Here is a 42,656-nt window from a genome sequence, read left to right on the forward strand (position 1 = left end):
GCCAGTGACGAGCGCGAGCGCCCCGCCGCCCGCTGCCGCCGTCGCGAGCCACGACGCCGGCGCGGTCGCCGCGAACGCGACGACCGCAGCCAGCGCCGCCGCCACGAACCCCGGGTTCGTCCCCGCGAGGCCCCCCGACTCCCTCGGAGGCGCGACCGTTCGTTCGCCCGCTACGGCCGCCTCGTCGTCGGTCATCGGCCGTCACCTCGGACGGTCGTCCGCGAGAGCGCGACGCCGAGCGGTTCGTCCCACGCCCAGTCGACGACGCGGACGCCCGACCCGCGGAGGCCCGTGACGCGGAGGCGGCGGCCGACGCGCGCGAGGCGATGACTGGGCGTCCGCGCGAGCGTCGGGTCCGGACTCAGGACGGTGACCGCGCGCCCGCCGGCCTCGAACCGGCGGGCGATGGTCGCGGCGCGGTCGTCGCAGAGCGGCGTCAGGAAGAACACCTGCGAGCCGTTCGGGATGCGACGCCGCAGGCGGTCGACGGACTGCGTGACGCGGAGGTTCCGGTCGGCGGGTACCGGCGACAGCGCGGGGTTCGTCGCGAGGAGGTCGCGGGCGCGCTCGCGATGCCCGCGTCCCGACCCCGGCGCGAGCCAGCACTCGCTCGTCGACACCGCGGCGACGCCGACGCGGTTCCCGCTCGCGACGAGCGCGTCGTACAGCGCCCCCGCGGCGTCGACGGCGCGGTCGAGCGCGTGGGACCCACCTGGGTCCGGGGCGACGTATCCGGCGGCGCGGCCGTCGACGACGAGGGTCACGGACGCGGCGCGCTCCTCGCGGAACTCGACGGTCGAGAGCGCGCCGGTGCGCGCGAACCGGTTCCAGTCGACCCTGGACAGTGGGTCGCCGCGGCGGTACTCGCGCGTCCCGAAGAACTCCAGGCCCGACCCGCCCTCGTCGGTGTCGACGTTCCCCGCGTACCGCGTCGCGTGCTCGCGCAGCGGCACGTTCCGGGTCGCGTCGCCGAGCGCCGGGACGCACGCGAGTTCGTCGGGCGCGTACGCGACGTGGCGCTCCTCGATAGCGCCGGCGCGGTCGGTGACGACTGCGAGCACGCCCTCGTAGGTGTGCACGCCTCGGCGTGCCTCGACGACGTACTCGAACGAGGTGGCGTCGCCGGGGGCGAGCGAGCAGTGCGCGCGTGCGGACCCGTCGACGACCGAGAGCGCCGCCGGCACGCCGTCCACGATCCGGCACTCGTGGAGCGCGTCGTCGCCGACGTTCTCAACGGTCACCGCGACGCGCACGCGCTCGCCGGGGTCGGGGTCGGTCGTCGAGAGCGACCGCGACACCGCGAGGTCGACGCTCGGGACGGTCGCGGCGGCGCCCCAGGCGGCGTACGCGGCGGCGACGGCGCCAGCGAACGCGGTCGCCGGCGACCCGGCGAACGTCCCGACGCCGAGCGCGACCAGCGCGAACGCCCCGGCGCCACGGTACCGGCCGGTTCGAGCGCGCTCCCGGCGCACCGACCGCGAGTCCTCGACTGCGGAGGCATCCTCGGCGCCGTCCGCGGCGCTCGCGGGCAGCGAGACCGTGTGCGGGACCGCGGCGAGGCCGGCCGCGGGCGGGAACCACGACGACGCCGGCGCGTCCTCGTCGCCGCGGATGCCGGCGCGCGCCGCCACCGCGTCCGCCGCGTGCCGCGCCGCGACCACCACGGGCCGATCGTCGCCGACACCGAGCGCGTCCCGCACGCGCGCCGCGAGCGACGCCTCGGGGAGCGACCAGTCGCTCGCGAGGTATCGTGCGGCGACGCCGTCCTCGGTCCACGAGCCGTCGTCGACGCGCTCGCGCGCCACCGTCCCCGGAACGCCATCGCGGACGGAGACGACCGCCGTCGCCGCTCGCCGGAGCGCGTCCCGCACGCCCCGCGGCGTCAGTTCGACGTGCGCGCGACCGACCAGCGACCCGAGCGCGACGTTCAACCGCGCCCCCGGCGGGTCGCTCGCGACCGGCGACTCCACCGCCGGCAGCGGCCCGAGTCGGTCGCCGCCGCCGGCGTACGCGACCCACGCCGCCGCCACCACCGCCACCGCCGCCGCGACCGGCGCGAGCACGCGCCCGGCGGTCGACTCGCCGACGGTCACCGCGACCGCGGCCGCCACCGCGAACGCGCCGACGCCGACCGCGACCAGCCACCGCCTCACCGCGACCCACCCCGCTCGTCGACCTCCTCGCGCCGGGCATCGACGACCTCGGCCTCGGCCTCCTCGCCGGAGTCGCTCGCGCCGTACTCGGCCTCGACGCGTTCGAGCGCCGCGACCGCGCGCTCGGCGCGCTCCCCGCTCGGGTCGCGGTCACCGTACCGGACCGCCTCGAACAGCGAAGTGAGCTCCGCGACCGCGTCCGGGTCGACGCCCGCGGCCGTCGCCGCGCTCGCGAACTCGCGGGGCGTCGACGTCTCGGGGCGAGCGACCGGGAGCACCGCCGCGAGCTCCCGCCACGCACGCACCACGTCGTTCGCCGGCGGCGACTCCGCGTCGTCGAGGTGCACCGCCGCCCGCCCGGCCGCCGACCCCAGCGCCGTCCCGTCGAAGACGTCCGTCCCGGCGTCGTCGGGTTCGTCCACGTCCGACGCCGCCGCCTCGTCGGCCTCGCGCTCGCCACCGTCGCCGCCACGCAGCCGTCGCACAGCGAGCCAGCCACCGACGAGGAGCGCGAGCACCACGAGCACCGCCAGAACCACGCCTGGCCCCGGCCCACCGGTCGGCGTCACGCTCTCGGGCGACCCCTGCACGAGCGGGCCACCGACACCGTCCGGGCCACCCGGCCCCTCGCCGTCCTCGAACACGCGCACCGCCACGAGCAGGACGCCCGCCACCACGACCGCCACCGCGAGCACGAGCGCGACGAACCGCCGCCGCAACCGCCGACCACCCCCACCGGCCGACCGCAAGTGCGCCACGAGCAACCACCCGCCGCCCGCGACCAGCGCCACGAGCACCACCAGCCAGAGCACGCCACCGAGCGCCATCCCACCACCACCATCCGACCCCGCACCGAACGCCACACCACCGCCTCCAGCAGGTGCTGTCGACGGCGACGCCGCACCCGCAGCGAGCGCCACCGACGCCACCGCCAGCGCACCGACCACCACCCCACGTCGCTCCATCACCCGCCGCTACGCTCGCCCCACACGAAAAGCCTTCAACTCCACGCACCCCGACCCCGGTCTCGAACCACCACCCCACGTCCGGCCTCCCGGCTCCAGGTCCCGGCACGCACAGGGCGAGCGCTCGTCGACGGCGAAGAACCACGAGAAAGGATCCGGAGGAGTCGAGGCGAACTCAGTCCGCGAGGAAGTCCGAAGCTGAAGCGAACTCAGTCCGCGAGGAAGTCCGAAGCTGAAGCGAACTCAGTCCGCGAGGAAGTCCGGGTCCAGGCGCTTCTCGGCGTTCTCGGCCTGGAGGTGCGCGAGGAACGCGTCGCGCTCCACGTCGTACTCTTGGCGCTCCTTCCGGTCGCGCACCGAGATGTTGCCGTCTTCCTCCTCGTCGTCGCCGACGATAATCTGGTACGGCACGCGGTCGTCGTGTGCCTGCCGGATCTTCCGCTCCAGGGTCGCGTCCCGCGTCGACACCTCCACGCGGAACTCGTCGAACTGCTCCGCGACCTCGTACGCGTAATCGAGGTTGTCGTCGCTGATGGGGAGGACGCGCACCTGCTCGGGCGCAAGCCAGAACGGGAACTTCCCCTCGAAGTGCTCGATGAGCACCATGAAGAACCGCTCGTAGCTCCCGTAGATACCGCGATGGATGACGACCGGCCGATGCTCCTCGTTGTCCTCGCCCACGTAGGAGAGGTCGAAGCGCTCGGGCATGTTGAAGTCCAGTTGGACCGTCGGCCCGTCCCACTTCCGCCCCAGCGCGTCCTCGAACGCGAAGTCGATCTTCGGGCCGTAGAACGCACCGTCGCCCTCCTCGATGACGTACTCGTCCTCGTGCTCGCTGAGCACGCGCTCGAGGATGGACTCCGCGCGCTCCCAGATCTCGTCGCTTCCCATCGACTTGTCCGGACGCGTCGCGAGCGCGACCTCGTAGTCCAGTTCGAACGTCTCCAGGACCACGTCGATGGCGTCCATGATTTGCTCGACCTCCTGCTCGATCTGGTCCGGGCGCACGAACAGGTGGCCGTCGTCGATCGTGAACGACCACACCCGGGACAGCCCGGAGAGCTCGCCGCGCTGCTCCTTCCGATAGACCTTCCCGTCCTCCGCATAGCGGACGGGGAGCTCGCGGTAACTCCACGAGTGGTCCTGGAAGATGGCGGCGTGGCCCGGGCAGTTCATCGGCTTCAGGCCGTACTCGTCGTCGCCGACGTGGAAGAGGAACATGTCGTCCTCGTAGTTGTCGTAGTGCCCGGACTGCTTCCAGAGGTCCGTCTTGAACACGTGCGGCGTCTCGACGTACTCGTAGCCAGCGTCGAGGTTCAGGTCCTCGATGAACGCCGACAGCTCGCGAAGCACCGTCTTCCCCGGCGGATGATACAACGGCAGGCCGGGGCCCGTGACCTCCTGGATGGAGAACAGGTTCATCTCGCGGCCGATCTTCCGGTGGTCGCGACGCTCCGCCTCCGCTTTGCGCTCCAGGAACGCCTCGAGCTTGCTCTCCTTCTCGAACGCCGTCCCGTACACGCGCGTCAGCATCTCGTTTTCCTCGTCGCCACGCCAGTACGCTGCGGCGATCTCGCGGAGGTCGAACGCCTCGACCTCGCCCGTCGACGCGACGTGGGGACCCGCACAGAGGTCCTCGAACTCACCCTGCGAGTAGAACGTCACCGTCTCGTCGTTCTCGGCGAGGTCCTCGAGGAGTTCCAGCTTGTACGGTTGGTCAGCGAGACGCTCCTCGGCCTCGGCGACGCTCACGACCTCGCGCTCTATCTCGTAGTCCGACTCGACGATCGCCTCCATCTCCTCGACGATACCGGCCAGGTCGCCCTCGTCGATGTCGATGCCGTCGAAGTCGTAGTAGAAGCCCTCCTCGGTCGGCGGCCCGATAGCGAGCTTCGCGTCGGGATACTCGCGGAGCACGGCCTGTGCGAGGACGTGCGCCGCCGAGTGTCGGAGCACCCGTCGGTACTCGTCGCTCCCGTCCGTGACGATCTCGATCCCCGCACCGTCGTGCACGGGCGCTTCCTTCGCGACGAGGTCGCCGTCGACCTTGCCCGCGACCGTGTCTCGGCCGAGACCCGGCCCGATCTCGTACGCGACGTCCTCGACGGACGCGTCCGCGTCGACCGCGAGCTCCGTGCCGTCCGGGAGGACGACCGTTATCTGTGACTCTGATTCTGATTGTGACATTGTTGTGACTGGGAATCCACGAGCTGGTCGATGTCTGCGAACGCGGAGAACGGTAGGGTGGGGGAGTTAGCGGGCGAAAGCCCGGCCTGTAAAGCAGACACCTACCATCGTGCCTCAACGTATCCGCGGTGCCAGCAAAAGGGTTGCGATGCTTCTCGAAGCGTTCACACGGTCCGTTCGGGCCCGAGAGTCGGGAGACGCGGGAGGGATCGCCGGTCAGTCGTCGACGCGTGCGAGCAGCTCGTCGGCGGTGACGAGCGCTTCCAGTTCGACGCCGACGTCGGCGAGGTTCTCGGTGCCGCCCTCCTGACGGTCGACGACGACGAGCGCGCGATTCACCTCGGCGCCAGCGTCCCGGAGCGCCTCCACGGCGTCGACGGCCGACTGCCCGGTCGTCGCGATGTCCTCGACGACGACGACCTCCTCGCCCTCGTCGAGCCGGCCCTCGACGAGGTTCGCGGTCCCGTACTCCTTCTGTTTCTTCCGCGCGATGACGTACGGCACCTCCGCCTCGAGCGCGGTCGCCACCACGAGCGGGACGCCACCGAGCGCAACGCCCGCGGGTTTCTCGCCGTCGAGGCGCTCGGCGAACGCCTCGCCGATGAGCGCGAGCGGCTCCGGGTTCGTCTCGAACAGGTACTTGTCGACGTAGTACTCGCTCGTCCCACCGTGCGAGAGCTCGAACTCGCCGAACTTCACCGCGTCAGCCGCCACGAGCGCGTCGATGAGGTCGTCGTTCGTCATTGCGAGAACTCCCGCCACGAACCGGCATAAGCGAACTGGAATCCGCGCGTCCCCGACTGTCGAGTCCGATGCGACCGACGGTTCAAGTACGAGCCCGCGGCGACGACCGACGTGACGTGATCACGGCCTCGTCGCGGCCGAGACGGGAGCGCGACCACCCGCACGAGGCACGAAGCCGGTCGCCTGTCAGCCCCACGGACACCACAGCCGTCACCAGTAGCGACGCGGTCAGCGTCGCCCGACCTCGTTACCAGGGTTCGTCCTTCAGCCCGAGCTGGTACGCGACGGCGTTCGTCCCGACGTGCAGGAGCGGCGTCAGGACGACGACGACGGCGAGCACCGGGAGCGTGAACCACGCCCCGAACCACTCGGGCGCGACGAGCGCCGCGAGCGCAAGCGCCACCACGACGAAGTCGAGTTGGTCGACGAGCGGGAACGCCGCACCGCGCTCGCGGCCCGTCCGACGCTTCAGGAAGGAGGCGAGGACGTCGCCGAGCATCGCACCGAACGCGAGCGCGACCGCCGCCGCGAGCGGGAACGCCGGGAGTTCGACCCCGACCAGCTCGCCGACCGTCGGCGCGACGGCGGACAGCGCGAACGCCACCACCACGCCCGTCGCCGTCCCACCGGCCGTGCCGCGCCACGTCTTCCCGTCGCCGAGCACGCGACGTCCACCCCACGTCCGCCCGCCGTCGATCGGCGCACCGCCACCGAAGAGGACGGCCGCGTTGTTCGGGACGTACGCCGGCAGCATCGCCCAGAACGCCACGACGACCGTCGCAACCAGGTTCATACTCGGCCAGATTCGGGCCGGGTTCTTAACGACCTGTGATTTCGCCGAGACGACCAGGGACGGCCGTCGCCGCCGCACCGACTGCGTCGGCGGCGCCGAGCGCGTCCCAGAGCATCGCCGCGTCACTGGAGACGACCGGCGGCTCGAACTCGCGTTCGACGGTCGTGTGCGACGACGGGACGACCACGCCGACCTTCGTTCGGTCTGCCGGCACGATCACACCTTCTCGTCGGCGCGGTCGCGTTCGCGCGCCTCGTCGTCGCGGTCGCTGGGCTCGCCGTGACCGCCGCCGCCTGGCGTGCGGACGGTGACGGTCGTCCCGGCGTCGACGTCGCGCGTCGTCTTCGCGGGGACCGTCTCGTCGTCGATACGGTTCTCGCCGGGTGCGCCGGGGTCGCCGCCGGCGACCCCCTTCGGTGCGTGTCGGCGTCGTTCGGTGAGGAGCGACACGGTCGTGTCCGCCTCGACGGTCACGGACCGTACGATGCCGAGGCCGCCGCGGTGTTCGCCGTCCCCGCCACTGCCCTCGCGGAGCCCGTACCGTTCGACGCGCAGCGGGTACTCCGCTTCGAGCGCCTCGATGGGCGTATTGAGGGTGTTCGTCATCCCGACGTGCACGCCGTCCGTGCCGTCGCCACTCGGGCGACCGCCAGCGCCACCGCCGATGGTCTCGTAGTAACTGAAGCCGTCGACGTCCCGGCTGCCGACGACGAGGTTGTTCATCGTCCCCTGGCCCTGTGCGGGGACGCGGTCGGGGGCAGCGTCGGCGAACGCGGCGAGGACGACGTCGGTGACGCGCTGACTCGTCTCGACGTTCCCGCCGACGACGGCCGCCGGCGCGTCCGGGTTCAGGAGCGAGCCCTCGGGTGCCTCGACGTGGATCGGGTCGTAGCATCCCTGGTTCGGGGGGATGTCGGGGTCGGTGACGCAGCGGACGACGAAGTACACGGCGCTGGTCGCGACCGCGAGCGGCGCGTTCACGTTCCCGTCGACCTGGTCGGCGGTCCCCGCGAAGTCGACGGTGACGTCGGCGCCGTCGACGGTGACGGTCGCTTCGATGGGGACGTCCTCGTCGGTCTGACCGTCCCCCTCGAGGACGTCTCGTGCGTGATACTCGCCGTCCGGGAGTGCGTCGAGTTCGGCGGTGACGCGGTCCCGGGAGTAGTCCATGACGGCGTCGAACGCGGTCTCGATGCGGTCGCGGCCGTGCTCGGCGATGAGGTCGCGGACGCGCTCCTCGGCGCGGTCGTTCGCCGCAAGTTGTGCGCGCACGTCGGCCTTGCGTTCGCCGGCGTTCCGGACGTTCGCGAGGAGGACGTCCATGACGTCGTCGTTCACGTCACCGTCGATCGCGAGTCGCACGGGAGGCAGCCGGAGGCCCTCCTGGTAGATCTCGCGTGCCCCAGCGGGCATGCTTCCGGGCGTCGACCCGCCGACGTCGGCGTGGTGCGCGCGCGAGACCGCGTACCCGATAATCTCGCTGGCGGCCTCGGCGTCTTCGACGGTGACCGGCGAAACCATCGTGACGTCGGGGAGGTGCGTGCCGCCCTGGAACGGGTCGTTGAGTACCCAGACGTCGCCGGGGTCGGGGTCTTTCGCGAGGACGGCGTCGACGGCCGCTGGCATCGCGCCGAGGTGCACGGGGATGTGCTCGGCTTGCGCGACGAGGCGGCCGTCGGCGTCGAAGAGCGCGGTCGAACAGTCGCGGCGTTCCTTGATGTTCGGCGAGTACGCGCTCGTGACGAGGACCTGCCCCATCTCCTCGGCGACGCCCTCGAACTGGTTCCGGAGGATCTCGAGCGTGACCGCGTCGAGTTCGCTCGTCGGGTCGTCGCTCATGCGTCCTCACCTCCGTTCGTCATGACGAACGTCCCGTCCGGGTGGGCGGACCCGGTCCAGGTTGGTGGGACGACGACCGTGCTCTCGTGCTGTTCGAGGATGGCGGGCCCGTCGACGGTCGCGTCGACGTCGAGCGCTTCGCGGTCGTACACGGTCGTCTCGTGGAACGTGCCGTCGAAGAACGCCTGCCGGTGGCCTTTCACCGGGTCGCCGCTGGCTTCGTAGTGCACGCTGACGTCGGCGCGGTCGACGACGGCGGTCGTCCGGACGTTCACGAGTTCGAGCGGGTCGTCCATCCGGTAGCCGTACGTCGATTCGTGCGCGGCATGGAACCGTTCGGCGACCGCGTTCGCGTCGAACTCGTCGTCGACGGGGACGGTGAGCTCGAAGCTCTGGCCGGCGTACCGGACGTCCGCGGCGCGTTCGACGGTTGCAGCCGCTGGTCCGGCGGCGCTCGCGGTGTCGTCGTTGACGTCGGCGACGTCGGCGCGGACGTCGGTGGCGAGGTCGTCGTACGCGGCTTCGACGCGCCCGCGGTCGAGCGAGTCGAACGGTTCGCGGAGCGTGCGGACGGCGTCGTGCTTCTCGTCGGCGGCGAGCAGGCCGTACGCGGAGAGGACGCCGCACGCGCGCGGGACGACGACGGTGTCGACGTCGAGGCGGTCGGCGAGCGCGGCGGCGTGCATCGGGCCGGCGCCGCCGAACGCGACGAGCGCGAACTCGCGGGGGTCGTGGCCGCGTTCGACGGTGACGGCGCGGATGGCGCGCGTCATGTTCGCGTTCGCGACGCGGTAGACGCCGCGTGCGGCGTCGAGTGTGTCGTCCAGACCGGCGGTGTCGGCGAGCGCGGCGAGTGCGTCCTCGGCGGCGGCTTCGTCGAGCGAGAGTTCCCCGCCGAGCGCGGACGAGTCGCCGATGTAGCCGAGGACGACGTTCGCGTCCGTCACCGTCGGGTCGGTGCCGCCGCGGCCGTAGCACGCCGGCCCGGGTTGGGCGCCCGCGGACGCCGGGCCGACGCGGAGTGCGCCGCCGTCGTCCACCCAGGCCTTCGACCCGCCGCCGGCGCCGACGGTGTTCACGTCCACCATCGGCACCCGGATGGGGCGGCCGTTGATGTCGGCGGCCGTGGTGCGTTCCGCGTCGCCGTCGCGGACGAGACTCACGTCGCTGCTCGTGCCGCCCATGTCGAACGTGACGAGGCCCGCGAGGTCGCGGGTCGCGTCGCTCGCCGTTGCCGCGGCGCCGACGACGCCCGCGGCCGGGCCGGACATCGACGTGGTCACGGGACGGTCCCGGACCGTCCTGGCGGCGGCGATACCGCCGTTCGCCTGCATGATCCGCGGTGCAGGCACGTCCAGGTCTGCAGCGCGCTCTTCGAGCCGTCCGAGGTACGCGTCGATGACGGGCTTGACGTACGCGTCGACGACGGTCGTCGACGTGCGTTCGTACTCGCGGAATTCCGCGAGCACCTCGTGACTCGCCGACACCGGGACGTCCAGTTCCTTGCGGAGCAGTTCGGTGACGCGACGCTCGTTCTCGGGGTGCTGGTACGCGTGCAGGAGCGACACGGCGACGCTCTCCGCGTCGCTGTCCCGGATCCGGTCGACGACAGCGCGGACGTCCTCGGCCGCAACCGCGTCCTCGACGCCGTCGGTCGTCGTCCGCTCGGAGACCTCGAACCGCCGGCGTCGTGGGACGAGCGGGTCGGGTCGCGTCTCGTCGAAGTCGTAGAGGTCCGGGCGGTCCTGGCGTGCTATCTCGAGGACGTCACGGAACCCCTCGGTCGTGACGAGCGCCGTCGCCGCGCCCGCCTCCTCGAGGAGTGCGTTCACCGAGACCGTCATCGCGTGCGTGAACTCGTCGACGTCACTCGGGTCGATTCCGGCTTCTCCGCACGCCTTCTCGATGCCGTCGACGACGCCGACGCTCTGGTCGCTCGTCGTCGGAACCTTCGCGGTGACGAGGCCGTCACCCGGCGTCAACAGGACGACGTCGGTGAACGTGCCGCCGACGTCGACGCCGACGTGCGTGCGACTCGTTGTCATCACGTGATTCGACGAGGGCGACCGGGGAAAGCCTTCCTCCGGCACACGGGCACGTATGGCCGAAGGTGGCCGCCACCGACCATCAAGTCATTTGTACTCCCCACCCGCAGTTTCGAGCATGATTCCCCCTATCGCGTCGCGGTTCGTCGCCGGTGAGACGCCAGCGACGGCCATCGACCACGCGCGAGCGCTGAACGACGACGACGTCAACGCCATCCTGAACCTCCTCGGCGAGCACTACGACGAGCGCGAACCGGCTGCCGCGGACGCGGACGCGTACGTCGACCTCGTCGCGGACATCGGACGGAGCGACGTCGACGCGTGCGTCTCCGTGAAACCCAGTCAGATCGGGCTCGACGTCGGCGAGGACGTCTTCCGCGACCTCCTCGAACGGGTCGTCGAAGCGGGCGACGAGCACGACGTCTTCGTGTGGGTGGACATGGAGGACCGCCACACGACGGACGCGACCCTCGACGCGTTCGAGGACTTCGCCCGCAAGTACGAGGGTGACGTCGGGCTCTGCGTGCAGGCGAACCTGAAGCGGACGCCAGAGGACCTCGAACGTCTCGCGGACGTCCCCGGGAAGGTCCGGCTCGTGAAGGGTGCGTACGACGAACCCAAGGACGTCTCGTACAAGCAGAAGTCGAAGGTGAACGAGCAGTACCGCGACCTCCTCGAGTTCATGTTCGAGGAGTTCGAGGACGGCGTCGCGGTCGGGAGTCACGACCCGGCGATGATCGAGTACGCGAGCGAACTCCACGACGAGTACGGGACCAGCTACGAGGTCCAGATGCTCATGGGCGTGCGCGAGGACGCACAACGCGACCTCGCAGCGGAGGGCGTCGAGGTCTGGCAGTACGCGCCCTACGGCGGGAAGTGGCTCCAGTACTTCTACCGTCGCGTCCGCGAACGCAAGGAGAACGTGCTGTTCGCGGCGCGCGCCGTCCTCGGCATCTGAACGCAGACGCCGTGCGTCGAGGGCTCGAACCCCCTCGGGCGTCGTCGTGACTCGTCACACCCAAGACCCCGCCCCTACATTCCTCGGGCATGTCCTCCTGGAAGCGCGACTTCGCGTCGGGCCTCATCGTCGTCGTGCCCGTCCTCGTCTCCGCGTACGTCATCGCGTACCTCTACCGAATCGTATCGGGGGTAACGCCGAACGAGTTCGTCACAGTGGAACTCCTCAAAGAGCTCGGCGTGCCCAGGGCCGAAGCCGTCCAGCAACCCATCCAGGTCCTGTTGGTCATCATGGTGTTCCTCGTGCTCGTGCTCGCCATCGGGTACCTGATGCGGACGACCGCCGGCGGCCTCTTCGAGGGCGTCATCGACGACCTCGCGAACCGCGTCCCCGGCCTGCGCGTCATCTACAACGCGTCGAAGATGGCGGCCGAGACCGCCCTCGGCGGCACCGACTCGCTCCAGACGCCCGTGAAGATAACGACGTGGGACGACATGCGGATGACCGCGTTCAAGACCGGGAAGACGACCGAAGACGGTCGTGAAGTCCTCTTCCTCCCGACCGCACCGAACATCACCACCGGGTTCGTGCTCGAGGTCGACCCGTCGGACATCACGGAGACCGACGAGAAGGTCGAGGACGCCCTCACGCGCATCCTCTCCGCCGGCTTCGGTGACTCGGAGACGATGGGGAACACCGTCGACATCGAGGACCTCACCGGCGGAACCGACGACGAAGACGACCGGAAGCGCTGACCGCGAACCGGCGACGGACTCGACGGAACGGTGAGGACGGTATTCGTCCGTGGGACCGCGAACCCTCGCGTTAGTTCGGGACGGTGACGTTGATCGACGTCCCGTCCTGGACGACGCGGACCTCGTAGTCGCCCTCAGACGGTGGGAGCAGCCAGATTGTGCCGTCCCCGCCCGTTCGCCCGACGGTGTGGTCGTTCACGCGAACGACCGCGTCGAGCGGCGTCGCAGACTCGTTCCCGACCGCGAGCCGCGTGACGTTCACGAGCACCGGGCCACCGCTCGCGGTCGGCGTGACGCTCACCGAGACGTTCTCGCGGATGGCGCGAACCGTCTCGAGTTCCGGGAGACGGTCCAGGAGCAGCACCTGGGTCTCGCGGTAGACGTCGCGCGTGGCACCGTCAGCGTACACCGTCAGCGACCCCTGGGGGTGTCGGCCGGTCGCCCGGTACAGGTTCCATCCCGGGTAGACGTCGATGCTGATGCCGCCCTGGAACGACGACCGCGCCCACGGGTACAGTTCGTTCACGCGATTCTGGAAGTCGACGTAGTCCTCGAACTGGTCGACGCCACCCGACATCCGGTTGTCGAACCGGATGGCGTTCCGGTGGTACTCGCCGCCGTCGAGCATCTCGACGGCGACGCCCTGGTCGCTCGCGGCGACGTGCAGCGGGTTGACGCCGCCCTTCAGTTCGCCGGTCGCGGCCAGCGCGACGTGCCGTCGAGCCGGCGTGTTGAAGCTATCCAGGCCGAGGTCGACGTTCCGGATGCGGTCGCGCGTCGACCGTGTCAGTGGCGTGCCGGCGTTCTCGATGCGCGCCAGGCTGTCGTCGATCGCTCGAGCCCGCCGGTCGATCATCGCGAACTTCACGAGCAGCGTCTCCGCGGAGATCTCCCCCTGCCGGTAGCGTGCGACGGCGCGCTCCTCGGCGGCGTTCAGGGCCGTGAGCTCCTCGACCGTGGCGTCGAGGTACTCGCCGACGATGGCGCCGCGAGCGCGCTCGGTCTGGACTTGCTCGAGTTGCAGTTCCACGAGCGACACCTGGTACTGGCTCGCGACGCGCTCGTTCGACAGCGCCATCGACGCACCGAAGTCGAGTTCGACCGTCGAGTAGTTCTCCGTGACGGGGCCGGTGATGGGGAGGCGTTGCGTCGTGTTGTTCGCCGGCGACGCCGCGTCTTCTTCGGGTGTCGACGCGGTGAGTGCGTCTTCTTCGGCTGTGGATGCGGTGAGTGCGTCGTCGGCGGCTTGCGTCGCGGTCGCGGGCGACGGGGCCGGGGCCGGCGACGCGTCGACCGCGACGGCCGGTGCGACGCCGGCCGTGAGAAGGAGGACGGCGACGGCGAGAGCGGCGGAGCGACTCATTACCGGATGGTTACGCGTGCCGATACAAAAAGCGGTCGACGTTACGTAGTCGCCTGAGAGCGCCCCCGAGACGCCCCGATATCGTTCATAACGCCCGCTGACCTTTTATCGGGATGGAAAGCGTTTTTTCCTCGGGGGGTGCAAGGTCGGGATATGCGGTTTCGCCCCGCGTTGGTCGGAATCCTCCTCCTGTTGGTCGTGTCAGGGGCTGTGGTCGCCGCTGACGGGGCTCGTAGCGACGGGGTCGGGTCGACGGCGGCCGCCGAGTCGACGGAGTTCGAACGCGCAGACCCCGGGCTCGTGGTGACGGTGCAGTTACGGGCGGATGGCGACGCGAGGTGGCACATCACGCATCGGTTCCTGGTGAACGGAACCAACGAGACGCGGGCGTTCGAGCGGTACGCGGACGACGTGCGGTCCGGGAATCGCGACCTGGGCGTGGGGCGGGAGACGTTCGCGCGGTTCGCGGCCGCGGCGAGCGAGACGACGGACCGCGAGATGCAGATCCGTGACGCGAACTGGACGGACTCGACCGTCGAGAACGGCACGGGCACCGTGACGTACTCGTTCACGTGGACGAACTTCGGGCGCGTGGACGGCGAGTCGTTGTTCGTCGGGGACGCGTTCCGGAGTCCCGACGGGACGTGGTTCCCGCGGCTCTACGACGGTCAGCGACTCGTCATCCGGCCGCCCGAGGGCTTGAACATCGTCAGGACGCCCCCGGACAAGGGACTCGACCAGCGGGCGCTCGTGTGGGACGGTTACCGCGAGTTCGAACCGGGGTACCTGTCGGTCGTGCTCGAGCGACCGGTGGCGACGACGACGTCGACGACGCCGTCGGTGAACACCTCGACGGGCGAGCCCGTCACGCCCGACGATTCGTTCCTGCTGGGCGTCGGGTTCGCGCTCCTCCTGATGTTCGTCGGTGCGGGGAGTTACTTCTTCGCGCGCTGGCAGACCCAGCAGGACGACGGCGACGGGCCCGCGGGCGTCCCGGAGGCGTCCGACGGGGGTGATTCATCCGCCGGGAGCGGGACGACCGGTTCCGGGTCGACGACGACCACCGGCTCCGATGCGGCGTCGACGCCGCCGGAGCCCGATTCGAGCGGCCTGGACGCGTCCAGGGGTGATGCGTCGAGCGCGGTCGACGCTGGCGACGCCACCGGTGGGGCGACTGCGGCAGGCACCGCTGGTGCTGCAGTCGAGGACGCCGACGACGACACCGAGGACGAGATCGACGAGGCGTTGCTCTCCGACGAGGAGCGCGTGCTCCGACTGCTCGAGGGGAACGGCGGTCGGATGAAGCAAGCGAACATCGTCACCGAGACCGGGTGGTCGAACGCGAAGGTCTCCCAGCTCCTGTCGGGGATGCACGACGACGACGAGATACAGAAGCTCCGTATCGGCCGGGAGAACCTCATCGCGCTCCCCGAGGAGAACGTCGCGGACTTCGGCGACGACGAGTAGCGCGCCGCTGCGACCGGATTCGACGGCGAGGAGACTGCCGCTACGATCGGATTCGACGGCGACGAGTAACGCGCCGCTGCGACCGGGTTCGACGACGGCGACGGGGAGACCGCCGAGTCAACGGTTCTCGTAGCAACGGCGGTTTCCGTAACTATTACCCTCGCTGCCGGGTAACGCTCGGACGATGAAGGTTCTCGTCACCGTCAAGGAGGTGGCTGCCGTCGAAGATGAGTTCGAGATCGACGGAACAGCCATCGACGAGGCGTACCTCGAGTACGACCTCAACGAGTGGGACGACTACGCCATCGAGGAAGGCGTACAGATAAGCGAGTCCGAGGACGACGTCGAGGTCGTCTCGGTCACGATCGGCCCGGAGCGCTCCGAGGAGACGATCCGGATGGCGCTCGCGAAGGGCGCGGATCGCGCCGTTCGCGTGTGGGACGACTCCCTCGAGGACGCGGAGATGCTCGACGTTGAGGCGAAGACGAACCTCCTGGCGGCGGTCGTCGAGGAGGAGGAGCCGGACCTCGTGCTGTCTGGCGTGCAGGCGGACGACGACGGGTTCGGTGCGACCGGCGTCTCGCTCGCGGACGAGGTCGGGTTCGAGTGGGCGGCGGTCGTGAACGACCTCGAGTTGGACGTCGAGGGTGGCGTTGCGAGCGTGCGCCGCGAACTCGAGGGCGGCGTCGAGGAGCTGACGGACGTGGATCTCCCGGCGGTGCTGACGATCCAGACGGGCATCAACGAGCCGCGGTACGCGAGCCTGCGTGGCATCCGGCAGGCCCAGCGGAAGGAGATCAAGCCGATGACGCTCGACGACCTCGGCCTGTCGGCTGACGTCGCCGAGTCCGACCTGGAGATCGTGGACATGTACGAGCCCGAGACCGAGAGTGATGCGACGTTGTTCGAGGGGAGTCCGGACGAGACGGCGGGACAGCTTGCGGAGGTTCTCCGTGACGGAGGTGTCGGCCAATGAGTGACGTGCTCGCGGTCGCCGAACATCGTCGTGGCGAGCTCCGTGACGTCTCCTACGAGCTGGTGACGGTCGGGAGCGAGGTCGCGGACGCGACGGGCGGTGACCTCCATCTGGCGGTCATCTCGGGTGACGTGGACGCGCACGCCGAGGCGCTGAACCTCGAGGGCGTGGACGCGATCCACACCGTCGACCACGGCGAGGAGTTCAATCACGACGTGTACGCGCAGGTCGTCGAGCAGGTCTACGACGCGGTCGACCCGCAGGTCCTGTTGACGCCGAACAGCGTGAACGGCCTGGATTACGGGCCGGCGGTCGCGAACGCGCTCGACCTGACGTACGTGAGTGATGCGGTCGGCGTCGAGTTCGACGGGTCGACGTTGACGGCGACGCGCGAGATGTACAGTGGGAAGGTGGAGACGACGACGGAGGTCGAAGCGGAGTCCGTTGCGGTCTCCATCCGGAGTGCGGAGTGGCCGGCGACGGAGACCGCGGGCGATGCCAGCATCGAGGCGTTCGATGCGACCGTCGACGAGGATGCGGTGAAGTCGACGGTGAAGGGCTTCGAGGAGGTCGGTGGCGGTGACGTCGACATCACGGAAGCTGACGTCCTCGTCTCCGTGGGTCGTGGCATCGAGGAGGAGGAGAACCTCGACCTCGTGCGTGACCTCGCGGACGCGCTCGATGCGACGTTGTCGTCGTCGCGCCCCATCGTCGACAACGGCTGGCTCCCGAAGAACCGGCAGGTCGGGCAGTCCGGGAAGGTCGTGACGCCGGACTTCTACATCGCTATCGGTATCTCGGGCGCCGTTCAGCACGTCGCCGGGATGAAGGGTGCGGAGAACATCGTCGCGATCAACACGGACCCGAACGCGCCGATCTACGACATCGCGGATTACGGTATCGTGGACGACCTCTTCGAGGTCGTGCCGGCGCTCATCGAGGAGTTCGAAGGGTAACGCGACGCGGGCTTTCGCGGTCGTCTTTTCGCACACGTTTTCGGTCCCGTGAGCTAGAGCGAGCGGCGAGTGGGTCGAGTGGTGGGGGTGACGATGAGAGTGGTTGGTGGTCGCTCGATGGGGTGGTCTGGAACACGGATAGTACTACAGAGTATCTGATAGGTGTGGGTGAGGGTCGGGTGCTGTCGCCGATATGTATTGCCGGAGCGACAGTTCTTTGTTTCGGGGGTCTCTCCCTCGGTTGTATGTTCGGGGCGTCGCTTGCCATCGGTTCGCTCCGCGCCGGAGGACGGAGCTCCCTGAGTGAGACTGTCACTCACATCGGCGAGCGGGGCGAGTACGCTTAAGTGATAGACTTGAATAACGTGTCTCGTCATGAAGTCAAGACGGGGTGTCCTGGCAGCGAGCGCAACTGTCAGTGCGGCCGCATTGGCGGGGTGTGCGTCGCGGTTACCCGGGGTGGGTGCCGGCGACGACGACGACGTACCGACGACGACGACCAAACAGTTCGACGACAGCGACACCTACGTGGGGATGGTGTACGCGACCGGTGGCCTCGGCGACGACTCGTTCAACGACATGGCCAACCGTGGCATCAAGCGCTCCCGCGTCGAGTACGGCGTCGAGTACAAGAACGAGGTACCGGCGTCGCCCGACGAGATGCAGGACCTGCAGAGCGGGTACGCCGCCTCGTCGAACCCGGACTTCGACCTCGCGGTCTGCGTCGGGTTCCTCCAGACGGACCCGCTCAAGCAGACCGCGAAGGCTCACGACGACCAGCGGTTCATGCTCATCGACTCCGTCGTCGACCGCGACAACGTCGCGAACTACGTCTTCAAGGAACACGAAGGGTCGTTCCTCGTCGGCCACCTGTCCGCGCTCCTCTCGACGCGAGAGTTCGCCGCGGGCGCCGGGCGCACGAACCCGGACGCGACGACCGTCGGGTTCGTCGGCGGCATCGAGTCCGGACTCATCAAGAAGTTCGAGGCCGGGTTCAGGGCCGGCGTCGACCAGGTCGACGAACCGGTCGACGTGCAGACGACGTACGTCGGCGCGTTCGACGACGTCGAGGGCGGGAAGGAGGCCGCCGCGAAGATGTACGACGACGGTGCGGACGTCGTCTATCACGCCGCTGGCGGCACTGGCCTCGGCGTGTTCCAGGCCGCGCAGGAACGCGGGCGGTTCGCGATGGGCGTGGACTCAGACCAGTCCGAGAGCGACCCGCGGTACGCGAACGTCATCCCCGCGAGCATGGTCAAGCGCGTCGACACCGCCGTCTTCCAGGCGGTCGGGAACGTCGTCGACGGGGCGTTCCAGGGTGGGAGCGTCAACTCGCTCGGGCTCGCCGAGAACGGCGTCGAACTCGTCTACGGCAGCTCCCTCGGAGGCGAGATCCCGGGGGACGTCGTCGACGCGGTCGCGGCGTCCCGCGAAGGCATCGTGAACGGCGACATCAGCGTCCCGACGACGCCGGAGGGGAACTGAGATGAGCGACGATACCTCCATCGCGGCGATGCTGACGCCCGGATTCGTCCGGCGGCGGTACTCGGTGAAGTTCGCGGTATCCATCCTCCTCGTCGTCCTCGTCATCGGCGCGGCGGGATTCTACGGCTACCAGCAGACGAAGCAGACCGTGGAGACGAACACGAAGTCCCAGCTCCGCGAGGCGAGCGACCTGCGGGCGGCGGCGCTCTCGGGGTGGACCGAGAGCATCCGCGACCAGACGCGGTCGGTGTCCGCCGGCGGTTCGCTGCGGACGACCGGCGACGCGGAGTCGTACCTGCAGACCGAGCAATCGCGGTTGTCCGACGACATCCTCGGCATCCACCTCGTGAACAGCTCCACGAACAGCGTGATGGCGAGCACGGACCCGATATCCGGGTTCGAACTGTCGAAGCTCGGCGTGCCGTGGGCGAACGCGCAGGTGACCTCGGGGTCCGCGGAGGCGTCGGACCGCGTGTGGATCTCGAACAGTTCGTACGAGTCGCCGCTGATGCCGTACACGCGCGGCCAGGTGGTGGCGTTCGCGAGCGCGGTCCCGAACACCGACGACCGGTACGTGGTCGTCGTGACGCGCATCCAGTCGCGTCTCGACACGGTCAAGGGCGGTGAGACGGCCGGCCAGACCCAGATCGTGAACGCGAGCGGCGGGACGGTCCTGGATTCGGGGAGTCAGGTCGAGTCGTCGCTGCACGGTAACGCGCTCTCGACGGCTCGCGAGTCCGGCGACCCGCAGTTCCAGCAGGCCGACGGCGAGGTGTACGCGTACTCGCGCGTCGACGGCACGGACTGGGTGGCGATGACGAGCGTCGACACCGCGCAGGCGTTCCAGGTCAGGAACGCGGTCGGGCAGTACGTGTTGTTCATCGTGCTGTCGGCGCTCGGGATGCTCGCGGTCGGCGCGGTCGTGCTCGGCCGGCAGACGGTGACGCCGCTGGCGCGTCTCCGTGACCGTGCGAGCGAGATGGAGGACGGCGAGTTGAACGTCGACCTGCAGACGAACCGCGTCGACGAGATCGGCCGGCTGTACGGGGCGTTCGAGTCGATGCGCGACTCGCTCCGCGACCAGATCCAGGAGGCCGAGACGGCACGGGAGCGCGCCGAGACGGCTCGCGAGGAGGCCGAGCAGTTGAACCGGCACCTGGAGCGGAAGGCCGACGAGTACAGCGACGTGATGGGGTCGGTCAGCGACGGTGACCTGACGGCGCGGATGGATACGGCGTCGGAGAACGAGGCGATGTCCGAGATCGCGCGCGAGTTCAACGGGATGATCGGCGAGATCGACCGGACGGTCGCGAACCTGCGGACGTTCGCGACGGACGTCGCGAGCGCGAGCGAGGAGGTCACTGCGTCGAGCGAGGAGGTCCAGAGCGCGAGTCGGCAGGTCAGCGAGAGCGTGCAGTCCATCAGCGACGGTGCGGAACGCCAGAACGAGCAGTTCCAGGCGGTCAGTGGCGAGATGGAGTCGCTGTCGACGACGACCGAGGAGATCGCGGCGACGACGAACGAGGTCGCGGACATCGCCGAGCGGACCGCCGAGACCGGTCGCGAGGGGCGGGACGCGGCGGAGGACGCCATCGAGGGGATGGCGGAGCTCGAGTCCGGGTCGGAGTCCGCGGTTGCGGCGATCGAGGACCTCGAGAGCGAGATGGCCCAGATCGACGAGCTCATCGAGTTCATCGGCGACATCGCGAAGGAGACGAACATGCTCGCGCTGAACGCGAACATCGAGGCGTCTCGTGGCGGGAGCGAGGCGGCGGCCGAGGACGAGGGGTTCGCGGTCGTCGCACAGGAGGTCAAGGAGCTCGCGAGCGAGACGAAGGACGCGGCCGACGACATCGAGGCGCGCCTGGAGAGCATCCAGGATCAGACGGACGCGACGGTCGCGGAGGTCCAGCAGACCGCGGACCAGGTCGCGGAGCACACGGAGCGCGTCGAGGATGCCGCGGGCGCGCTCGACGAGATCGCGGCGTACGCCCAGGAGACGAACGAGGGCGTCCAGGAGATCTCGGCGACGACCGAGGAGCAGGCGGCGAGCACCGAGGAGGTCGTCGCGATGGTGTCGGAGGCGGCGACGATCAGCGAGGAGACGACGTCGGAGGCGGAGAACGTGGCGGCGGCGGCCGAGGAGCAGACGGCGTCGCTCTCGGAGGTCACGGAGAGCGCGGGGCATCTCGCGCAGCGTGCCTCGCAGTTGAGTCAGGCGCTCGACCGTTTCGACACGCAGTCGTCGGCGTCGGCGGACGAGGGGTTCGTCGCGGACGCCGAGGCTGACGTGGAGTTCGACGCGGCGGACGTCGCGGCTGACGACGCGTCCACGGACGCGAGCGCGGTCGAGGACGGCGCGTCGGCGGACGCGAGCCCGCTGGCTGACGCTGGCGGCGAGTCCGGCGCGGCTGGCGGTGACGCGACCGGCGACGAAGGGTCGTCCGAGGACGGTGACGGGCTCGGTGACGACGCGTTCGAGTTCGGCACCGGCGACGACGCCTGACGGCTCTCGGGGTCCCGTGCGGTCGTTTCTTTTCGAGCGGTGGGCGGTTGCTTCTGGGTGACGTGGTCAGTGCCGACTGAGTCGCGGGGCGACGAGGAGCTGGACGCGGCCGTGGCCGTCGGCGACGTCGTAGCCGAACGCGACGGGGGCGTCCTCGTCGAGGTGGGCGTCGACGGGCGCGTCGGCGGGGAGGACGCGGGTGAGTGCGGTGAGGTAGTCGACGGAGAACAGCGACCCGGCGGGGGCGGGGTCGACGGCGTGGCAGTCGTCGGCGTGGCGTTCGAAGTCGACGGTGTCGGCGTCGCCGTCGGCGTGCGCGTGGAAGCGGTCGGGGTCGGTGTCGAGGCCGAGTTCGAGGGTGTCGGCGACCATGTCGGCGGCGTCGATGGCGCGCGCGAGGACGCGGCCGTCGACGGTGACGGTGGCGTCGAGGTCGGCGGCGATGGCGACGGTGTCCGGTGGGGCGCGGACGGTGTCGGGGTCGAGGAGTGCGAGCTGGTACGCGAGTTCGTCGACGTGGACGTGGAGCGTTCGCGTGGAGGTATCGACGGCGAGTTCGACGGGGTCGTCGCTGGCGGCGAGCGCGACGACGTCCTGGAGGCGGTCGAGGGCGACGCCGAAGCGCAGGCTGGTGGCGTCGTAGCTGTCGAAGGCGTCGGCGTCGAGGTCGAGGTCGACCATGCCGACGGTCGCGGCGTCGATGGCGGTGATGGCGAGGCCGTCGGGTGAGACGTCGACGATGCACTCGTCGACGACGACGCTCGCCGCGTCGAGGACGGCGGTGAGCGTGCTCGCCGGCGCGATGGCGTGGAGGCCGGTGTCCTCGGGGTCGCAGTCGGTTGTCCCGCCGGTCGGGTGTTCGTCGTCGGTGCTTGCGCTAGGGTGTTCGTCGTCGGTGCTTGCGCTCGGGTGTTCGTCGTCGGTGCGTCGGGTCGCGTCGGGTGTGGTATCGGGTTGCATGTGCGTGGTCCGTGGGTCGCGGCGGCGCGGTCGAGTGTGGCGTGCGGGCCTGCGCCTGACCTCGTTGGGCAAGCGATAAGCCGGCGGCTACGGGAGTCACGCACGTGGTGCGGGACTCGGCTCGTGCCACGGCGACCGGTCGTGCACTCGCGAGCCTGCCAGGGTGGGCGAGTGCGCGACGTCGGTTCGGTGCCGTTCTGGTTCGCGACGACCGCGACCTGTTCGGTCACGAGCGGGAACTACCTGATAAGGATTGCCTAGCCGAACCGAGACGAACCCTCGTAGATAACCCGTATCGAATTATATTTCTGCCTTCACGCGTAAATCCGTAATCGTATTCCGATTATGCCTGATTCGTCAGTTCGCGACCGAGGCGTCCTCACGAGCGCGGACCGCGCGTACCTCCGCGGCGACCGCACGTACGGGAGCGTCCAGGCCGAACGGAACGCTCGCGCCCGCATCCGGCAGCGCGTACTCGACGCCCTGCTCGACTTCGAGACCCTCGTCGAGGGCCTCGACGACCGCGACCTCGACCTCGTCTTCGCGTCCTCGCTCGCGGACCGCGACGGCACCGAAGCCTTCGACGCGCTCGTCTCCACCGTCGCGTTCCTCTACCGCGGCGTCGACCGCACCGACCTCGACTTCGAGACCGTCCTCCGCGAAGGCGTGAACCTCGCCGAGGCCGCCGACGACCGCGCCGCCACCGTCTCGCTCGACGTCACGAACCACGACCTCGACGTCGACCACCTCACCGGGAAGCTAGAGGCCGGCGAGTCGCTGTCGCTCACCGAGATCGCGTACCTCTACGAGTCCACCGAGGTCGGTCGCGACGAGCTCGCGACGTACTTCGACGACGACGCGGGCGAACTCGACGACGGCCGCGTGCAGTCGAAGGTCACCGACTACTGACCGCGGACTGCCATTCCAGCGTGGGGGAAGACACTTTCCGGTGGGCGTCGCGCATCCGACCATCGGATGGTCCACGCCGAGGCTCCCCTCCCGTCGAGCGTCGAGCGAGCGGTCGCCGCGGTCGCGAGCGCCCAGCGGCGCGTCGACGCCGCGCTCGTCGGGCGCTGGCGCGTCCTCGTGGTCGTCCTCGCCACGCTCGCACAGACGACGTCGGCGCTGCGCGTGCTCTCGCGTCCCGGGTATCCACGCCTCCGTGACTCGAAGATCTTCGAGTACGTCGGCTGGCAGCTCGCCCGCGGCACCACGCTGTACGTCGAGACGTTCGAGGTGAAACCGCCGCTGTCGTTCGAGACGACCGCCGTCCTCTCCGTGCTCGCGGGCGACGACCAGCTGCTGTACCATCACCTGAACGTCGCCGTGACCTGCGTCGCCGCGGTCGTCGCGGTCGCGCTCGTCGCGGAGTTCACGCACGCACTCACCGGCGAGCCCGCGGCCGCGGTCGCCGCAGCGTGTTCGCTGTACCTCCTCCCGCAGTTCGCGCTCCGCGCCGGGTTCGGGTTCAAGGCGAAGTACTTCGTGCTCGCGACCGGCCTGCTCGCGCTCTGGCTCGCGCACGACGACCACGGCAGGCTCGGTCGGGGGCCGAGCGACGTGCTCGCGGGCGTGGCGGCGGCGGCCGCGGTCGGGTACTGGCAGCTCGCCGCGGTCGTCCCGGTCGTGGTGCTCGGGCTGGCGGCGCGACGCGGTCGCCGTGCGGTCGGGCGCGTCGTCGCGGGCGGCGCGGTCGCGAGCCTCGTCGTCCTCGCGCCGGTGCTCGCCGCGGGCGTCGACGGCGTCGTCGCGATGCTGAACCAGACCGTCCTCGTCTCGCGGTACGCGACCCAGGGCGGGAGCGCGCTCGACCGGGCGGTTCGCGCACCGAACATGCTGTACTGGGGCCGACCGCTGTTCGCCGTCGGACTCGTCGGGCTCGCGGTCGCCGCGGTCCGCGACTGCGACCGCGCGTGGCCGCTCGCAGCGTGCGGCGCGTGGTTCCTCGCCGTCGTCGTCGCGTTCGACCTGGACGCCGCCCCGGACCTGTTCCCCACGCTCGCGTTCGTCGCGGTCGGCGTCGGCGTCGTCGCCGGCCGTCGCACTCCCGCCGTCCGCGGCGTCGTCCTCGCACTCGCGGTCGTGGCCGCGGTCGTGAACGTCGCCTTCCTCGGCGGGTTCGGCGTCGTCGTCGAGCCGTTCGACCTCGCCGACGAACCGCCGACGGTCGCGGAGCCGGAGACCGTGGACGCGCCGTACTCGACCGCCGAACATCACGCACTCCTCTGGTACGGGATTCCGGCGGAGACCTGCCACGTCTTCTTCGGGCCGACCCAGCAGGCGTGGGTCGCCGCGGTCGACGGCGACCCGACCGCCGACCGCTGTCGGACGACGTTCCCCTGACAGCTCCGGGGTCCGTCGCTCGCGACGACGACCGGTCGATTGATACGCGCAGAACCACGGTCGCCCAATCCGTCACCTACTTGCCAGGGACGCGCCTAGGCGCTGGCAATGGAGTTTCTGGAGCGACGTCAGGGGCTCGTGAACGACCGGTTGCGGGAGGTGCTGTCGGCGGTGGAGCCGGCGGCGCTCCGCGAGCAGGTCGAGCACGTGTCGCTCTCGGGTGGGAAGCGCGTGCGACCGGTGGTGACAGTGCTCGCGTGCGAGGCGGCGGGCGGCGACGCCGAGGACGCCGTCGACTACGGCGTCGGCATCGAGCTCGTGCACAACGCGTCGCTCGTCATCGACGACATCATCGACAAGTCCGACCTGCGGCGCGGGACGGCGTCGGCGTGGACGGAGTACGGGCACGGGCCCGCCATCGTGGCGAGCGACGGCCTGCTCGGGGAGGCGTTCGCGCTCTTCAGTCAGGACCCGCAGGCGACGCAGGTCGTCGCGGAGGCGATGGCCGAGCTCGGTGAGGGCGAGGCGACGGAGCTCGCGGCGATGCCGACGAACGAGGACGAGTACATGGAGCTCGCGCGCCGGAAGACGGGCGCGTTGTTCCGGGCGGCGGCGGAGCTGGGGGCTATCGCGGCGGACGCGGACCCGTACACGGTCGAGAAGCTCGGCGAGTACGCCGAGCGCGTGGGCGTGGCGTTCCAGATCCGTGACGACGTGCTGGACGAGACGGCGGACGCGGAGGAGCTGGGGAAGCCGACGGGCATCGACGAGGCGATGGAGCGCCCGTCGGTCGTGCAGGTCACGGAGCTGTCGGCGGCGGAGGCGACCGAGCGCGCGGAGGCGGAGTCGGAGGCGGCGCTCGACGCGCTGGCGGTGGTCGACGCGGACGACACTGAGGCCGGGCAGTACCTCCGTGACCTCGCGCGGTTCGTCGTCGTCCGCGAGCGCTGAGTCGCGCGACGCTTCTCTTCGTGCCCGCTAGGGCCTGTACTCGTCGAGAGCGACTGCTGTGGGCGTCGAGCGTGGTCACGCCTCCTCGCCCGACGACCATCATCTCATTTCTGGAACCCATAACGTGTTTGTGGAGGGCGAGTGGTGCTCGGAGTGCATGTACACCGGCGTCGTTCGCCACACCGGTCGCATCGCTTCGGTCGACGACTACCACGACGGCGCGGCCCTCCACGTCGCGACCCCCGACCTCGGCCTCGAACCGGGAGAAAGCGTCGCCGTCGACGGCGTCTGCCTCACCGTCGAGGCGACGGCCGACGACGGGTTCCGTGCGTTCGCGTCCGACGAGACCGTCGCGTGCACCGCGCTCGTCGAACGCGCGGGCGACCCCGTCAACCTCGAAGCCCCCGTCTCGCTCCGGGACGCACTCGACGGCCACCTCACGAAGGGTACCGTCGACACCGTCACCACGGTCGAGCGCGTCGACCGCGAGAGCGAGGACGGCACGTGGACGTACCACGTCGCCATCCCCGACGGGCACGCCCGCCACGTCGCCGCGAAGGGCGCGGTGGCGCTGGACGGCGTGAGCCTCACCGTCGACCGCGTCGACGACGGCCGCGGGACGTTCGCGGTCGCGGTCGTCCCCGAGACCCGCGACCGCACCACGCTCTCCGAGCGCGGCGCCGGTGACAGCGTGCACTTCGAGGCGGACGTCCTCGCGCGGTACGCGGCCCGCGCCAGCGAGGTCGGGACGTGACGCCCGCGAACGCGGCCGACGGCGACGACGCTCGCGACGCGTCCGCCGCAGCGGGCGATTCGACGCCGCGGGTCGCGCTCGTCGTCGCGCGGTTCTACCCGGACCTCGCCGACGAGATAGCCGCGGCCGCCGAGGCACGCGTCGAGACACGGGACGCCGAGGTCGTCGAGCGCGTCCCCGTCCCCGGGGCGTACGACGCGCCGCTCGTCGCCGACCGGCTCGCTCGACGCGACGTCGTCGACGCCGTCGCCGTCCTCGGCGTCGTCGTCACCGGCGACACCGACCACGACCAGGTCGTCACGCACGCGACCGCTCGCCTCCTCGGTCGCGTCGCGCTCGACCGCGACACCCCCGTCGGGTTCGGCGTCCTCGGCCCCGACATGAGCGGGGCCGAAGCCCACGAACGCGTCGAGAAGGCCGCGAGCGCCGTCGACGCCGCACTCGACACGCACGCGACGCTCCAGCGTATCGCGGCTTCGACGTGAGAGAGGAACCGGTCAGTTCGCGGGGTCGACCCTACCGAGGGCCACGTTGTCAGTCCGCGGGGGCGACGCCACCGGCGGCCACGCGGTCAGTCCGCGGGGGCGACGCCACCGGCGGCCACGCGGTCAGTTCGCGGGGTCGACGCGGTCGGGGTCGTCCTCGGCGTCGCCGCCGAAGTGCGTCTCGGCGACCGCGAACGCGAGCGTGGACGCGACCCCGAGCAGCGTGCCGCTGAGGAGGGTCGCAGCGAGGAACGGGAGCGAGACGAACTCGAGGAAGTACGCGCTCACGCCGTACAGCACCATGCCCATCGCGACGACGTAGAACGGCGCGTTCAGGTACCGCCACTCGAGACGGCCGGCGATGTACTCGTCGGTGATCTGGCCGAGGCTCGTGGTGACACCGGCGGCGGCGAACCACTGGACGGCGCCGTAGACGAGCGCGGCGAGCACCTGGAGGACGCCGAGGTCGCCCGCGGTCCGCCCGCGAACGGCGTCGAGGGTCTCCACCCCCGTGATGCCGCCGACGCCGAGGAGCGCCGCGGCGACGACGTAACTCAGGATGGTCATCCGGCCGGCGTACAGCGACGACCGCACGCGGTCGACGGTCGCGTCGAGCTTGTCGCCGACGCCGAGCCCGCGGCCGAGGACGTAGAACCCGATGGCGGCCGACGAGAGCCCGAGGACCTCCCCCGGGAGCTGGAGGAGGTCGGCGAGGATGGCGAGCGGGTAGATGAGGAGCAGTATCCCCAGCGGCACGAGGATGGTTCCCCTGGTCTCGGGGTCGTTCATCACCTGCTTGAGCGTGTAGTACATGGACTCCAGGTCCTGTGCCTGGCGGACGACGACCCGGCGGACGCCGTCGACGGTGACGCGCGAGCGGATGACGGGGATGACGGACTCGTCCTGCGCGCCGTCCGTGACGATGAGCGCCTTCACCTCCTCGCTCGTCGCGAGGCCCGCGAGCACCTCGTCGACCTCGTCGCCGACCGCGCGGTTCGCGCGCACGTCGCCCTTCTCGTTGCCCGTGACCGCCGCCACCTCGACGCGCTGGTCGGTGATGGTGTCGGCGAGATGCACGCCCTGGAAGAGCACGTTCACGTCGGAGTCCTCGGGGTCGGCGGTCGCGAGTTTGACCGCGGCGTCCTCGACCGCGTCCCGACCGACCACGGGCGTCTCCACGTCGGTCTTCCGACCGACGTCGTCGTCCAGGTCGACGCACACCACGAGCAGCATCGTCGATACGTTCGCCGCCGCCGTTTATCTGTTTTTGGTTGGGCGCGGTCAGCCCTCGCGCCGGCCGCGGAGGCGGGCGAGGAGGCCGGGGCCGTTCGTTCGCTGTTGCACGTGCTTCTGGGCGGCTTCTGCGGCTTCGGTCCGGTCGTGGACCGCGTGCGTGTCGACGGTTCGACCGGCGTCCTTCCGCTCGGCGAGGGAGCGAACGCGACCCCCGGGGCTGCCCCGGAGGACGATCCACGCGAGCACGAGGAAGGGCGGGACTGCGCCGAGAGCGACCATCGCGACGACGTCCATGCCACCGCATAACACATTAGTGGATGAATTGGTTTCGGCCGACAGGTCTGCGCGTGCGAGCGGACCGGCCGCGACCGCGCAGGGTCGGATTCCGACGCGTTCATACCGTCGTAGGCCCGAACATCCGCGTATGAGCACCGGCGTCGCGAGCGGACGAGACGAACTGGTCGGCGGCGACGTGGTCCGGCTCTTCGAACAGCCCCGCGTGGAGCGTCGCATCGAGAACGGGACGCTGCCCGCGTGGGCGCGCCGGCAGTACGAAGCCTTCGACGAGAAGCTCCTCGGCGAACGCAACGACACGGAGTTCCCGTGCCACTTCGGCGTCGACGCCCAGCGGAACGGCGGCGCGCTCTACACGTTCGTCCCGCTCGCGGACGACGCGGACGCGGTCGGCGCCACGGCGCTCGACGCGACCGTCCTGGACGCGCTCGCCGACGTCGTCGAAGCGTACCTGGCGACGCGCGAGATGCACGGTCCGCGCACGAGCCTCGTGACGTTCTTCGAACCGCCCGCCGACCCGGACGCGTGGACCGAAGCCGACTACCGCGAGGCGTTCTGGGCGGTCCTCCAGTACCTCCACGACGCCGACACCGCCCCCTGGCCGGCGGACATCGCGACCGACCCCGCACACCCCCAGTTCGAGTTCTGTTACGCGAGCGAACCGATGTTCGTCACGGGCGCCGCGCCGTTCTACGACGAGCGCGCGAGCCGGTACAACGGCGTCGGCCTCGAGGTGACGTTCCAGCCGCGGAGCGTGTTCGCGGGCATCACGGGCGACACCGACGCCGGCCAGCGCGCTCGCGAGCAGATACACGACCGCATCGACGGCTACGACGGCACGCACCCCCACGCCCACATCGGGGACTGGGAGGACGACGACAGCCACGAGTGGAAACAGTACCTCCTCCCGGCCGGCGACGAGACGTACGCGGACGACGCCTGCCCGCTCGACGTCCACCCCGTCGCCATCAGCGACGACGACGCGACCCCCGACGACCACGCGACCCCCGACGACCACGCGACCAAATCGCCGACAGACGGTGAGCGCACGTGACGTCCGACGCGACCGAGCGCGACGACCGCCTCCGGCCGGACCCGGGGACGGCGCTCGTCCTCGTCGACGTCCAGGAGGGGTTCGACGACCCGGCGTGGGGCGACCGGAACAACCCCGACGCGGAAGCACGCGTCGGTGACCTCCTGTCGTCGTGGCGACGACGCGGCTGGCCGGTCGTCCACGTCAAACACGACTCGACCGAACCGGACTCGCCGCTCCGCCCGGACGCCCCCGGGAACGCGTTCAAGAGCGAGGCGGAACCGACCGACGGCGAGCCCGTCTTCCACAAGTCCGTCAACGGCGCGTTCGTCGACACCGACCTCCAGCGGTGGCTCGAGAGCCGCGGCATCGACCGCGTCGTGCTCTGCGGGCTGACGACCGACCACTGCGTGTCCACGACCGCGCGGATGGCGGAGAACCGCGGGTTCGACGTCACCGTCGTCGCCGACGCGACCGCGACGTTCGACCGCGAGACCCACGACGGCGACGTCCTCGCTGCCGAGGACTCCCATCGCGCCGCGCTCGCGCACCTCGACGGCGAGTTTGCGACCGTCGTCGACGCCGCCGACCTGACGTGACGCCGCACTCGCCCCGCCCACCGGCTAGGCGCCGCTGACGGCTTCGCGTTCGACGTAGAGGAGCGCGCCGAGCGCGAGCAGGATGAGCGCGTACGAGGCGGCGGTGAGGACCGCGTCGGTCTTCGTCGCGAACGTGTCGGTGCGGAAGACGATGACCTTCCTGACGATGGCGATGATGCCCGTGTAGAGGACGAGCCGGACGATCTGGCGGGTCTCGTCGCGGCGCGTGTACGCGACGACGGTCTGGTAGACCTCGACGATGATGAACAACAGCAAGGCGGTGTCGATGAACCCGACGACGACCTCGGGGTCGAAGATGTTCGGCGTGAGCGCCTGCTCGCCGATCTGGAGTCCGAGGTCGAATACACCGATGGCGAACAGGACGACGAGGACGTACGCGGCGACCACCTCGATGCCACGAATGATCGATTCCGAGCGCTCGACGACGCCGTCGAACGCCGAATCGGTCGTCGACTCCGGGGCTTCGTCGTCCTCGTCGTGTGGCATGCGTTCACATGTGCTTCGGGCGGCGGCGGGAAAACATCTCGGGACTGGAACACGAGGTGGCGAGACCACCCAGCGGCACCGGCCACGTGGACGAGTGACGTGCTCCAGCGCGTTTCACACGCTTTTTGCCCTCCGAGCGAATACACGTCACAACGAATGATATCGAAGGGCTGCGAGCAGTGCGCCAAGGGCGGCAAGATGGTGATGTTCGTCTACGGCTACTGCGACCAGCGCGACTGCTTCTACTGTCCGCTCGGCGAGAACCGGAAGAACGTCACGGACGTGTACGCGAACGAGCGCCTCGTCGAATCCGACGAGGACGTCATCCAGGAAGCCAAGCGCATGGACGCCCTCGGCACGTCCATCACGGGCGGGGAACCCCAGGAGGCGATGGACCGCACGTGCCACTACCTCTCGCTACTCAAGGACGAGTTCGGCGAGGACCACCACACGCACCTCTACACGGGCATCCCGGGTGGCCGCGAGAACATGCGGCGCCTGAGCGAAGCCGGCCTGGACGAGATACGGTTCCACCCGCCCGTCGAACTCTGGGGCGACATGCACGGGACCGAGTGGGAGGACATCCTCTACGTCGCCCGCGAGGAAGGCCTGACGCCCGCGTTCGAGATCCCCGGCATCTACGCGGAACCCGAGTTCCTCGAGTTCCTCGACGAGGGCGCGGCGGAGTTCTGTAACATCAACGAGTTCGAGATGAGCGACGGGAACTACCGCCGCATGCAGGAGGAGGGCTTCGAGCTGAAGGACGGCCACATGAGCGCCGTCGAGGGCTCCCGCGAGGACATCCTCGACGTGATGGGCGACCACGAGAAGGTGTACTTCTGCACGAGCGTCTTCAAGGACGCCGCCCAGCACCGCCGGCGCCTGAAGCGGATGGCGCGGAACATCCGCCGGGAGTTCGACGAGGTCACCGACGACGGCACGCTCGTCTACGGGAAGACCACCGTCGACGCCGAGCGCTTCGAGGCCCTGGGCGTCCCCGAGGAGTTCTACACCGTCAAGTCCGACCACGTCGAGGTCGCGTGGTGGCTCCTCGAGGAGATGATAGCGGACGGCGACGTCGACGACGGCGAGATCGTCGAGCAGTACCCGACCGTGAACGGCACGGTCGTCGAACGCACGCCCCTCGCCTGACTGTCACCGAACGCACACCCCTCGCCTGAGTAGCTGGTTCTTCCGACGCGAATCCGTGTGCGTCGAGTGTCGACGTCGGTCGAGTGTCGACGTGCGTCGTGCGAGTTACACTGGGTACGAGCGCCGTCCGTGTCGGCGGTCGCGAGTGTGGAACGCGAACCCGATAGCGAGCAGGCCGCTGGCTGCGGTGGCCAGTGCTGCGATGCCGAAGCTCGTGCCGGGGTCGAAGTACGTGCGGCGCGCGAACAGGTGATACTCGCCGGCGTAGAAGACGGCGATGGGGCCGCGGCCGGGGCCAGGGAGTGCGCCGAGGCTGTCGGTGACGTAGCTGTCGCCGGCGATGCCGTCGGTGACGCGGTCGCGGTCGGCCGCGGTGAGGTCCGTGTAGTCGACGATCCAGTCGGCGTCCGCGAAGTCGGTGGTAACGCCGGCGTACGCGAACTCGAACCGGATGGCGCCGACGCCGAGGACGACACCGGCGACGACGAGGCAGACGCCGAGGACGAACGCGATCGAGGGAACCTGCGGCGGCTGACGCATACGAAATGTAGGCGTCGCGGAACGATAAGGGCTGCGCGCAACCGGTGGCATCGGCGCGGAGCGGGGTCGACCGTGGGTCGTGTCGTTCGGCCCGCAGTGTCATGTGAGAATCCAACGAGGAACGCGTATGGCCGAGCGACGTCGATTCCTGGCGGCACTCGGCGGGGAACTGTCGCTCGCGGGCTGCCTGCGACTGGAGGGGGGCGACGGGACGACGACGGACCGGACGACGGAGACGACGGTGCCGTCGTCGTCTGCGGCGAGGGCGACGACCCGGACGCGGCCGACGGCGTCGTCTTCGGGCTCGACGCGGCCTGACTCCCGGCCGGAGAGCGCGGCCGACCGTCACTCGACGAGGAACGCGACGATGGCGTCCCTGGCTTCGGTCGTGGGTTCGAGCCACGGCGTGTGGCCGTGGTCGTCGAGGACGACCATCTCGCCGGCGGGCATGGCGTCGGCGACCGGGCGGCCGACCGCTGGTGGCCAGAAGAAGTCCTCGGTCCCCCAGACGAACCGCGTCGGGACGTCGCTCGCCTCGAGTTCGTCGCGGACGACGAATCGCTCGTGCATCCCGCCGCGGAGCGTGCCGGCGGTCGTGTTCAGCGCGACGAGGCTGTCGGTCTGCCCGGGGATGCGTTCACCGGCGAGTCCGACCTCGAGGAGTGCGTCGGGAAGTGCGCTGTCGTCCTCGAGGTTGATGAGGTTCCACTGTTCGCGAGCGTCCGCGAGCGAGTCGGCGATCGACCGCCGGAACAGCCACGGGCCGACCTTCGGCGCGTACGTCAGGCGGAACACCCACGGCACGTTCCGGGAGAGTCCGCCGGGTGCGCCGACGAGGCACGTCCGGTCGACGCGGTCGGGGTGGTCGACCTGGCAGTGCAGCGCCTGCATCCCGCCCAGCGAGTTCCCGAGGAGGCGCGTCGCGTCGACGTCGAGTGCGTCCATGAGGCCCGTGACGTAGTCGACGCCGAACTCGCGGAAGTCGACCGTCGCGTAGTCCACGGGCGTCGACAGCCCGCGTCCGGGACGGTCGGGTGCGATGACGCGGAACTCGTCGGCGAGCGCGTCGAACAGCGGGAGCCACGTTGCGGCGTTCGTACTGAGGCCGTGCAGGCAGAGGAGTGGCGGGCCGTCGCCCGCTTCGAGGTAGTGGATGCGGTCGCCGGCGACGGACGCTGTCCGTGACGCGACGTCGACGTCGACGGTCTCCGCGTACGTCTCGAGCGCCTCCAGGAACGCGCGTTCGCCCGACTCGGGCGCGTCGAGGGACGTGGTCGTGAGTGGCATACCCGGACCGACCGACGCCGCGACAAAAACGCTATCGACGAGTCGTCACCCGCTGAAACCGACAGCCCCGATGCATCCCGCTCCGAAATGACCATCCGGGATACGGCTCGCTGAGCGCGCGCCGGTGGTCGATGTCCTCGGTCGCGAGCGCCCGCGCGACGACGCAGGCCGCGACGAGCGCGACGAGGCAGAGCGCGGTTACGAGCCGATCCCTCGAGGTGAGGGCAGGCATATTCTATCGCTCTACCCACTATCGGACTGCGTATATGTAATCGTCGTCGGTTGCGGTAACTACCAGGACGGTCGTCGGCGGACGTGCGTCGTCGACGCGGGCCGTCTCAACGCAAGCGTTTAGGTCTGCGGCCCGCTACTCGGTTGCATGTCGGACTGTCCACTCGCCGACGACTGCCCGCGATTCACAGAGCGCGTCGCCGGCATGGGATGCCAGCACTACGGCGACCGCGGCGGGATGGAGTGGTGCAAGGAGTACGACCAACCCATCTCGGACCTGAAGACGCAGCCGGTGAAGGTCGGCGAGGAGGTCGTCGTCGAGGTGACGGACATCCACGAGAGCGGTGCGGGCGTGGGCCGCACCGACGACGGCTTCATCATCATGGTCGACGGCGTCCTCCCGGACGCGAAGGCGAAGGTGAAGGTGACGAACGTGCACTCGAATCACGCTCGTGCCGACGAACTCGAGCGCCTGCCGATGGACGAGGACCTCGACGACGGCGACGGCGCGGAACTCGGGTACGACGACCCCGACGAAGCCGACGACGACGACGAGGACGACGACAGCGGCAGGCGCGTCGACCGCGAACGCCTCGGGAGTCGCGAGAACTTCTGGGGGAACTAGCCGGCCGTCGCGGGCAGCGCATCGACCTGGACAGTCCAACCGCCGTCCTCCGTCTCTGCGAGCCGTTCTCGACCCGTCGCTTCTGCGAGTCGCGCTCCGCGCGTCGAGGCGACCGCTATCGACGCATCGAGTGACGACCCGCGTGCCCGTCGGTCGCGACGAGCGCTGCCGGCGGCACATGCTATTAGTTCTCGCCGGGCGTCGCCATTGGCATGGACCTACACCTCGACGACGACGTGGCGCTGGTGACGGCGAGTTCGAGCGGCCTCGGGTACGCGAGCGCCGAAGCGCTCGCTCGCGAAGGCGCGCACGTGGCGATCTGCGGTCGGGACGAGGAGCGACTCGCGGCCGCCGAGACCGACCTCGAAGGCGTCGGGGACGGCCGCGTCCTCGCGCAACCCGCGGACCTGACCGACCCCGGAGACGTGAGCGCGCTCGTCGACGCGACCGCCGACGAGTTCGGCGGCATCGACCACCTCGTGACGTCCGCGGGCGGCCCGCCCTCGGGGTCGTTCCTCGACATGGAGGACCGCGACTGGTACGGGGCGTACGACACGCTCGTCATGAGCGCCGTCTGGACGCTGCGAGAGGCGTACCCGCATCTCGACGCGAGCGAGACGGGGACGTGGACCGCCATCACGTCCCGGAGCGTCCGCGAGGTCATCGACGACCTCGTCCTCTCGAACGCCGTCCGGCGAGCGGTCATCGGGCTCGTGAAGTCAGTGAGTCACGAGTTCGGGCCGAGCGTCCGCGCGAACGCCGTCCTCCCCGGCGCCCACGAGACGAGTCGTATCGAGGAACTCGTCGAGGACGCGGTGGAGCGCGGCGACCACGACACGTACGCGGACGGCCTCGCCGAGTGGGGCGAGGGCGTCCCGCTCGAACGCATCGGCGACCCCCAGGAGCTCGGGGACGTCGTCGCGTTCCTCGCCAGCGACCGTGCGAGCTACGTGAACGGCGTCGAGGTGCCCGTCGACGGCGGGAGCCTGCGAAGTTAGAGCGCCGACGGCGAGCGCTCAGAAGGCGTCGCGCTCGCGGAGGTCGGCGACGACCTCGCGGACGCGCTGGCTCGAATCCCGCGGCGCGACGAGCACGCGGTCGTCGAACGCGGCGACGACGAGGTCCTCGCAGTCGACGACCGAGACGTGCTTGTCGTCGGTCGCGACGACGCTGTCCGTGGTATCGACGAGGATGGCGTCGCCGGCCGAGCAGTCGTCCGAAGCGAGCACGGCGTTCCCGTCGGCGTCGGTGTCGAGGATGCGCGCGAGGGCGTCCCACGACCCGAGGTCGTCCCACGCGAACGTGGCGGGGACGACGTACGCGTCGCTGGTGCGTTCCAGGACCGCGTAGTCGACGCTGACCGCGGGCGCGGCGTCGAACGCCGGTTCGACGTCGAGCGAGTCGTCCGCGAGCGACGACAGGGGCGTCCCCTCGCACTCGCGGAGGAACGCGTCGGGCGTCCACGCGAACACGCCAGCGTTCCAGAGACACTCGAGGTCGAGCAGTCGCTCGGCGGTCTCGCGGTCGGGTTTCTCGCGGAACGCCGCGACCGGTGCGTACTCGCTGCCGTCCGCCGTCTGCTGGAACTCGCCGGGTTCGACGTAGCCGTAGCCGGTCGCCGGCCGGGTCGGTTCGACGCCCATCGTCACCAGGCCATCCCGGTCGACCGCGACGCGGGCGGCGTGCGTCGCGACCGCCTCGAAGTCCCCGTCGACGTGGTGGTCGGCGGGCAGGCAGAGCATGACGCAGTCGCCGTCTTGCTCGCGGACCCTGCGCGCCGCGTACGCGAGCGCCGGCCCCGTGTCCTTCGGTTCCGGTTCGACGAACACCGAAGCGTCGGGCGCGTGCTCGCGGACCGCGGCCGCGTGCCGGTCGCCGGTCAGGACCACCGTCTCGTCGGCGAACGCGACGCGGTCGACCGTCTCCGCGAGCAGCGACCGGTCGCCATCGAGGGCGAGGAACTGCTTCGGGCGGTCGCTTCGACTCGCCGGATACAGCCGCGTCCCGGTGCCGCCGGCGAGCACGCACGCGACAATCGGGACGTCAACGCCGCCGGCGTCCCCGGGAGCGTCACTCACCACGTCTGGATGCACCCCTCGCGGACGTCCTCCGCGCAGCCCTCGCAGTCCGGGTGCCCCTCCTCGAAGCACGCCGGGCGGCCCCGGTCGTCGACGAACGCCGCGCGTTTCTCGACGTACCGGCGGCACACGATCTTGTGCCGACCGTGCTCGTCGCGTGGCAACTGCGACGTCGACCGGCCCGTCCGGTACGCCTTCTGGGCCTCCGCGTACCGCCGGCCCGCCGCCCGCAACGAATCCCGCAGGCGCTCAGCGATGTCGTCGCCGTCTCCCATACATCACCGTCCGGGCGGGTCGCGGAAAGCGTCTTCGCCCACCGACCGACGGCCGACCGCACGATCTCACACCGCCGCCACGACCACCAGACAGCGCCGACTACCCCCCACGAACCGCCTTCTCGGCGCCCCACTCGGGGGATTCCACTTCCACTCCGCCACCGGCAATTTAAATACCATCAGGCGCGAAGGTCGATGCGTCTCCCACGAAACACACGCGGAGACAGGAACCCACAATGAGCGATCTGCGAGACCACGCCGAAGACATACACGAACAGTTCTCGGACCACATCGACATCGACGTCGACGACGTCGAGGAACGCCTCAACACGCTCGTCGACGAGTACAAAGTCCCGCTCGACGAGGCACGGCGCTCCGTGACGAGTCACTACCTCGACGAAGCCGGTATGGAGCGCGACGCGCTCGGTGGCGGCAGCGGCTCGAACGACCACGTCCAGGTCGCGGACGTCGACGAGGACGAACAGTGGATCGACGTCACCGCGAAGGTCGTCGACCTCTGGGACGCCCGGAGCGACGCCGTCGCCCAGGTCGGGCTGCTCGGCGACGAATCAGGCACCATCAAGTTCACCGCGTTCGCGTCCAGCGACCTCCCGAAGCTCGAGGAGGGCGCGGTGTACGCCCTCGGGAACCTCGTCACCGACGAGTACCAGGGCGACTACTCGGTGAAACTGAACCGCACCACGACCATCGAGCAACTCGACGAGGACATCGAGGTCGGCGACGACTCCACGACCGTCGAGGGCGCGCTCGTCGCGATGCAGTCCGGTTCCGGGCTCATCAAGCGCTGCCCCGAGGAGGACTGCACGCGCGTCCTCCAGAACGGCCGCTGTAGCGAGCACGGCGAGGTCGAAGGCGAGTTCGACCTCCGCATCAAGGGCGTCGTCGACGACGGTATCGACGCGCACGAGGTCATCTTCGACAAGGAGACGACCGAAGCCATCACCGGCATCAGTCTGGAGGAAGCCAAGGACATGGCGATGGACGCGCTCGACACGACCGTCGTCGCCGACGAGATCCGCGACCTCGTCATCGGCACGTACTACCGCGTGAGCGGCCCGACGTTCGGCCGGTACGTGCTCGCCGACGACGTCGAACAGCTCAGCGAGCCGGTCGATGCGACCGCGGCGCTGGAACGAGCGAGGTCGATGTGACATGAGTCAGGCACCCACTCGCGAAGTCGCGAAACGCGTCTTCGCACGCGAGTTCAACGACGCAACGTTCACGTTCAAGGAATCGGACGACGAGCGCGCCCCGAACTTCGCGCTGCTCCCCACGGGGGACCGTGCGAACCGCGTGTTCGTCGTCGGCACCCTGACGGAGACCGAGGACATCGGTGACGAATCAGAGTACTGGCGTGGTCGCGTGGTCGGTCCGACGGGGACCTTCTTCGTGTACGCCGGGCAGTACCAGCCGGACGCGACCGCGTTCCTCCGCGACGCCGAGGCGCCGGAGTACGTCGCGGTCGTCGGGAAGCCGTCGACGTTCGAGACGGACGACGGCAACGTGAACGTCTCGCTGCGGCCGGAGTCCATCTCGGCGAGCGACGAGAACGCGCGCGAGCGCTGGATCGTCGAGACCGCCGAACGGACGCTCGACCGCATCGAGGCGTTCGAGGACGAGACGAACGAGTACGCGGAGATGGCGCGCGACGAGTACGACACCGCCGTGGAGACGTACCGTCGTGAGGCCACTGCGGCACTCGACTCTATCGTCGAGGACGGCGGCGAGACCGAGGAGCCGGAAGCGACGCCCTGACCGTCGGGGCGTTCGCCACCCGGACTCGCCAACTGACCGCGTTTTTTCGTCGCATCGCGCTCGTCCGTGCGAGCGTCTGACAAATACTTAAGTGCGTGAACGCGATAGTACGCGCCTAGGATGGGGAACAAGAACAAGACGATCTCCTTCCGCGTGAACGAGGACGCGTTCGAGACGCTCCAGGAGATCGCCGAGGAACGAGACATCTCGCTGTCGGCGGTGTTCCGCGACTACGTCGACATGCTGGTCGCGCACGACGGGCAGGTCGCGGTGATGCCCGAGCACGAGATCAGCGAGGAGGACACCGACGAGGAGGAGTGGCCGCCGAAGGTGAAGGTCCCGAAGAGCTTCGTCCGCGAGCACGAACGCCTGGAACTGGAGGCCGATCATCTCCGCGATCAGCTCGACGAGTACAAGCAGTACGTCACGAAGCTCCGCGAGGAGGTCGACGACGACCCCGGCGAGGACGTCATCCACCTCGAGGACCTCGACGGGAGCGAGACCGAGGACGAGGACGAGGATACGCCGTACGTCGGCTGAGCGGAGCGTTCGCGTTCGCTCGCTGCACGTTCTCGTTCTCCGTGGCGGTGCTCCGAGAACCGTCGGTTCGACGGGTTGGCTGGTGAACGTCCTCGAGAGGCGTCTGCAAGCGGCGCGCGCCGGCGTCCCAGGGTCGACGACCGCGGGTTCGCGCGAGGCAGGCGATGGAGGTCGTGACCCTCCCAGAGGAACGGGTTGAAGTGCACTAATCCCACAAAACTGCCATCGCTTTGACGGTTTTAAGCCCCATTACGCGCCGTTACCGACACCGATAATACGCTTCTTGTGCAATACGTACAATACTGTCAGAGAGTGCATTCGACAAATGAAAGAGAACTCCCCAACGATCGAGGACGCCGACGACGTCGTGGACGTCACCGGCCAGGTGTGCGCGATGCCGATCCTGTCCGCCGCCGACGCCCTCCAGAACGCAGACGCCGGCGACCTCCTCGCCATCAGAACCGGGAAGCCCGAGGACGAACGCGACGACGTCGAGGACTGGGTAACGAGGCTCGATGGCGCATCGTTCATCGATACTCGACGAGCAACAGACGGCCTGGTCGCGTTCGCCAGACGAACGACGACCGATTGACCGTCGACGCTGGAACGGACGCACCGGACCACCGCCGACCGGTTCGCATCACCGCACCGTCAGCGCCCACCGAACGCGCACGAACGACATGACACAGACCAACCGTCACTCAGCGCGTACGCATCGCGTCGCATCGAACCGCCGACCAGCTATCGACGAGGAAACGCCGAACCCACCCACAAGGACACCCCCCCACAGCAGCGAGCACCATGACGCTCTACGACCACGTCGCTGACCTCCCGCTCTCGATCGACGCGAACGAACGAACGAGCCGACGTCGAGAGCTGGCAGACGGACGCGTCCGCGTCACCTCGACGTTCGCGCTCCTCGCAGGCGATACCTTCGGCGCCGGCGAGGACGTCACCCCAGACCCCGTGGCCCACGAGGCCCTGCCCGAACCGCCCGCGTTCGACCTCACCGGCGAGTACACCGTCGACGAGTTCTCCCGGACACTCGACGACGTCGACCTCTTCCCGACGGACCCACCGGAACGCGAGGCGTCCCGGAACTGCAGACGCTGGGCGCTCGAGAGCGCCGCCCTCGACCTCGCACTCAAACAGAACGACGAGACGCTCGCGTCACTCCTCGACCGCGAGCGCTCACCGGTCCGATTCGTCGCCAACACCCCCGTACCGAACGGCGACACCACGCGAGTCCAGGACGTTCTCGCGGTCAACCCGACCTGCGAGTTCGAACTCGCCCCCACCGAGGCATGGACCGAGGACACGTTCAGGACGCTCGCCGACACCGACGCCGTCCGCGTCCTCGACCTGAACGGTCACCTGGACACCGCCACTGGCGATCGCCCGTCGACGCCAGCAGACTACCGACGCCTCTTCGAGACGTTCCCCAACGCGGTCGTCGAAGACCCATCACTCTCCGAGGACGTCCGGGGCACCCTCGCGGCGAACGCCGACCGCATCTCGTGGAACGCACCCATCCACGGCGTCGACGACCTCCGCGACCTCCCACTCGCCCCGCGCTGGTGCACCATCACGCCCTCGCGCCTCGGCACGGTACGATCGGTCTTCGAGACCATCGAGTACTGCGAGGCCGAGGACATCGAGATGTACGGCGGTGGCCGGTCAGAGCTCTGCGTCGGCCGCGGACACATCCAACTCCTGGCGTCGCTCTTCTATCCCGACGGCCCGAACGACGTGGCGCCACGGTCGTACAACGAACCCGACGTCAGAACCACGCTCCCGACGAGCCCGCTCGAACCACCGACGAACCCGAGCGGGATGGAGTGGACTCAGCTCGACTGAACTCGACGACCGGCCCTCGAAGGAGGTGAAGACGTCGAGACCGACCCGCGGAGGAACGGCCCGACGTACGACGCTGGCGCGACTCGCGTCGGTGGAATTCGTCCGGGATTCCGCGTCTCGACCGGTGGATCACCCGGAGAGGTTGCGTTTCGCGGACCGCATCCGGTCTCTTGCTTCCCGTCGGTCGTCGACGTCGGCGAGTTCCTCTGCGGCTTCGAGCGTCCGCACGCTCTGGTCGAGGAACGAGAGGACGTCGCCCTCGTACGCGTACAGCATGTAGTCGTCGCTCATGACGTCGACGATGGCGCTCGGCCCGAGGCCTTGCGCGCGGAGTTCGAGGAGGTACCGGATGAACTTCCGTTCGGGGTGCCCGCAGTAGGGGTTGTTGTCGCACGAGCAGTCGAGGAAGTCCTTCGCGAAGTCCAGCACGCGGTCGCGGGTCGCCTCGTCGAGCTTCTCGAGCCCACCGCCCTGGAAGAGGATGTCCAGCGTCGCTCCCTTGAACGCTCCCTTCGGGATGTTCGTGTCCAGCTGCGAGGAGAGCTGCCGGTGGTTCTTGACGTAGATCTTGTCCGTGATCGCCACTGTTGTCCCGGTATAGCCGACGAGCCATCAAAAGTCGTTCGCGTTCACGGTACCACGTCTCACGCCACCAGCCGCGACCACGTCGCGAGGGAGAGCGGAGTGAGTCACGACCGCAACGCGACTGGACCGCCATCGCACCGCGTGCGAGGGTCCCGCAAGCGAAGTGAGCGGGAGGACGTGAGAGCTTGCTCTCACGACGGCCGACGAGCGAAGCGAGGGGTCGGCTGGGGAGGACGGGGCTGGATTGCAGCAGTCGACCGCGCCGACGTCACTCCGTCTGCCACCCCGTTGCGTGTGCGACCGACCGACGCGGCCGCCCCGAGTCGTAACGTATATCCATCACAGGCGTCGTATCTGAAAGTGCAACGTGTCCGGGTTGGGGTAGTGGACTATCCTTCAGCCTTGTGGAGGCTGAGACGCGGGTTCAATTCTCGCACCTGGACCCTACAACTTTCTGACAGGAACAAAACGGCGAGGGGCAGTGCCGTTAGTACCCTATGTGCTTACTTCCCGTTGACATCCTCCCCGCCCTGAAGGGCGAGGATTCCCGAGCGTTGGGATATTAAGGTTCGCAACCCGCCTGTTCGCTCGGTGCGAAACGCCCCGAGGTTTGGTTGAACAGGTAGGCTACTGGCCGTGCCAAACCACCGTTACTCATATCCTCCGTCGGAGGATTCTGAGTTATCTTTCTGCGGATGTTCACCGCACCATTCACGTCTGCGTTCATCGTCGCTCCGCACGATTCACAGACGTACAAGCCACGCTCCACACGGCTCGCGTCACGCTTCCGACCGCAACACGAACACGTCTTGCTCGTATCTCGCTCTGAAACGCGGTCAACGAGGATGCCGTGTTCCTCAGCCTTGTATTCAAGCAATGTGGTGAAGCGGTCGAACTCCCAGCCGTGGAGTTTCTTATTCCCGCGCTTACCCCAGTTACGAGACTCGCCGTTCTCATCCTCTCGAATCTTCCCTAAGTCACCGATAGCGATGCGACCGACTGCGTGGTCGATGCACTGCTCAACGACATGCTTGGCGAGCGCGTGCAGGAAGTGGTCTTTCCGACGCGATAGTTTCTGACGGGCACGGAGCGCACGCTTCGATGGCCCGTTCTCGCCTTCGGTGTCGTACTCGTCGCGGGTGAAGTAGTGCTTGTCCTGTTTCAGTATATTCCCCGGATACAACTCCGCATCCCCGTCGTCGTAGGCGATAGCGAGGTAGTTGCTGATACCGAGGTCGATTCCAGCCGTGTTGTCGCCGGGTGCGTCCTCAACGGGAATTTCGACCTTGCAGACGAGGTGGAGTTCCCAACGGTCGCCATTCCACACGGCTCGCACCTGCTGGATGTTCTCCACGG

Annotated in this window: 42 protein-coding genes and 1 tRNA gene; 23 read left to right on the top strand and 20 right to left on the bottom strand. The window is 69.3% G+C overall.

The genetic code is table 11. The annotated features are described in order from the left end of the window. The 9 genes from LI336_RS19805 to LI336_RS19845 all read right to left on the bottom strand — a co-directional run. On the bottom strand, positions 1-195 hold a 195-nt coding region (locus LI336_RS19805; RefSeq protein WP_227134908.1), incomplete at its 3' end, for a hypothetical protein. Further along, positions 192-2,153: a DUF58 domain-containing protein gene (locus LI336_RS19810; protein ID WP_227134909.1), complete on the bottom strand. Its 1,962-nt coding sequence runs from the start codon at positions 2,151-2,153 to the stop codon at positions 192-194. The genes LI336_RS19805 and LI336_RS19810, both read right to left, overlap by 4 nt. After that, positions 2,150-3,118 (bottom strand): DUF4129 domain-containing protein, encoded by a 969-nt coding sequence (locus LI336_RS19815; protein WP_227134910.1) that lies wholly within the window; start codon positions 3,116-3,118, stop codon positions 2,150-2,152. Before LI336_RS19815 ends, LI336_RS19810 begins: the two co-directional genes overlap by 4 nt. Positions 3,119-3,361: 243 nt before the next feature. Further along, positions 3,362-5,305 carry a threonine--tRNA ligase gene (thrS, locus tag LI336_RS19820; protein WP_227134911.1) on the bottom strand — a complete coding sequence of 648 codons (1,944 nt, stop codon included), beginning with the start codon at positions 5,303-5,305 and terminating at the stop codon, positions 3,362-3,364. A 216-nt stretch (positions 5,306-5,521) separates the two neighbouring features. Beyond that, on the bottom strand, positions 5,522-6,049 hold the full coding sequence (gene pyrE, locus LI336_RS19825) for an orotate phosphoribosyltransferase (RefSeq protein WP_227134912.1): 528 nt from the start codon (positions 6,047-6,049) through the stop codon (positions 5,522-5,524). Positions 6,050-6,296: 247 nt separating this feature from the next. Continuing rightward, positions 6,297-6,842 (bottom strand): CDP-2,3-bis-(O-geranylgeranyl)-sn-glycerol synthase, encoded by a 546-nt coding sequence (locus tag LI336_RS19830; protein ID WP_227134913.1) that lies wholly within the window; start codon positions 6,840-6,842, stop codon positions 6,297-6,299. 25 nt (positions 6,843-6,867) lie between these two features. Beyond that, positions 6,868-7,056 carry a hypothetical protein gene (locus LI336_RS19835; protein WP_227134914.1) on the bottom strand — a complete coding sequence of 63 codons (189 nt, stop codon included), beginning with the start codon at positions 7,054-7,056 and terminating at the stop codon, positions 6,868-6,870. A 2-nt stretch (positions 7,057-7,058) separates the two neighbouring features. Then, positions 7,059-8,681: a hydantoinase B/oxoprolinase family protein gene (locus LI336_RS19840; RefSeq protein ID WP_227134915.1), complete on the bottom strand. Its 1,623-nt coding sequence runs from the start codon at positions 8,679-8,681 to the stop codon at positions 7,059-7,061. Continuing rightward, on the bottom strand, positions 8,678-10,726 hold the full coding sequence (locus LI336_RS19845) for a hydantoinase/oxoprolinase family protein (RefSeq protein WP_227134916.1): 2,049 nt from the start codon (positions 10,724-10,726) through the stop codon (positions 8,678-8,680). The genes LI336_RS19840 and LI336_RS19845 overlap by 4 nt, the downstream gene beginning before the upstream one ends. Positions 10,727-10,844: 118 nt before the next feature. On the opposite strand from LI336_RS19845, the gene LI336_RS19850 reads away from it, so the two are divergent. After that, complete coding sequence (locus tag LI336_RS19850; protein ID WP_227134917.1) at positions 10,845-11,684, top strand: proline dehydrogenase family protein; 840 nt, start codon at positions 10,845-10,847, stop codon at positions 11,682-11,684. A gap of 89 nt (positions 11,685-11,773) precedes the next feature. Further along, positions 11,774-12,439, top strand: a complete 666-nt coding sequence (locus tag LI336_RS19855; protein ID WP_227134918.1) for a DUF502 domain-containing protein — start codon at positions 11,774-11,776, stop codon at positions 12,437-12,439. Positions 12,440-12,509: 70 nt separating this feature from the next. On the opposite strand, the gene LI336_RS19860 is transcribed toward LI336_RS19855, so the two are convergent. Next, entirely contained in the window at positions 12,510-13,802 is a 1,293-nt protein-coding gene (locus tag LI336_RS19860) for a DUF7094 domain-containing protein (RefSeq protein ID WP_227134919.1), read from the bottom strand. A gap of 153 nt (positions 13,803-13,955) precedes the next feature. Here LI336_RS19860 and LI336_RS19865 point away from each other — a divergent pair, with 153 nt between their 5' ends. The 5 genes from LI336_RS19865 (at position 13,956) to LI336_RS19885 (ending at position 21,192) form a co-directional block, all read left to right on the top strand. Continuing rightward, complete coding sequence (locus tag LI336_RS19865) at positions 13,956-15,269, top strand: helix-turn-helix transcriptional regulator (protein ID WP_227134920.1); 1,314 nt, start codon at positions 13,956-13,958, stop codon at positions 15,267-15,269. A 184-nt stretch (positions 15,270-15,453) separates the two neighbouring features. After that, a complete protein-coding gene (locus tag LI336_RS19870; protein WP_227134921.1) occupies positions 15,454-16,245 on the top strand; it encodes an electron transfer flavoprotein subunit beta/FixA family protein in 792 nt (263 codons plus the stop codon). Beyond that, positions 16,242-17,201, top strand: coding sequence for an electron transfer flavoprotein subunit alpha/FixB family protein (locus LI336_RS19875; protein ID WP_227134922.1), 960 nt, complete (start codon positions 16,242-16,244; stop codon positions 17,199-17,201). Before LI336_RS19870 ends, LI336_RS19875 begins: the two co-directional genes overlap by 4 nt. A gap of 375 nt (positions 17,202-17,576) precedes the next feature. Further along, the gene (locus tag LI336_RS19880; RefSeq protein ID WP_227134923.1) at positions 17,577-18,686 is read left to right on the top strand and encodes a BMP family lipoprotein; all 1,110 of its coding nucleotides are present in this window, start codon (positions 17,577-17,579) and stop codon (positions 18,684-18,686) included. 1 nt (position 18,687) lies between these two features. Further along, a complete protein-coding gene (locus LI336_RS19885) occupies positions 18,688-21,192 on the top strand; it encodes a methyl-accepting chemotaxis protein (RefSeq protein WP_227134924.1) in 2,505 nt (834 codons plus the stop codon). A 66-nt stretch (positions 21,193-21,258) separates the two neighbouring features. Here the strand turns inward: LI336_RS19885 and LI336_RS19890 are convergent, their stop codons facing one another. Next, positions 21,259-22,152, bottom strand: a complete 894-nt coding sequence (locus LI336_RS19890) for a DNA polymerase sliding clamp (protein WP_227134925.1) — start codon at positions 22,150-22,152, stop codon at positions 21,259-21,261. Between the two features lie 345 nt (positions 22,153-22,497). Between LI336_RS19890 and LI336_RS19895 the strand changes: the two genes are divergently transcribed. The 5 genes from LI336_RS19895 to ribH all read left to right on the top strand — a co-directional run bounded on the left by LI336_RS19895 (position 22,498) and on the right by ribH (position 26,685). After that, a complete protein-coding gene (locus LI336_RS19895) occupies positions 22,498-23,061 on the top strand; it encodes a DUF8102 family protein (protein ID WP_227134926.1) in 564 nt (187 codons plus the stop codon). 66 nt (positions 23,062-23,127) lie between these two features. Next, the gene (locus tag LI336_RS19900; RefSeq protein ID WP_227134927.1) at positions 23,128-24,495 is read left to right on the top strand and encodes a DolP-mannose mannosyltransferase; all 1,368 of its coding nucleotides are present in this window, start codon (positions 23,128-23,130) and stop codon (positions 24,493-24,495) included. Positions 24,496-24,603: 108 nt separating this feature from the next. Beyond that, positions 24,604-25,446 carry a polyprenyl synthetase family protein gene (locus LI336_RS19905; RefSeq protein WP_227134928.1) on the top strand — a complete coding sequence of 281 codons (843 nt, stop codon included), beginning with the start codon at positions 24,604-24,606 and terminating at the stop codon, positions 25,444-25,446. Positions 25,447-25,603: 157 nt separating this feature from the next. After that, on the top strand, positions 25,604-26,200 hold the full coding sequence (locus LI336_RS19910) for a riboflavin synthase (RefSeq protein ID WP_227134929.1): 597 nt from the start codon (positions 25,604-25,606) through the stop codon (positions 26,198-26,200). Continuing rightward, positions 26,197-26,685 carry a 6,7-dimethyl-8-ribityllumazine synthase gene (gene ribH, locus LI336_RS19915; protein WP_227134930.1) on the top strand — a complete coding sequence of 163 codons (489 nt, stop codon included), beginning with the start codon at positions 26,197-26,199 and terminating at the stop codon, positions 26,683-26,685. The genes LI336_RS19910 and ribH overlap by 4 nt, the downstream gene beginning before the upstream one ends. A gap of 123 nt (positions 26,686-26,808) precedes the next feature. Here ribH and LI336_RS19920 read toward each other — a convergent pair whose 3' ends face one another. Continuing rightward, complete coding sequence (locus tag LI336_RS19920) at positions 26,809-27,918, bottom strand: DUF373 family protein (RefSeq protein ID WP_227134931.1); 1,110 nt, start codon at positions 27,916-27,918, stop codon at positions 26,809-26,811. 48 nt (positions 27,919-27,966) lie between these two features. Next, the gene (locus tag LI336_RS19925; RefSeq protein WP_227134932.1) at positions 27,967-28,215 is read right to left on the bottom strand and encodes a hypothetical protein; all 249 of its coding nucleotides are present in this window, start codon (positions 28,213-28,215) and stop codon (positions 27,967-27,969) included. Positions 28,216-28,345: 130 nt separating this feature from the next. On the opposite strand from LI336_RS19925, the gene LI336_RS19930 reads away from it, so the two are divergent. Both LI336_RS19930 and LI336_RS19935 read left to right on the top strand, forming a co-directional pair. Next, complete coding sequence (locus LI336_RS19930) at positions 28,346-29,269, top strand: YqcI/YcgG family protein (RefSeq protein WP_227134933.1); 924 nt, start codon at positions 28,346-28,348, stop codon at positions 29,267-29,269. Further along, entirely contained in the window at positions 29,266-29,847 is a 582-nt protein-coding gene (locus tag LI336_RS19935; protein WP_227134934.1) for a cysteine hydrolase family protein, read from the top strand. Before LI336_RS19930 ends, LI336_RS19935 begins: the two co-directional genes overlap by 4 nt. Before the next feature lie 24 nt (positions 29,848-29,871). Here the strand turns inward: LI336_RS19935 and LI336_RS19940 are convergent, their stop codons facing one another. Further along, the gene (locus tag LI336_RS19940; RefSeq protein ID WP_227134935.1) at positions 29,872-30,354 is read right to left on the bottom strand and encodes a phosphate-starvation-inducible PsiE family protein; all 483 of its coding nucleotides are present in this window, start codon (positions 30,352-30,354) and stop codon (positions 29,872-29,874) included. 156 nt (positions 30,355-30,510) lie between these two features. Between LI336_RS19940 and LI336_RS19945 the strand changes: the two genes are divergently transcribed. Beyond that, complete coding sequence (locus LI336_RS19945) at positions 30,511-31,506, top strand: radical SAM protein (RefSeq protein ID WP_227134936.1); 996 nt, start codon at positions 30,511-30,513, stop codon at positions 31,504-31,506. Between the two features lie 105 nt (positions 31,507-31,611). Here the strand turns inward: LI336_RS19945 and LI336_RS19950 are convergent, their stop codons facing one another. Together LI336_RS19950 and LI336_RS19955 are read right to left on the bottom strand one after the other, a co-directional pair. Beyond that, positions 31,612-32,046, bottom strand: a complete 435-nt coding sequence (locus tag LI336_RS19950; protein ID WP_227134937.1) for a hypothetical protein — start codon at positions 32,044-32,046, stop codon at positions 31,612-31,614. Between the two features lie 345 nt (positions 32,047-32,391). Further along, positions 32,392-33,333, bottom strand: a complete 942-nt coding sequence (locus LI336_RS19955) for an alpha/beta fold hydrolase (protein ID WP_227134938.1) — start codon at positions 33,331-33,333, stop codon at positions 32,392-32,394. 379 nt (positions 33,334-33,712) lie between these two features. Between LI336_RS19955 and LI336_RS19960 the strand changes: the two genes are divergently transcribed. Together LI336_RS19960 and LI336_RS19965 are read left to right on the top strand one after the other, a co-directional pair. Continuing rightward, a complete protein-coding gene (locus LI336_RS19960; protein WP_227134939.1) occupies positions 33,713-34,189 on the top strand; it encodes a TRAM domain-containing protein in 477 nt (158 codons plus the stop codon). Between the two features lie 212 nt (positions 34,190-34,401). Then, positions 34,402-35,187: an SDR family oxidoreductase gene (locus LI336_RS19965; protein WP_227134940.1), complete on the top strand. Its 786-nt coding sequence runs from the start codon at positions 34,402-34,404 to the stop codon at positions 35,185-35,187. An 18-nt stretch (positions 35,188-35,205) separates the two neighbouring features. On the opposite strand, the gene LI336_RS19970 is transcribed toward LI336_RS19965, so the two are convergent. Together LI336_RS19970 and LI336_RS19975 are read right to left on the bottom strand one after the other, a co-directional pair. Continuing rightward, on the bottom strand, positions 35,206-36,270 hold the full coding sequence (locus tag LI336_RS19970; protein WP_227134941.1) for a mannose-1-phosphate guanylyltransferase: 1,065 nt from the start codon (positions 36,268-36,270) through the stop codon (positions 35,206-35,208). Further along, on the bottom strand, positions 36,264-36,542 hold the full coding sequence (locus LI336_RS19975) for a DUF7091 family protein (RefSeq protein ID WP_227134942.1): 279 nt from the start codon (positions 36,540-36,542) through the stop codon (positions 36,264-36,266). Before LI336_RS19975 ends, LI336_RS19970 begins: the two co-directional genes overlap by 7 nt. Positions 36,543-36,778: 236 nt before the next feature. Between LI336_RS19975 and LI336_RS19980 the strand changes: the two genes are divergently transcribed. The 5 genes from LI336_RS19980 to LI336_RS20000 all read left to right on the top strand — a co-directional run bounded on the left by LI336_RS19980 (position 36,779) and on the right by LI336_RS20000 (position 40,715). After that, on the top strand, positions 36,779-37,714 hold the full coding sequence (locus tag LI336_RS19980; RefSeq protein ID WP_227134943.1) for a replication factor A: 936 nt from the start codon (positions 36,779-36,781) through the stop codon (positions 37,712-37,714). Between the two features lies 1 nt (position 37,715). Then, a complete protein-coding gene (locus LI336_RS19985; protein ID WP_227134944.1) occupies positions 37,716-38,318 on the top strand; it encodes an RPA family protein in 603 nt (200 codons plus the stop codon). Positions 38,319-38,438: 120 nt separating this feature from the next. Next, complete coding sequence (locus LI336_RS19990; protein WP_227134945.1) at positions 38,439-38,858, top strand: DUF8146 domain-containing protein; 420 nt, start codon at positions 38,439-38,441, stop codon at positions 38,856-38,858. A 325-nt stretch (positions 38,859-39,183) separates the two neighbouring features. Next, on the top strand, positions 39,184-39,450 hold the full coding sequence (locus LI336_RS19995; protein ID WP_227134946.1) for a sulfurtransferase TusA family protein: 267 nt from the start codon (positions 39,184-39,186) through the stop codon (positions 39,448-39,450). A 209-nt stretch (positions 39,451-39,659) separates the two neighbouring features. After that, positions 39,660-40,715 (top strand): enolase-like domain-containing protein, encoded by a 1,056-nt coding sequence (locus LI336_RS20000; RefSeq protein ID WP_227134947.1) that lies wholly within the window; start codon positions 39,660-39,662, stop codon positions 40,713-40,715. A gap of 129 nt (positions 40,716-40,844) precedes the next feature. Here LI336_RS20000 and LI336_RS20005 read toward each other — a convergent pair whose 3' ends face one another. Further along, the gene (locus LI336_RS20005) at positions 40,845-41,300 is read right to left on the bottom strand and encodes a DUF5814 domain-containing protein (protein ID WP_227134948.1); all 456 of its coding nucleotides are present in this window, start codon (positions 41,298-41,300) and stop codon (positions 40,845-40,847) included. 370 nt (positions 41,301-41,670) lie between these two features. On the opposite strand from LI336_RS20005, the gene LI336_RS20010 reads away from it, so the two are divergent. Continuing rightward, positions 41,671-41,743 (top strand) — tRNA-His (locus LI336_RS20010). A gap of 119 nt (positions 41,744-41,862) precedes the next feature. Here LI336_RS20010 and LI336_RS20015 read toward each other — a convergent pair. Then, on the bottom strand, positions 41,863-42,656 hold a 794-nt coding region (locus LI336_RS20015), incomplete at its 5' end, for an RNA-guided endonuclease InsQ/TnpB family protein (RefSeq protein ID WP_227134949.1).

The organism is Halorubellus salinus (genome assembly GCF_020567525.1).
GTDB classification, from domain to species: Archaea; Halobacteriota; Halobacteria; order Halobacteriales; family Natrialbaceae; genus Halorubellus; species Halorubellus salinus.

Bases quoted from the DNA above. Each gene is read 5' to 3' on its own strand.
- LI336_RS19815 (WP_227134910.1), bottom strand. From the start codon at position 3,118: ATGGAGCGACGTGGGGTGGTGGTCGGTGCGCTGGCGGTGGCGTCGGTG.
- thrS (WP_227134911.1), bottom strand. From the start codon at position 5,305: ATGTCACAATCAGAATCAGAGTCACAGATAACGGTCGTCCTCCCGGAC.
- pyrE (WP_227134912.1), bottom strand. From the start codon at position 6,049: ATGACGAACGACGACCTCATCGACGCGCTCGTGGCGGCTGACGCGGTG.
- LI336_RS19830 (WP_227134913.1), bottom strand. From the start codon at position 6,842: ATGAACCTGGTTGCGACGGTCGTCGTGGCGTTCTGGGCGATGCTGCCG.
- LI336_RS19840 (WP_227134915.1), bottom strand. From the start codon at position 8,681: ATGAGCGACGACCCGACGAGCGAACTCGACGCGGTCACGCTCGAGATC.
- LI336_RS19845 (WP_227134916.1), bottom strand. From the start codon at position 10,726: ATGACAACGAGTCGCACGCACGTCGGCGTCGACGTCGGCGGCACGTTC.
- LI336_RS19850 (WP_227134917.1), top strand. From the start codon at position 10,845: ATGATTCCCCCTATCGCGTCGCGGTTCGTCGCCGGTGAGACGCCAGCG.
- LI336_RS19855 (WP_227134918.1), top strand. From the start codon at position 11,774: ATGTCCTCCTGGAAGCGCGACTTCGCGTCGGGCCTCATCGTCGTCGTG.
- LI336_RS19860 (WP_227134919.1), bottom strand. From the start codon at position 13,802: ATGAGTCGCTCCGCCGCTCTCGCCGTCGCCGTCCTCCTTCTCACGGCC.
- LI336_RS19865 (WP_227134920.1), top strand. From the start codon at position 13,956: ATGCGGTTTCGCCCCGCGTTGGTCGGAATCCTCCTCCTGTTGGTCGTG.
- LI336_RS19870 (WP_227134921.1), top strand. From the start codon at position 15,454: ATGAAGGTTCTCGTCACCGTCAAGGAGGTGGCTGCCGTCGAAGATGAG.
- LI336_RS19875 (WP_227134922.1), top strand. From the start codon at position 16,242: ATGAGTGACGTGCTCGCGGTCGCCGAACATCGTCGTGGCGAGCTCCGT.
- LI336_RS19880 (WP_227134923.1), top strand. From the start codon at position 17,577: ATGAAGTCAAGACGGGGTGTCCTGGCAGCGAGCGCAACTGTCAGTGCG.
- LI336_RS19885 (WP_227134924.1), top strand. From the start codon at position 18,688: ATGAGCGACGATACCTCCATCGCGGCGATGCTGACGCCCGGATTCGTC.
- LI336_RS19890 (WP_227134925.1), bottom strand. From the start codon at position 22,152: ATGCAACCCGATACCACACCCGACGCGACCCGACGCACCGACGACGAA.
- LI336_RS19895 (WP_227134926.1), top strand. From the start codon at position 22,498: ATGCCTGATTCGTCAGTTCGCGACCGAGGCGTCCTCACGAGCGCGGAC.
- LI336_RS19900 (WP_227134927.1), top strand. From the start codon at position 23,128: ATGGTCCACGCCGAGGCTCCCCTCCCGTCGAGCGTCGAGCGAGCGGTC.
- LI336_RS19905 (WP_227134928.1), top strand. From the start codon at position 24,604: ATGGAGTTTCTGGAGCGACGTCAGGGGCTCGTGAACGACCGGTTGCGG.
- LI336_RS19910 (WP_227134929.1), top strand. From the start codon at position 25,604: ATGTACACCGGCGTCGTTCGCCACACCGGTCGCATCGCTTCGGTCGAC.
- LI336_RS19920 (WP_227134931.1), bottom strand. From the start codon at position 27,918: ATGCTGCTCGTGGTGTGCGTCGACCTGGACGACGACGTCGGTCGGAAG.
- LI336_RS19925 (WP_227134932.1), bottom strand. From the start codon at position 28,215: ATGGACGTCGTCGCGATGGTCGCTCTCGGCGCAGTCCCGCCCTTCCTC.
- LI336_RS19930 (WP_227134933.1), top strand. From the start codon at position 28,346: ATGAGCACCGGCGTCGCGAGCGGACGAGACGAACTGGTCGGCGGCGAC.
- LI336_RS19940 (WP_227134935.1), bottom strand. From the start codon at position 30,354: ATGCCACACGACGAGGACGACGAAGCCCCGGAGTCGACGACCGATTCG.
- LI336_RS19945 (WP_227134936.1), top strand. From the start codon at position 30,511: ATGATATCGAAGGGCTGCGAGCAGTGCGCCAAGGGCGGCAAGATGGTG.
- LI336_RS19950 (WP_227134937.1), bottom strand. From the start codon at position 32,046: ATGCGTCAGCCGCCGCAGGTTCCCTCGATCGCGTTCGTCCTCGGCGTC.
- LI336_RS19955 (WP_227134938.1), bottom strand. From the start codon at position 33,333: ATGCCACTCACGACCACGTCCCTCGACGCGCCCGAGTCGGGCGAACGC.
- LI336_RS19960 (WP_227134939.1), top strand. From the start codon at position 33,713: ATGTCGGACTGTCCACTCGCCGACGACTGCCCGCGATTCACAGAGCGC.
- LI336_RS19965 (WP_227134940.1), top strand. From the start codon at position 34,402: ATGGACCTACACCTCGACGACGACGTGGCGCTGGTGACGGCGAGTTCG.
- LI336_RS19975 (WP_227134942.1), bottom strand. From the start codon at position 36,542: ATGGGAGACGGCGACGACATCGCTGAGCGCCTGCGGGATTCGTTGCGG.
- LI336_RS19980 (WP_227134943.1), top strand. From the start codon at position 36,779: ATGAGCGATCTGCGAGACCACGCCGAAGACATACACGAACAGTTCTCG.
- LI336_RS19985 (WP_227134944.1), top strand. From the start codon at position 37,716: ATGAGTCAGGCACCCACTCGCGAAGTCGCGAAACGCGTCTTCGCACGC.
- LI336_RS19990 (WP_227134945.1), top strand. From the start codon at position 38,439: ATGGGGAACAAGAACAAGACGATCTCCTTCCGCGTGAACGAGGACGCG.
- LI336_RS19995 (WP_227134946.1), top strand. From the start codon at position 39,184: ATGAAAGAGAACTCCCCAACGATCGAGGACGCCGACGACGTCGTGGAC.
- LI336_RS20000 (WP_227134947.1), top strand. From the start codon at position 39,660: ATGACGCTCTACGACCACGTCGCTGACCTCCCGCTCTCGATCGACGCG.